General features: G+C 50.4%; 58 protein-coding genes and 3 tRNA genes. 21 read left to right on the plus strand and 40 right to left on the minus strand.

Annotation, left to right across the window (positions count from 1 at the left end; all coding sequences use genetic code 11):
- Window positions 1–105: 105 nt before the first annotated feature.
- The 19 genes from FJM65_RS18575 to FJM65_RS18660 all read right to left on the minus strand — a co-directional run bounded on the left by FJM65_RS18575 (window position 106) and on the right by FJM65_RS18660 (window position 15,580).
- Window positions 106–672, minus strand: a complete 567-nt coding sequence (locus tag FJM65_RS18575; RefSeq protein ID WP_140623530.1) for a hypothetical protein — start codon at window positions 670–672, stop codon at window positions 106–108.
- An 80-nt stretch (window positions 673–752) separates the two neighbouring features.
- Complete coding sequence (locus tag FJM65_RS18580; protein ID WP_140623532.1) at window positions 753–1,559, minus strand: alpha/beta hydrolase family protein; 807 nt, start codon at window positions 1,557–1,559, stop codon at window positions 753–755.
- Between the two features lie 48 nt (window positions 1,560–1,607).
- Window positions 1,608–2,072 carry a hypothetical protein gene (locus FJM65_RS18585; protein WP_140623534.1) on the minus strand — a complete coding sequence of 155 codons (465 nt, stop codon included), beginning with the start codon at window positions 2,070–2,072 and terminating at the stop codon, window positions 1,608–1,610.
- 167 nt (window positions 2,073–2,239) lie between these two features.
- Complete coding sequence (locus FJM65_RS18590; RefSeq protein ID WP_140623536.1) at window positions 2,240–2,677, minus strand: hypothetical protein; 438 nt, start codon at window positions 2,675–2,677, stop codon at window positions 2,240–2,242.
- Between the two features lie 70 nt (window positions 2,678–2,747).
- Window positions 2,748–3,449: a beta propeller repeat protein gene (locus FJM65_RS18595; protein WP_140623539.1), complete on the minus strand. Its 702-nt coding sequence runs from the start codon at window positions 3,447–3,449 to the stop codon at window positions 2,748–2,750.
- A gap of 85 nt (window positions 3,450–3,534) precedes the next feature.
- Window positions 3,535–3,924, minus strand: coding sequence for a DUF7674 family protein (locus FJM65_RS18600; protein WP_140623541.1), 390 nt, complete (start codon window positions 3,922–3,924; stop codon window positions 3,535–3,537).
- Between the two features lie 94 nt (window positions 3,925–4,018).
- Complete coding sequence (locus FJM65_RS18605) at window positions 4,019–4,330, minus strand: hypothetical protein (protein ID WP_140623543.1); 312 nt, start codon at window positions 4,328–4,330, stop codon at window positions 4,019–4,021.
- A 62-nt stretch (window positions 4,331–4,392) separates the two neighbouring features.
- Window positions 4,393–5,085 carry a hypothetical protein gene (locus FJM65_RS18610; protein WP_140623545.1) on the minus strand — a complete coding sequence of 231 codons (693 nt, stop codon included), beginning with the start codon at window positions 5,083–5,085 and terminating at the stop codon, window positions 4,393–4,395.
- 164 nt (window positions 5,086–5,249) lie between these two features.
- Window positions 5,250–5,825, minus strand: coding sequence for a tyrosine-type recombinase/integrase (locus FJM65_RS21585; RefSeq protein WP_239023019.1), 576 nt, complete (start codon window positions 5,823–5,825; stop codon window positions 5,250–5,252).
- Window positions 5,826–6,578: 753 nt separating this feature from the next.
- Window positions 6,579–7,118 carry an Arm DNA-binding domain-containing protein gene (locus tag FJM65_RS18620; RefSeq protein WP_140623547.1) on the minus strand — a complete coding sequence of 180 codons (540 nt, stop codon included), beginning with the start codon at window positions 7,116–7,118 and terminating at the stop codon, window positions 6,579–6,581.
- A 251-nt stretch (window positions 7,119–7,369) separates the two neighbouring features.
- Window positions 7,370–7,457: transfer RNA gene (locus tag FJM65_RS21390), tRNA-Ser, on the minus strand.
- Between the two features lie 62 nt (window positions 7,458–7,519).
- Complete coding sequence (locus FJM65_RS18625; RefSeq protein WP_140623549.1) at window positions 7,520–8,590, minus strand: asparaginase; 1,071 nt, start codon at window positions 8,588–8,590, stop codon at window positions 7,520–7,522.
- Window position 8,591: 1 nt separating this feature from the next.
- Complete coding sequence (locus FJM65_RS18630) at window positions 8,592–9,359, minus strand: TatD family hydrolase (RefSeq protein ID WP_140623551.1); 768 nt, start codon at window positions 9,357–9,359, stop codon at window positions 8,592–8,594.
- A 310-nt stretch (window positions 9,360–9,669) separates the two neighbouring features.
- Window positions 9,670–10,761: a glycosyltransferase gene (locus FJM65_RS18635; protein WP_140623554.1), complete on the minus strand. Its 1,092-nt coding sequence runs from the start codon at window positions 10,759–10,761 to the stop codon at window positions 9,670–9,672.
- Window positions 10,758–11,387 (minus strand): polysaccharide deacetylase family protein, encoded by a 630-nt coding sequence (locus FJM65_RS18640; RefSeq protein ID WP_219856006.1) that lies wholly within the window; start codon window positions 11,385–11,387, stop codon window positions 10,758–10,760. Before FJM65_RS18640 ends, FJM65_RS18635 begins: the two co-directional genes overlap by 4 nt.
- Window positions 11,388–11,493: 106 nt before the next feature.
- A complete protein-coding gene (locus tag FJM65_RS18645) occupies window positions 11,494–12,717 on the minus strand; it encodes a PP2C family protein-serine/threonine phosphatase (protein ID WP_140623557.1) in 1,224 nt (407 codons plus the stop codon).
- 520 nt (window positions 12,718–13,237) lie between these two features.
- On the minus strand, window positions 13,238–13,495 hold the full coding sequence (locus FJM65_RS18650) for a hypothetical protein (protein ID WP_140623559.1): 258 nt from the start codon (window positions 13,493–13,495) through the stop codon (window positions 13,238–13,240).
- The gene (locus FJM65_RS18655) at window positions 13,476–14,498 is read right to left on the minus strand and encodes a glycosyltransferase (protein ID WP_239023020.1); all 1,023 of its coding nucleotides are present in this window, start codon (window positions 14,496–14,498) and stop codon (window positions 13,476–13,478) included. The genes FJM65_RS18650 and FJM65_RS18655 overlap by 20 nt, the downstream gene beginning before the upstream one ends.
- Window positions 14,499–14,620: 122 nt before the next feature.
- The gene (locus FJM65_RS18660; RefSeq protein ID WP_239023021.1) at window positions 14,621–15,580 is read right to left on the minus strand and encodes a lysylphosphatidylglycerol synthase domain-containing protein; all 960 of its coding nucleotides are present in this window, start codon (window positions 15,578–15,580) and stop codon (window positions 14,621–14,623) included.
- A 54-nt stretch (window positions 15,581–15,634) separates the two neighbouring features.
- On the opposite strand from FJM65_RS18660, the gene ruvC reads away from it, so the two are divergent.
- The gene (gene ruvC / locus FJM65_RS18665; RefSeq protein WP_140623565.1) at window positions 15,635–16,207 is read left to right on the plus strand and encodes a crossover junction endodeoxyribonuclease RuvC; all 573 of its coding nucleotides are present in this window, start codon (window positions 15,635–15,637) and stop codon (window positions 16,205–16,207) included.
- 560 nt (window positions 16,208–16,767) lie between these two features.
- Here ruvC and FJM65_RS18670 read toward each other — a convergent pair.
- The 7 genes from FJM65_RS18670 to rsmA all read right to left on the minus strand — a co-directional run bounded on the left by FJM65_RS18670 (window position 16,768) and on the right by rsmA (window position 22,220).
- Window positions 16,768–17,169, minus strand: a complete 402-nt coding sequence (locus FJM65_RS18670; protein WP_140623567.1) for an HIT family protein — start codon at window positions 17,167–17,169, stop codon at window positions 16,768–16,770.
- Between the two features lie 3 nt (window positions 17,170–17,172).
- Window positions 17,173–17,646, minus strand: a complete 474-nt coding sequence (gene greA / locus FJM65_RS18675) for a transcription elongation factor GreA (RefSeq protein ID WP_140623569.1) — start codon at window positions 17,644–17,646, stop codon at window positions 17,173–17,175.
- Between the two features lie 303 nt (window positions 17,647–17,949).
- Complete coding sequence (locus FJM65_RS18680) at window positions 17,950–18,900, minus strand: NAD(P)-dependent oxidoreductase (RefSeq protein ID WP_140623571.1); 951 nt, start codon at window positions 18,898–18,900, stop codon at window positions 17,950–17,952.
- Window positions 18,901–18,913: 13 nt separating this feature from the next.
- Window positions 18,914–19,444, minus strand: coding sequence for a hypothetical protein (locus FJM65_RS18685; RefSeq protein WP_140623573.1), 531 nt, complete (start codon window positions 19,442–19,444; stop codon window positions 18,914–18,916).
- A gap of 63 nt (window positions 19,445–19,507) precedes the next feature.
- Window positions 19,508–20,002, minus strand: a complete 495-nt coding sequence (locus tag FJM65_RS18690) for a hypothetical protein (RefSeq protein ID WP_140623575.1) — start codon at window positions 20,000–20,002, stop codon at window positions 19,508–19,510.
- Window positions 20,003–20,080: 78 nt separating this feature from the next.
- Entirely contained in the window at window positions 20,081–21,433 is a 1,353-nt protein-coding gene (gene mgtE, locus FJM65_RS18695) for a magnesium transporter (protein WP_140623577.1), read from the minus strand.
- Window position 21,434: 1 nt separating this feature from the next.
- Window positions 21,435–22,220 (minus strand): 16S rRNA (adenine(1518)-N(6)/adenine(1519)-N(6))-dimethyltransferase RsmA, encoded by a 786-nt coding sequence (gene rsmA, locus FJM65_RS18700; RefSeq protein WP_140623579.1) that lies wholly within the window; start codon window positions 22,218–22,220, stop codon window positions 21,435–21,437.
- 159 nt (window positions 22,221–22,379) lie between these two features.
- Here rsmA and FJM65_RS18705 point away from each other — a divergent pair, with 159 nt between their 5' ends.
- The 6 genes from FJM65_RS18705 to FJM65_RS18730 all read left to right on the plus strand — a co-directional run bounded on the left by FJM65_RS18705 (window position 22,380) and on the right by FJM65_RS18730 (window position 27,837).
- Window positions 22,380–23,813: a leucyl aminopeptidase family protein gene (locus FJM65_RS18705; RefSeq protein WP_140623581.1), complete on the plus strand. Its 1,434-nt coding sequence runs from the start codon at window positions 22,380–22,382 to the stop codon at window positions 23,811–23,813.
- Window positions 23,814–23,819: 6 nt separating this feature from the next.
- Entirely contained in the window at window positions 23,820–24,842 is a 1,023-nt protein-coding gene (pdxA, locus tag FJM65_RS18710; protein ID WP_140623583.1) for a 4-hydroxythreonine-4-phosphate dehydrogenase PdxA, read from the plus strand.
- A gap of 71 nt (window positions 24,843–24,913) precedes the next feature.
- Window positions 24,914–25,456 (plus strand): YceD family protein, encoded by a 543-nt coding sequence (locus FJM65_RS18715; protein ID WP_140623585.1) that lies wholly within the window; start codon window positions 24,914–24,916, stop codon window positions 25,454–25,456.
- Between the two features lie 50 nt (window positions 25,457–25,506).
- Window positions 25,507–25,704, plus strand: a complete 198-nt coding sequence (gene rpmF, locus FJM65_RS18720; protein ID WP_140623587.1) for a 50S ribosomal protein L32 — start codon at window positions 25,507–25,509, stop codon at window positions 25,702–25,704.
- Window positions 25,705–25,755: 51 nt separating this feature from the next.
- Window positions 25,756–26,697 (plus strand): phosphate acyltransferase PlsX, encoded by a 942-nt coding sequence (gene plsX / locus FJM65_RS18725; RefSeq protein WP_140623588.1) that lies wholly within the window; start codon window positions 25,756–25,758, stop codon window positions 26,695–26,697.
- 141 nt (window positions 26,698–26,838) lie between these two features.
- A complete protein-coding gene (locus tag FJM65_RS18730) occupies window positions 26,839–27,837 on the plus strand; it encodes a beta-ketoacyl-ACP synthase III (protein ID WP_140623590.1) in 999 nt (332 codons plus the stop codon).
- A 211-nt stretch (window positions 27,838–28,048) separates the two neighbouring features.
- On the opposite strand, the gene FJM65_RS18735 is transcribed toward FJM65_RS18730, so the two are convergent.
- Both FJM65_RS18735 and FJM65_RS18740 read right to left on the minus strand, forming a co-directional pair.
- The gene (locus FJM65_RS18735) at window positions 28,049–29,002 is read right to left on the minus strand and encodes a DPBB and LysM peptidoglycan-binding domain-containing protein (RefSeq protein ID WP_239023022.1); all 954 of its coding nucleotides are present in this window, start codon (window positions 29,000–29,002) and stop codon (window positions 28,049–28,051) included.
- Window positions 29,003–29,008: 6 nt separating this feature from the next.
- Window positions 29,009–29,785, minus strand: coding sequence for a DUF4905 domain-containing protein (locus FJM65_RS18740; protein WP_140623592.1), 777 nt, complete (start codon window positions 29,783–29,785; stop codon window positions 29,009–29,011).
- A 97-nt stretch (window positions 29,786–29,882) separates the two neighbouring features.
- Between FJM65_RS18740 and FJM65_RS18745 the strand changes: the two genes are divergently transcribed.
- The 4 genes from FJM65_RS18745 (at window position 29,883) to FJM65_RS18760 (ending at window position 33,314) form a co-directional block, all read left to right on the plus strand.
- On the plus strand, window positions 29,883–31,241 hold the full coding sequence (locus FJM65_RS18745; protein ID WP_140623595.1) for an NfeD family protein: 1,359 nt from the start codon (window positions 29,883–29,885) through the stop codon (window positions 31,239–31,241).
- 116 nt (window positions 31,242–31,357) lie between these two features.
- Window positions 31,358–31,687: a hypothetical protein gene (locus tag FJM65_RS18750; protein ID WP_140623597.1), complete on the plus strand. Its 330-nt coding sequence runs from the start codon at window positions 31,358–31,360 to the stop codon at window positions 31,685–31,687.
- 248 nt (window positions 31,688–31,935) lie between these two features.
- Window positions 31,936–32,670 carry a 3-deoxy-manno-octulosonate cytidylyltransferase gene (gene kdsB / locus FJM65_RS18755; RefSeq protein WP_140623599.1) on the plus strand — a complete coding sequence of 245 codons (735 nt, stop codon included), beginning with the start codon at window positions 31,936–31,938 and terminating at the stop codon, window positions 32,668–32,670.
- Between the two features lie 233 nt (window positions 32,671–32,903).
- A complete protein-coding gene (locus FJM65_RS18760; protein ID WP_140623602.1) occupies window positions 32,904–33,314 on the plus strand; it encodes a hypothetical protein in 411 nt (136 codons plus the stop codon).
- Between the two features lie 286 nt (window positions 33,315–33,600).
- On the opposite strand, the gene FJM65_RS18765 is transcribed toward FJM65_RS18760, so the two are convergent.
- The 4 genes from FJM65_RS18765 to gap form a co-directional block, all read right to left on the minus strand.
- Entirely contained in the window at window positions 33,601–33,948 is a 348-nt protein-coding gene (locus tag FJM65_RS18765; RefSeq protein ID WP_140623604.1) for a translation initiation factor, read from the minus strand.
- A gap of 102 nt (window positions 33,949–34,050) precedes the next feature.
- Window positions 34,051–34,935, minus strand: coding sequence for a diacylglycerol/lipid kinase family protein (locus tag FJM65_RS18770; protein WP_140623606.1), 885 nt, complete (start codon window positions 34,933–34,935; stop codon window positions 34,051–34,053).
- A gap of 105 nt (window positions 34,936–35,040) precedes the next feature.
- Window positions 35,041–35,892, minus strand: a complete 852-nt coding sequence (locus FJM65_RS18775) for a universal stress protein (RefSeq protein ID WP_140623608.1) — start codon at window positions 35,890–35,892, stop codon at window positions 35,041–35,043.
- Window positions 35,893–36,136: 244 nt separating this feature from the next.
- The gene (gene gap / locus FJM65_RS18780; protein ID WP_140623610.1) at window positions 36,137–37,129 is read right to left on the minus strand and encodes a type I glyceraldehyde-3-phosphate dehydrogenase; all 993 of its coding nucleotides are present in this window, start codon (window positions 37,127–37,129) and stop codon (window positions 36,137–36,139) included.
- Window positions 37,130–37,329: 200 nt separating this feature from the next.
- Here gap and FJM65_RS18785 point away from each other — a divergent pair.
- The 4 genes from FJM65_RS18785 (at window position 37,330) to uraH (ending at window position 39,436) form a co-directional block, all read left to right on the plus strand.
- Window positions 37,330–37,401, plus strand: a tRNA-Glu gene (locus tag FJM65_RS18785).
- Window positions 37,402–37,857: 456 nt separating this feature from the next.
- Complete coding sequence (locus FJM65_RS18790; RefSeq protein ID WP_239023023.1) at window positions 37,858–38,415, plus strand: Crp/Fnr family transcriptional regulator; 558 nt, start codon at window positions 37,858–37,860, stop codon at window positions 38,413–38,415.
- Window positions 38,416–38,520: 105 nt separating this feature from the next.
- On the plus strand, window positions 38,521–39,012 hold the full coding sequence (locus FJM65_RS18795) for a heme-binding protein (RefSeq protein WP_239023024.1): 492 nt from the start codon (window positions 38,521–38,523) through the stop codon (window positions 39,010–39,012).
- 16 nt (window positions 39,013–39,028) lie between these two features.
- On the plus strand, window positions 39,029–39,436 hold the full coding sequence (gene uraH, locus FJM65_RS18800) for a hydroxyisourate hydrolase (RefSeq protein ID WP_140623616.1): 408 nt from the start codon (window positions 39,029–39,031) through the stop codon (window positions 39,434–39,436).
- 375 nt (window positions 39,437–39,811) lie between these two features.
- On the opposite strand, the gene FJM65_RS18805 is transcribed toward uraH, so the two are convergent.
- Window positions 39,812–42,238 carry a TonB-dependent receptor domain-containing protein gene (locus tag FJM65_RS18805; RefSeq protein WP_140623619.1) on the minus strand — a complete coding sequence of 809 codons (2,427 nt, stop codon included), beginning with the start codon at window positions 42,236–42,238 and terminating at the stop codon, window positions 39,812–39,814.
- Window positions 42,239–42,554: 316 nt separating this feature from the next.
- On the opposite strand from FJM65_RS18805, the gene FJM65_RS18810 reads away from it, so the two are divergent.
- Together FJM65_RS18810 and FJM65_RS18815 are read left to right on the plus strand one after the other, a co-directional pair.
- A complete protein-coding gene (locus tag FJM65_RS18810; RefSeq protein WP_140623621.1) occupies window positions 42,555–43,631 on the plus strand; it encodes a sensor histidine kinase in 1,077 nt (358 codons plus the stop codon).
- The gene (locus FJM65_RS18815; protein ID WP_140623623.1) at window positions 43,612–44,367 is read left to right on the plus strand and encodes a LytR/AlgR family response regulator transcription factor; all 756 of its coding nucleotides are present in this window, start codon (window positions 43,612–43,614) and stop codon (window positions 44,365–44,367) included. The genes FJM65_RS18810 and FJM65_RS18815 overlap by 20 nt, the downstream gene beginning before the upstream one ends.
- A gap of 138 nt (window positions 44,368–44,505) precedes the next feature.
- Here the strand turns inward: FJM65_RS18815 and FJM65_RS18820 are convergent, their stop codons facing one another.
- Window positions 44,506–45,621 (minus strand): acyltransferase family protein, encoded by a 1,116-nt coding sequence (locus FJM65_RS18820; RefSeq protein WP_140623625.1) that lies wholly within the window; start codon window positions 45,619–45,621, stop codon window positions 44,506–44,508.
- Between the two features lie 259 nt (window positions 45,622–45,880).
- Here FJM65_RS18820 and FJM65_RS18825 point away from each other — a divergent pair, with 259 nt between their 5' ends.
- Together FJM65_RS18825 and FJM65_RS18830 are read left to right on the plus strand one after the other, a co-directional pair.
- A complete protein-coding gene (locus FJM65_RS18825; protein WP_239023025.1) occupies window positions 45,881–47,995 on the plus strand; it encodes a PAS domain-containing sensor histidine kinase in 2,115 nt (704 codons plus the stop codon).
- A 175-nt stretch (window positions 47,996–48,170) separates the two neighbouring features.
- Window positions 48,171–50,330, plus strand: coding sequence for a glycoside hydrolase family 97 protein (locus tag FJM65_RS18830; RefSeq protein ID WP_140623627.1), 2,160 nt, complete (start codon window positions 48,171–48,173; stop codon window positions 50,328–50,330).
- 94 nt (window positions 50,331–50,424) lie between these two features.
- On the opposite strand, the gene FJM65_RS18835 is transcribed toward FJM65_RS18830, so the two are convergent.
- Complete coding sequence (locus tag FJM65_RS18835) at window positions 50,425–51,021, minus strand: hypothetical protein (RefSeq protein WP_140623629.1); 597 nt, start codon at window positions 51,019–51,021, stop codon at window positions 50,425–50,427.
- Between the two features lie 123 nt (window positions 51,022–51,144).
- Window positions 51,145–51,981: an MBL fold metallo-hydrolase gene (locus FJM65_RS18840; protein ID WP_140623631.1), complete on the minus strand. Its 837-nt coding sequence runs from the start codon at window positions 51,979–51,981 to the stop codon at window positions 51,145–51,147.
- A 157-nt stretch (window positions 51,982–52,138) separates the two neighbouring features.
- Between FJM65_RS18840 and FJM65_RS18845 the strand changes: the two genes are divergently transcribed.
- Complete coding sequence (locus tag FJM65_RS18845; protein WP_140623633.1) at window positions 52,139–53,146, plus strand: hypothetical protein; 1,008 nt, start codon at window positions 52,139–52,141, stop codon at window positions 53,144–53,146.
- Between the two features lie 75 nt (window positions 53,147–53,221).
- Here FJM65_RS18845 and FJM65_RS18850 read toward each other — a convergent pair whose 3' ends face one another.
- The 3 genes from FJM65_RS18850 to FJM65_RS18860 form a co-directional block, all read right to left on the minus strand.
- Window positions 53,222–53,938: an SIMPL domain-containing protein gene (locus FJM65_RS18850; RefSeq protein WP_140623635.1), complete on the minus strand. Its 717-nt coding sequence runs from the start codon at window positions 53,936–53,938 to the stop codon at window positions 53,222–53,224.
- Between the two features lie 154 nt (window positions 53,939–54,092).
- Complete coding sequence (locus tag FJM65_RS18855; protein ID WP_140623637.1) at window positions 54,093–54,428, minus strand: hypothetical protein; 336 nt, start codon at window positions 54,426–54,428, stop codon at window positions 54,093–54,095.
- A 69-nt stretch (window positions 54,429–54,497) separates the two neighbouring features.
- Complete coding sequence (locus FJM65_RS18860; RefSeq protein WP_140623639.1) at window positions 54,498–54,773, minus strand: hypothetical protein; 276 nt, start codon at window positions 54,771–54,773, stop codon at window positions 54,498–54,500.
- Between the two features lie 200 nt (window positions 54,774–54,973).
- Between FJM65_RS18860 and FJM65_RS18865 the strand changes: the two genes are divergently transcribed.
- Window positions 54,974–55,045, plus strand: a tRNA-Glu gene (locus FJM65_RS18865).
- A 642-nt stretch (window positions 55,046–55,687) separates the two neighbouring features.
- Here the strand turns inward: FJM65_RS18865 and FJM65_RS21395 are convergent.
- Window positions 55,688–55,846 carry a hypothetical protein gene (locus FJM65_RS21395; protein ID WP_181163792.1) on the minus strand — a complete coding sequence of 53 codons (159 nt, stop codon included), beginning with the start codon at window positions 55,844–55,846 and terminating at the stop codon, window positions 55,688–55,690.
- Between the last annotated feature and the right edge of the window lie 801 nt (window positions 55,847–56,647).

Here is a 56,647-nt window from a genome sequence, read left to right on the forward strand (position 1 = left end):
CTTTTGCCATTGTTAAATCCGGTATTCCGTATCAGGCTGAGTTCTCTAAAACTTCTCCTCAATTCGCTTGACTTTTAACAGAGTTCATGTTGGCACAATTGTTTTTTAAGCGACAGGAGCAAGTATCTTTTCTGGCACCACCCATTTCCCCTTCACTTTTGTTATTCTTAGCGTCCCACCATCAGACGCCATGTCTCCAGACCACTTTCTGTAGTAAAGTATATCTTCGGTAAATTTTGAATTAAAGAGAACTCTCGATAGCGTGAACCATTTATACATACACTCTTCACCTTCTTGCAGGTCCAAGCGGATGGGCTGCTGTAGCTTCTCTTCTGCCGCAGGGGTAAATCTATACTTGGGGAAATCTTCTAACCTTGTAATATAGTGCGGTCGCTCTTCTAACGCTACTGTGACGAACTCTTCTAAAGGCTCTTCCTCCTTTCCGCTGTTATCTATAGCCTCCAAATTCTTATAAAGAAAGAAGACAGCCTGCTCAGCATTTTGCTCCCTTAACTTTTTATAGTAGAATGTAGTGTCCGCAATTTCATTAAACACATCATTGTAAGCCCTTAATTCTTCCTGATAATACTTATCAGATTCTACAAGAGATTCTTCTTCTGTACATCCAACCAAAGTTAGCATGACTAAAACTGCTGCAATTATCTGTTTCATTCATCTATTACATTTTTGCCAACGTACTTGGCCATAAGGCGGCGTAGCTGGCTTATGGGTGTGGTTACCTTTTAGTGCTTTTACCTGTGGGTGAATCTTAGTAATTCTTTCACATACATGTCTCCAAAGCTATCTTTGGTCATTGCCATAAAGCCTTCGGTGTGGTTGCCGCTATGTTTCAAAGTTTCTCTGTTACTCCTTTGCTGAGCAATTTTCTCGCTTTCTTCTACTGTCGTAAACTCGTCTTTCTCACCTGACACAAGGAGCATGTCGCACTTTATTCTTTTCAATTGCGAGGTATAGTTGCCAGCGACTTTTGGCAAGACAATATCTCTATCCTTTAACACCTTTATCTTTGCCACATAGGCAGGAGGGTCATAAACATACCCTTCTCCTATCAGGAAGTCCGCTTTCTCATGTTGCAGGGCAAGGGTAGCAACGATAGTGCCCATAGAGAATGCCAGCACACCAGTTCTGTTTCCCTTGATGTTTTTTTTCGTCCACCCCAACACAGACTGAAGGTCAGTGGCAAACTCATTGTAGTAGAGGTTAAGCGGGTTAATTTCAAAATCTGAGCTTTTCCCAAAGCCCCTATAGTCGTAGGCAATCACAGTGAAACCATTATCTGATAGAGCTTTGATATGGTAGAGCCAATAGGACATGTTGCCGCTGTCAGCATAAGTCAGCACCAAGGTTGTCTTTTTGTCTTTCCCCGCAGCTGGCTTAATTACCCAAGTATTGATTAAATACCCATCCGCAGTTTTTATCACCTGCTGTTCATAGTTCATCCCTAAGCTGTCTGGCGTGGCTACATATTCCCTAACTGGTTTTATTGCATAACAGTCGAGGGAAAACAGCAAGACAAAAACTAAAAGTATGTTTTTCATTTTATGGTTGGTATTAAAGGTAACGTACTGGCCTAAACTGTGGCGTAGCTAAAGTTTAGGTGTTGTTCTGTGAAGTTTTGCTTCATTTACTAACTCAGTTAATTTCTCTAATTCTGTTTTATCTGCTATAGGCCAGTTCTGCGAAACATATTGATTATCAGCAAATTTTTTAATCGCACGATAAACTGGCGAAATCAGAGATTCGAAACTTCCGTTTGTTTTAAATACTATTTCCCTGTCAGAGTTTTCTGACTTCGCAAAAGATATGTTCAATGTGTACTCGCCACTAAATTTTTCAAATTCAAAATAGTAACCTTCAGGCTCTAAATGCCACCACACTTCTGCTTTTATTCCTTGGATTACACTTCTCAAAGATGAAATCAATTGGTCTATCGGATTTGCGGGAACGCCAGAAGCATTAAATTCTAACCTGAAACTATTGAAAGCTATTTTAACAGGTAGCCAACCATGTTCTGGTATACCAAATTCTATACTTAACTTTTCATTTTTCATACTTCAAATTACACAGAACGGTTTGCATATGGCTTGTGGCGGTTTCGAAGCACTTTCTAGTCCACCGAAACCAAAGCTTGCTACGGAGCGGAAACCTTGCTGGTAGCCGTCAACCCGCCATAAGCTATATGCTTTGTTGTGGGTAGTGTTTTTTATTTTTTCTTCTGTCATAAATAGTCGAAATACCGAATTTGCCAAGTAGGTATATCTTCGAATTGTCCGTCATATTCCTTGTCAAGATCGTCATAGCTTACATAAATGAAGGTGTGTCGTTCGAGAATCTCCTTGATAGTCGAAATAGTTTCGGCTGAATACTCTTCTTCAAAGTTAATTGTCGCGAGTCCACCAAAGTTGCTGATTCGAACTGAGTAACCGAGATTAGGCCTAGGTTTCAGAACTAATTCATGAGGAATTCGAATGTCACAATAGAAACTTGCATCTTGAACTTGGTTGTCGATTTTAAAAGTCAGTCCAAAGTACTGTTCGAGTTCATTTGTCATTTTAGCAACTCGGTTCACTAAGGTTTCATAGTCGAATTTTGACGGTGTTTCAAATCGATCTTGCTCGTCAAATTCTAGCAATATGTTTCTTGTCTCGGTTTTCATTTTACATTACCCACAACGGTTTTGCTATGGTGCGTTTATGCACTATAGGTAGTGTTGGGCGCTGATTTGTTTAGTATACTTTGGTCGTATCATTGCCAATGAGGAAAATTCCTTGCCTATTGTATGCCCATTTCCTTTCTTGTGAGTCAGTCACTACTGTTGTTCTTGAAGGTGGGGTGCTGCTGTTTTCTTTGCCTAGGCTCACAGAATCTATAGGTGTCCAGCTCAGCGTTGGGTTAACATCTTTTAGTTGAAACACTTTTCCTTCATAATCAACAATGCTTAGTGGCTGTTTTGGCTGTGAGTAAAAGGTCTTAGGGAAAACGTTCCTGGTGTCTAATTCAAATTTAGTCCAGCTTTTCCCTAAATTACTTGAGAGGTAAAGAAAGCAAAAGTCAGCTTCATGAATGCCCATCCAGCTCTTTAGTCCCCATAATTGCCCTGTGTTGTCAAGAGTTAGTTCGTTTATACGTCCAGGAGATTCTATTTCTTTCCATGTCTTTCCAGCATCTGTTGTCAATACCAATCCATTGTACTGTGTTGCGGCAATCAGTGTGTCCTCAGCTATTGGAAGCAAATCGTAAGTCGAAGAAGGATACATCTTTTTACCCAACTCCCATATTCGGTCCTGCTCTTCGATTCTTCTTTGTTTCCTTTCTTCACTGCCATACTCAATAAGCTTAGAACTAATCTTATCATCATCGTTTTTCTTTTCGCTACTACAGCTCAAGAAAAGCAAAGAGGCGCAAACAACTAAATAACCTACTTTCATAATTGAATTTACGCCCAACGGCCGCGTGCTTAAGATGCCGAAGCGCTAGCAAGGTAACTTAAGCATTGTGTTGTACTTCGTAGTTTTAATCTATTCCTTCCGTTTTACTGCCCCAGAACTTGTCCAGCTCTCGGCAGAACTCATAAGACTTCGGCTTTAGTCTGGATGTAAATCTGGTCAAAGTTATTTTCCTGTCTCCACTTCTGTTCGTAATATTTTCCAAGAAGAAGAATTTGATGGCATAATTTACATCGTCATTCCCTTCTGTTATCATTTGTTCAGCAAAATTCACGAGTTTTTCAATTTCTTCATCTGTGCCTTTTGCTATAACATCAAGGGCAAAATGGGAAAATTCAGCCATGTCCATTCCAAAAGGATTTTCCCTTTTCCAGAATTTAACATGTTCTTCATACTGGCTTTTGAAAGCAGGGAAGAGAGTCAGCATTGAAGTTATACTTGTTTTCTCATCTACCATACTTTCTATTAATTTCTATGAAGTACAACGGGCCGCGTACATAAAGCGAGCAAGGTGTAACCGCAGATTGGTTTATGTGCAGGGTTATGCTAAGTTATTCTTTTACAATCTTGAATGACTCTGCTTCAATCGATATAGTATCACCACTCTGCATTTCTACTTCAAGTCTGTTCCCCTTCTTTACAACTTCATTTATTGAGCAACTTCTTCCCCAAGGGCTTTTCATTGGGCATGTGAAGGAACTTACTTGTTCAGCTATAATAGAAATAGCTTCTGTTTCTGGAAAGTAAAGTTCTGCCGTTGTTATTCTTATTACTACAGATTCTTTTTTCCTGTCAATCAGAATGTCTTTTACTATTGAGTCATGCAGTTGCTCCTGTTCAATAATCAATTCTGATTCTTCCATTTATTAAAAATTTAGCATAACGTACTTGGCTAAACTGTGGCGTAGCTAAAGTTTAGGTGTGGTTAGTCTGATTTCTTTTTTATGATTTCTTGCCACTTTTTAACAGTACTTGTATACTTGTTAAAGTCAGTCCATTCGTTCCCAGAGCTGTAGTCATAGCTTTGGTAGAAAGCAGAATCATTTAGTATCCTAATTTCTATTTCTTTATTATGGATCGGTGAATATCGTCCTGAAATAAAACCTTCAATATTCTTTCCATTGACTTTGAATTTAAGCTTTATGCCTGTATCGTAAGGGTACTCAATGCGGGCACAGTAACAATGGAAAGTTTCCTTATCGCCAGGTTCTAGTTTAGAGAGTCTAAATGATTCATTATTCCTAGCTTCAACTTCAAGTTCTGTAACTGGGAGCTCTGAGTAATTTGAAAAAGCAAGTTCTACCTTGTTGGAATGTACTCTGAATGAATAGAATATTATCAAATGAAAGATAATGGTAAAGCCAAAGAGTTTAGCTGAGAACGCCCAAACAGAATTCTTCTTTATGCGCTTGACTCTTGCTAACAAAATTATTGCCCAAACTAGCAGGCTCGGCGCAACAAAAAATACAAGGGAATAAATGTATAGGTAGCCGACCCAAACCCACAAAGCAGAGATTGTTCCTTCATACCAAAATGTCTCAACTAAATAAGCAACAAGAAATGCCACGCTAATCAAGACATTCAAAGAAGCGATCGCTATAGATGCATTTCTATTCATAATTTGAATTAAGACTAACTATAGTGTATAAGGAGTTATTCCGGTTATTGGCCCTTTAGCTGGAGTGTTCGAAGCATTTTCTTTACTACATCCAGGCATGTTTTGGCAGGGTGTCGGTTTCGGTTTCATCTTCTATACATTTCAAAGCTAAATATAGAACATTCCTATAAATTATCAAGCGGACTGACGATACTTTCCAGTCCGTGGCTGGTGATGTGGGTGTAAATCTCGGTGGTCTTGCTGCTCTTGTGCCCCAGCAGCGACTGAATGTAGCGCAGGTTTGTGCCCTGCTCCAGCAAGTGCGTGGCAAAGGAGTGGCGCAGCGAGTGGGGCGTCACCTTCTTCTGCAGCCCCGCCTTTTGCACACAGCCCTTAAATACGTTGCGGATGCTGTCGGTGGTATACTGCCCGCCGTACTGCCCTTCAAACAGCCACACTTTCGGCCTGTACTCCCTGTAGTAGGCCCTCAGGCTCTCGAGCAGTTTCTGCGAGAGCAGCGTGGTGCGGTCCTTCTTGCCCTTGCCCCCGCGTATGAGCAGCAGGTTTCTCTCTGACTGCACGTCCGTGATCTTTAGGTTGATGACCTCCCCAATCCGCAGCCCACCGGCGTAGAGCAGCTGCAGCAGGCAGCGGTGCTTTAGGTTGGCGGTAGCGGAGAGAATCCGCTGCACTTCCTGCTTGCTGAGCACGGTGGGCAGCCTGTCGGCCTTCTCGGGCCGCTCCACCTGGCTCAGGTCCATGGTGTGCCGGCCCAGCGTAAAATTTCACGGCATTAATGCTCTGGTTTACGAAAGAGTAGGAGTACTGCCGGCTCTGCACCATCTGCCGGTGGTAAGCGTTGATTTCATTCACAGAAAAAGTGTTGATTGTCTCCAGTCCCTGCACGCTGTGTCCGTTAAGAAAGCGCAGCAGAAGCGAGTGGTAAGTGCGGATCGTGTTTACGGAGTAGTTAAGCAGGTACAGCTTCTCCAGGTAGGGCAGCGGGCAGGTGATATAGCCGGCCGCCTTCCTATAGGTCTGCTCCCAGAGCCTGCGCAGGATGGTCATGTCATTTACCTTCATTGTGCCCGCGAGCCACACCTGCGCCGTGCCCTGCACATCGTCTAGCAGCTGGTGCAGGTTCGTAGCATCGGTGCTTAGGGCAAAGCACCTCGGCTCCTGCAGCCACTGGCAACAGGAGCTGCATCGCAGTGTTTTATAAATCAACTCATTATAAGGGAATGAAATTTGGATGAGTGATTTGCCCTCATGCTCCAGCGGCTGCAGGCGGATGATGGGGAGCTCAGGCAGCTTGGCCAGCGGATCAGACTGCAGGCTGCCGGATGTGACCACTGCGCCCATTGCTGGGCGAATTCGTTTGGGCCTGTTTAGATAACGCGTGTCCACCATCGCCACCCCCTGAAAGTGCCTGTGCAGCAGCTCAATTGCCTCCGGCGTTTTGTGCGTCACATAACACTTATACGTCTTGCTATACTTAACCATTTCGGCGCCTTTCAATAGTTTTGTAATGCGGTGATCCGGCTTGTACCATAGGCGGATGAACTGCTTCCCCTCATGCTCGAGCGAGTTGAGGTACAGAACGGGAGCGGTATGGTAAGTCTGCTGCATGGGGTCCGATGGTATTTTTGATCAAATGTAAACCCCGCAGGCAACTCATCCCCCACCAGGGCTGCCACTTTGCTGTTGTGCTCGGAGAAGACCTCCACCAGCGTCCTGCCCTTCTCCTCTTTCCCCAGAAACTTGTTCTTGATGGCTTCCGCCGTCAGCGGCAGCCCTGCCTCCACTAGCTGGCGGTGTGCCTCGTACACCTTCGCCTGCAGGTTGTCCAGGTAAGTGTTCAAAGACTTGGCTGCTGCCTTCGTACCCTTTGCTAAACCCGCAGAGGATATCCACCTCTCTGGCTCAACAGACCGGCTTGTGGTTAATTCTGCGCGCTTGCCAGCCACCGTGACACGCAGGTAGACCGGCACGGGGCCTGTTTGGTAGTTCTTCGGTTTATTTAGGTAGAAGAGAAGACTGAAATTGATGCTCATAACAGTGACTTAAAAAGTTAAATAAATGTAGCCTTGCAGTCAACCGCAGTCAATATACGCAACCTCATTACACATTGGTAATCAATAAGTTAAACCTATATTCAGTGAGTCATTGGAGGCGTTTGAGGAACTCACCGGACAACTCACCTAAAATTCCTGAAAAGGTGTAAAATTTAAGAGCCTGGTAAAAACAAAAAAGCCTGCAAATTCTTCATTTGCAGGCTTTTAGCTGATTTTGGTATTCCTACCAGCAGAGAGCAAGGGATTCGAACCCTTGATACCCTTTTGGGGTATACACACTTTCCAGGCGTGCTCCTTCGACCACTCGGACAGCTCTCTGAATAGAGATGCAAATATACGCCAAGAAAAAGCACATCTGCAAGTATAGTTCCTGTATAGTTTTACAAACTGATCTCGCCCCGCAGGTTCTGCTGCAGCAAACTCATCCGCTCCAGATGGCTAAGTTCCTGTTGCGCCAGCACATACATCAGTTTAGAGATAGCCGCTTCAGTTGTAATGTCAACTCCTCCAATAATGCCCATGTTCAGCAGGTGCTTGCTTGTTTCGTAGCGCCCCTGGTCCACACGGCCCTCATCGCACTGCGACACATTCAGGATAAGTATGCCACGGCTTACGGCTTCCTGCAGCAGGTCCAGGAACCAGGGCACGGTAGGTGCGTTGCCCGAACCAAACGTTTCCAGCACCACCCCCTGCAGCCCGGAGGCCTGCAGTATACTTTGCACCACCTGCGGGGTGATGCCCGGAAATAGCCGGAGTATGACCACATTATCATTTAAGGCATGATGCACTTTAAAAGGCTGCTGCGGGTGCTGCAGGATATGCTCGTAGCTGTACTCAATGTCGATACCGGTTTCTGCCAGCGGCGGGTAGTTATCGGATTTAAAGGCATCGAAGTGGCTGCTCTCTACTTTTTTGGAGCGGTTGCCGCGCAGCAGCAGGTTCCGGAAATAAATGCAGACTTCGGGCACCACGCTTCTCCCGTCCTTTTTAGTGGCAGCTATCTGCAGGGCCGTGATCAGGTTTTCGCGGGCATCGGTGCGGATGCGCCCGATAGGCACCTGCGCTCCGGTAAAAATGACGGGCTTCTGCAGGTTCTCCAGCAAATAACTTACAGCAGAGGCCGAATAGGCCATGGTATCGGTGCCATGCAGCACCACAAAGCCGTCATACAGCTCGTAGTTCTCCTCAATCAAACGGGCCAGCATCAGCCAGTCCTTCACCGATACGTTAGACGAGTCGATGGCGGGCTCTATACTTAGCACCGTGAGCAGGTAATTGAACTGCCGCAGCTCCGGCACGTGCTCCGTGATCTGGGAGAAATTAAAGGGCACCAGGTGCTGCTCCTTCTCATCAAACACCATCCCCACCGTGCCGCCGGTATAGATGATCAGGATAGAGGCCTCCGGGTGGAGCGGCGCGGCGGTGTCTATGTCTACTTTTACTACCTGCATACTATAGCTTGAAAAGGTTCAGGGCGTTAGCCGTGGTTTTCTCCGCCACCTCCTCTAGCGGCTTCTGCAACAGTTCGGCCACGCGCTGCGCGATCAGGGGCAGGTATACCGGCTCGTTTCGCTTGCCACGGTGCGGGGTTGGGGCCAGGTACGGGCAATCGGTTTCCAGCACCAGGTCCTCCAGTTGCACATGCGGCAGCACCTTATCCAGGCCGCCGTTCTTAAAAGTAGCCACCCCGCCGATTCCCATCAAGAAGCCCAGTTCCTTCACCTTCTCCGCCTCCTCCACGGTGCCGCTAAAGCAATGGAAAATGCCTTTCAGGCTGCCGTCCTGGGCAGCGGAAATGATCTCGTATGTTTCGTTGAACGAGTCGCGGGTGTGCAGCACGATGGGCAGTTTATACTTTTTGGTCAGCTCCACCTGCACCTTAAGGGCTTCCTGCTGCTGTGGCAGGAAGGTTTTGTCCCAGTACAGGTCGATGCCGCACTCGCCTACCGCGGCAAAAGGCCGCTTGCCCAGCCACTCCTCCACTAGGTATAGCTCCCGCTCAAAATCCTTGTCCACTGAGGTGGGGTGCAGGCCCATCATCGGGATGCATACACCTTTGTACTTCTCCTCGGCTTCCAGCATGGGGTCGATGGAGGTATGGTCGATGTTAGGCATGTAGATCTTGCTCACTCCCTCCTGCCCCGACCGCTCCACAGCCCCGGCCCTGTTAGCATCAAACTTCTCGGAATAAATATGCGCGTGCGAATCAACTAAATTCATGTATCCGTTATCCGTTAACATTGATCAGCAATCAATGTAAGTGCTACTTCTGTTTTATACTTGCAAGGTAGGGATTTGAGGCTTGAAAGGCTAAATGGCTGTAATGTTAAATTGTAGGATGGCTGCAGGATTACATTGCTGGATGGCTGCATTGTTAAATTATTGGGATATTCATCCCTTGCCTCTACAGATTGGGGTTGCTCACTTTTTCTACCTTCTAATTTTTAACTTCTAACCTTCTAACTAAAAAGACGCAACGTATTGCGTCTCAACAACTCCCAAACTCTTTAACTCTCTAACTCCTAAACTCCTAATACTTTCTCCCTTTCCATCGGATCTTGAGCGGCAGGAAGAAATAGACGATGAGGATAACGGACGAGATAACCAGGTATAGCTCAAAGAAAAAGTACATGTACCAGCGGGCGCTGCGGCCGAGGCGACGGAGGCAGAGGTGCAGGTACAGGCTCTGCAGCAGCAGCTTAAAAGCGAAGATAGCCACCGCCACGCTCACCGAAGTATAGGCGAAGAATGGCAGCAGCACCGGGTAGTAAGCCGAGTGCAGTATAAAAATAACGGCCATGTAGAGCGGCAGGTGCATGGAGCCGCGCATCCAGCGGCGGCGCTGCTGCAGGTAGTCGTAAAACGTGGGGGCCGGTGTGGAGAGCGCCAGCACATGCGGATTGTAGATGTTCCGGAAACCCCAGCCGCGCTTCAGTACCTCGTTAAAAATGGCGATATCCTCCGTGATCGAGAAGTTTATACTTTCGTAGCCGCCCACCTCCTCGTACGCCTGCCGCCGCAGCAGCATGTTGTTGCCCATGGTGGTTACCCGCAGCCCCAGGTCCGAGACCACCTGCATCAGCCCCAGCGCATACAGCCAGTCCATGCTTTGCAGACGGGCAAAAAAGCTGTTCCCTTCTGTCGTGGTAATGCCCGTCACCACGCCCACGCCTTCCGTCATCTCCGAAAGCATGGCCTGCGCCCACTCCTTCGGTACTTCGATATCGGCATCGGTATAGAAATAGTAATCGGAGGTGGCCAACTTAGCCAAATGTGCCAGCACGTTGGCTTTGCCTCTGGCCTTGCCTAAGGTATGGGCGATGGGGATGCAAGTATAATTGGGCTTGTCACCTATGAACTCGTCTATCACCGCGCGGGTATTGTCGGTGGAGGCATCGTCACCGATGAGCACCTCGATCTTAGCTTTGGGGTAATCCAGCGCCTCAATGGCGCGCAGGCAGCGCAGGATGGTGTGCTCCTCGTTTCGGGCGGCAATAAGGATGCTGATACGGGGCTGCTCCTGCAGTTTTAAGGTATAGCGCCTGCGGTTAAACACCTGCAGCGCCAGCAGGACCAGAAATAGGGAGAAGTAAAGTATAAAATAGGCTATCGATACGATCATAAAGTGTCGAAGGTATAGCCCAGGCTGGTTAAATGCGCTACATAACGCGGCAGGGCGTACATCAGGTTCTGTTTGGCCTTCAGGCTGTCGTGGAATACGATGATGCTGCCACTTTGGGTACTTTTTATACTTTGGCGCAGGCACGCTTCCGGCGAAAGGTTTTGGTCGTAGTCGTTGGTGAGCACATCCCACATCACCAGTTCATACTCCTCGCGCAGCTTCTGCGCCTGTTTGCCGGTTATGCGCCCGTAGGGTGGCCGAAACAGCTTAGGGGCATGAGGCTGCAGCTTCTCCACCTCCTGCTGGCACATTTTGGTGTTTTCCAGGTACTGCTGCAGCGGCGTTTGCCAGCCTTTGAGGTGGTTGTAGGTATGGTTTGCCAGCCGGTGCCCCTGGGCCAGCACCTGCCGCGCCACCTCCGGGTGTTTGGCCACGTTATCGCCCACACAAAAAAAAGTAGCCTTGGCGTTATACTTCTCCAGCACCTCCAGCACCCAGGGCGTCACCTCCGGAATCGGGCCGTCGTCAAAGGTCAGGTACAGTACCTTGCCCTGCACCTCGCGGTGCCAGGTATAACCAGGCATCAGCTTCTTCAGCAACCAGGGCGTTTTGTAGAGGCGGAGCAATTTAATTGTTGAAGGTTAAATTGTTTAATTGTTGAATGTGAGAACCCAAGTATACTCTGCGCATGACATCCAACAATTTAGCAATACAGCAATTTAACAATTTTCACTACTTAAACCGGCAGGAAAGCAGGGTGATGTCGTCGTTAAAATTGGCTTCCTCGTTGTAGAGGTTAATCTCGCGGAGCAGCTGCAGGTGCAGCATCTTTGAGCTCAGGTAGCGGTTCCGCTGCAGGAAGTCGATCGTGCCCTCAATGCCAAACTCTGCCTCATCTTCGTCAAAAACCTCGGTTAAACCGTCGGTGTAGGCCAGCACGATGGATTTCTCCGGCACATATACTTTGCCCACGTTCATAAACGGCAGCACGTCAAACACGCCCAGCATGGTGCAGCCGTCGTTCAGGAGCGTGTGCGTGTTATCCTCATATAGCAAAATAGGCGCATTGTGGCCGGCATTTACATAGCTCAGCTCACGGGTGCTCCTGTTATAGATGGCCACAAAGGTGGTAATGAACTTCTCGGCGATGGCGTTGCGGTAGATCAGGTTGTTGAGCTCCGACACCACCGTATTCAGGTCGGCGTTCTGGCGCAACATGGTACGCAGGCCCGCCTGAAAGTTAGACATCAGCAACGAAGCCGGCACGCCCTTACCCGACACATCGGCCACGCAAAACAGGAAATTGTCTGCATCAATTTCTATGAAATCGTAGTAGTCGCCGCCGATGGAAGAGTGCGGAATGTAGCTGGCATGTATGGTTACATCCTTATCGTTGGGCAGGCTCTTCGGGAAGAGCATCGACTGTACCTCGCGGGCAATCTCTATCTCTCTTCTGATCGATTCCTGTGCCAGTCGCTGCCTGGCCATGCGGTGGTTCTCGATGGCCACAAGCATGATATTACTGATCGTCTGCAGGAAGTTCAGGGCATCGAGGTTGCTGGAGTACTTGTCTATTTTACCGACAAGTATAAAGGCCAGCACCTTGCCATTGTGCAAAATCGGGATCACGATATCGAAGCAGCGCCACTTCTTCTCCACGCTCAACTTCGACATTTTAGTAATCTCCTTCACCTCCAGTATCTCATCCGGCAGCGGCACTTTGGTAAAGTCCTGGTCGGTGCCGGCGCATACTTTGCACTGCCATTCCTCGTCATGCACGTAAAGGGTCAGGCGGGCAATTTTCAGCTGGGCAAGCAGGGTAAATCTGTAGATCTTGTACAGTGCTGACTCCGGCAGGTTAGCGTTGATTGCCTGCGTAATTTCCAGCAATGCCGCTAGCTCCAGCTTCTTCAGGTTAAGCTCCTGCTGTTGGTTCTGTACAGATATTTCGGACATTAAAATTCGATGTTAAGGTATCGGGTAATTTGTAACCGATCATTTTTAGGCGGACTCGGTGCTCCCGCTTTTCTCAGCTCGGGACTTTGTAGACAAAAGTATAAAAAAATGCCTTTCCATAGCAGCGAAAGGCTTAAAACCTTCACCCGCCATGTTTAAAAAGCACCTTTTGGCAATCGCCGTTGCCGAGCCTTATACAGCCGGTTACAGCACAGGCAATATTGCCCTTTACGTGCTCCAGACGCGCCTCGTTTGAGAGCCTTGCAAGTTTTAAGTGTACTTATCCGCCATATTTAATTTACCTACAGAAAACGGCGTTTCCATCCATTAAATTAAGCAAATACATACTTTATAATCAAGTCTATAGGTATATACTTACTAACTTATTATTAAACAATACACCCCTAACCATCTCATCAAAATAGCTTTATCACAAAATATGTTTCACGCTTATAAAATCCTGCGCTTTCGTAAATGCCCGGCAGGTGCGTCGAAAAAGAAGCTATTTGCTTCAAAATGCTCAAATAGAGTTATGCACCACCAAACCCGCCTTGGTAGCCAGGAAGAAATACTGCTGGCAGTGCTGGCCAAAGGTGTCCTCGTTGTAAGGGTGCTCCGTATCCGGGTCAGGATAAAGGATTTTAATATAACCTTTTCTTATAAGAAACTGTAAGGCAGCGCAAAGCTCCTCATCACTTAAAGAAAGAGTACTTCGCAGGTCAGGGTACGAGGTGACGAAGTATAGCTCGTCCAGGATGTCAAATTCGTTGTCGCTCATAGGTTTTAATTGTTCGGCCCTTCCAGCTGTAGCGCCCCCACAGGCCTAAAAACGCAGTAAGAACCACGTAAGGGATGTATACGAACTGCAGCGGGAGTATGTACCACAGGTATTTCTGCGCCCGCAAAAAGCCGGTTATTTCCTTTAAAAATAGATAATCTACTGCAAATTTGGTAGTGTATGCGGTCAAAAACACCCACCACGGCAAGGCTCCGGCCAGCAGCATGAACAGCGCCGCGAAAAGAAGCAGGTTCACCAGGAAAACACACAGCGCCACCAGCTGCACCTGTACGCTTTGGTAGGATTTCCACTTGCTGGCCCACCTCACCCGCTGCATTACAAATTGAATCAGCGACTTAGACGCATCCGTATAAACCACTGCTTCAGTATTTTTTAAAAATCTTACCCGCCCCGGAAAGGCTTTATCCACCTTATGGAGCAGGAACTCATCGTCGCCGCTGGCTATGTGCTCGTTGCCGGAAAAGCCTTGCATCTGCTCAAAAACATACTTGGTATACGCCAGGTTGGCGCCATTGCACATATTCGGCTGCCCCAAGGCAATTGAAGCTCCCCCGATACCGATCAGGCTGGCAAACTCCAGCAATTGCATCCGCTCAAAATGCGATGGGCTATGGTGGAACGAGACAGGCCCACTGATGAAGTAGGGCGCCTCAGTTTCGTAGAGGTGGGCGTAGCTGCGGAGCCACTCAGGTCCTACCCTGCAGTCGCCATCGGTAAAGACCAGCAGCTCTCCTGCCGCCTGCTCTACCCCCACTTGCACGGCTGCTTTCTTGCCACTCTTTTTAACATAATTACTCAACTGAAGGCATCTTATCTCTAACCTGGAGGAGTTCTGGAATCGCTCTGCCAAAGCAGCAGTATTGTCATCGGAATGGTCGTCCACTACCAGCACCTCCAGCAGCTCGGCTGGGTAGTCCTGCCGCTCCAGGTCCTGCAGCAGGTGCAGGATATTAGCCGCCTCATTGCGCACAGGTATGATCACGGAGATCCTGGTTCGGGGTACAAAAGCAGCGGGCAAGGCTGCATGCGGCATCCGCCGCCAGGCCAGCCACCTCCTTAAAATAATCCAACTATACCAGAGAAGCGAAAGGAAGAGCATCCACCTCATGCCACCACTCCTTTCCTAGCCAACCGCAGGCGCAGCACAAAGTATAAACCCACTACGCTGGGTGCTGCGATGTTGAGCAGCCAAAGGCTGAGGCTGGCACTGAGCACCTGCAGCCTCGCCTGCCCCAGCAACCCGAACAGGTACATGGCCGACAGTTCCCGCACCCCCAGGTCCGACAGCAGGCTTACCGACGGCACCACCGACTTAAGGAAGAAAGTGCCAGACACGCCGCTTACGTATTGCAGCGGACTGAGGCGCACCCCGTAAAGTATGAGCAGAAATATGAATTGCATCAGGAACACGGCATAACGGGCCAGTGAGAGCCACAGCAGCCGCGACATCTCAGGGGAAGTATAAGTTCCCATGATGGACAGGTAAGGCACGAAGTGGCGCAGCGGCTTTATGGCAGCCACCGCCACCACCATGGCTTTTGCGTTGTAGAGCAACAGCAGCATGGCCGTGCATAGCGCCAGCAGCAGTATAAACAGGCTCAGCGACACGCCCGGGTAGCGCTGCCAGCCGAAAGCAAGTATAAAGTATAGCAAACCCGCCGAACCTACCAGCACCGTGGCCACCAGTTGGCAGAACCGGCCGATGAAGATCGCCCCGATCGCCTCCAGCCGCTGCCGGCTCTTGAGCTCCAGCACCCGTCCGGCATAATCGCCGAGGCGGTTGGGGGTGATAAAGCCGAGCGAAAGCCCGACCATCACGGCGCGGTAAGCCTGCCAGAACGACATCGGCTCCAGCTTCTGTCCCAGCAGTTGCCACTTTTTGGCTTCGAAGCCCCAGTTTACGGGTATGAGTATGGCTGTAAGCAGAAGCAGGTACCGGAGCGGACTTTGCCCCGCCTGCCTCAGAATTCCGCCCCAGCTCAGGAAGGTATCGGGTGCCGTGAAGACGGCCTGGTAAAACAGGAACAGTGTCAGGCCCACGACCAGCAGTTTTGCCAGCGCCAAAAGGATTTTTTTATGCCGCTTGATGTTCAAGATATTGTCTTAATTTTGCACCCTATGGCTTACTCTACTGCACTCCCACCCAACAAACTCATTCTTGGCATCGACCCCGGCACGCAAGTGATGGGCTATGGCCTGATTGAAGTTACTGGCTCGAAGGTGCAGGTATTGCAGTTTGGTGTTATCCACCTAAAGAGCTACAGCAACCACGCCATCAAGTTAAAGAAAATCTTTGACAGGATGATACAGCTCATTGATGAGTACCTTCCCGACGAGCTGGCCATCGAGTCTCCTTTCTACGGCACCAACGTGCAAAGTATGCTCAAACTGGGTCGTGCGCAGGGTGTGGCCATCGCCGCCGCCCTCTCCCGCGACATACCATACGTAGAGTATGCCCCTAAGAAGATAAAGCAGTCCATTACCGGCAACGGAAACGCCTCCAAAGAGCAGGTAGCGGCCATGCTGATGCAGATCCTGAAGATCCAGGAAGTACCCAAGCTGCTGGATGCCACCGACGCGCTGGGCGTGGCGCTCTGCCACCACTACCAAAAAGGAAACAACGCCAAGCAGGGCGGTAAGTCGTGGAAGAGCTTTCTGGCGGATAACCCGGACAGGTTGGCGGGGAAGTAGGAGTTAACTCTTTTTATAAGTTCTTTCTTGTGCAAGCGGGTGCCTGTGCATTTGCCTCTCACCTGGCGCAAGCATCCGCTTGTGCCCTACCATGGTATCGAGTTGGTAACTAGACTGGCTCGCGGAGCCATACTTATACTTTGGCTATACTTGTATACTTCTCTGACGCCCCGAAGGCTTTCGGGGTGCCTCTATACCTTAGCCACGGCTTTCAGTAATTTGAAACAAGCTATTCTTTCTAGCTGCCGTTCATCCTGAGTCTTACATGCCTAAAGTTGCATTTCATACTTTGGTGCGCTCCAAGCCCGCGAGGGCTCGTCCTGGGGGTAGGGGCCCTCGATAAGGGCATCGCGCTGTGTTCCCTCCTGCCGGGGGTAGGGGTGGGTTAATCGTCTTCAGAAATCCCCTCCCAAGCTAAATCACAGATCCCGAACCTGTTTCGGAAAAGCGGTAGGGGTGGTCAGACCCGGTACAGCTATATCACCGCCAGAACCAGCAAAAACAAAAGAGCCGATACTGCTATAGTACCGGCTCTTATAAATTTCTTTCTCCAGATGTTGCTATGAAGCGTTATAGGCGCTTCTTATTTTTTCGGCTACTTCTTCGAACACTTCTTTGCTAAACTGCTTTTTGTTTGCAAAGTTCATATCCTGCATGCTGTTGAGCGGTATAAGGTGCACATGGGCGTGCGGCACCTCCAGACCAACCACGGCAACCCCGACGCGTTTGCATGAAACAGCTTTCTCTACGGCTGCGGCCACTTTTTTGGCGAATGCCATCAGGCCCAGGTACAGTTCATCGTCCAGGTCAAAGATATAGTCGATCTGTTGCTTCGGTATTACCAGCGTATGGCCCTTGGCTGTCGGGAACACGTCCAGAAAGGCTAGAAAACGATCATCTTCCGCCACTTTGTAGGCAGGTATATCTCCGTTTACGATCTTGGTGAATATCGAAGCTTCCATACTTTATCGGCTAATTTCTAAAATCTCGAACTCTATTTTACCGGCAGGCACCGTGATCTCGGCCTTATCACCTACAGATTTGCCCAGCAGGCCTTTGCCTATCGGCGACTTCACGGAGATCTTGCCTGAAGCCAGGTCTGCCTCTTCCTCAGCCACCAGAGTATAGTCAACGACCATGTTGTTCTTCAGGTTCTTGATCTTCACTTTAGACAGGATCAGCGCCTTGCTTGTGTCCAGGTTAGACTCGTCGATGAGGCGGGCGTTCCCTACAACTTCCTCTAGCTTGGCTATTTTTAGCTCCAGGTGTCCCTGTGCGTCCTTTGCGGCGTCATACTCGGCGTTCTCGCTCAGGTCACCTTTATCGCGAGCCTCAGCCAACTGCCGCGCCACCTCAGCACGGCCCTTCGTCTTGAGCTCCGCCAGCTCATCCTTCAGCTTTTGCAGCCCTTCAGCGGTGTAATAATTAATCTTGCTCATAGTTAGGTTTTCACGTTTTAAAACACAAAAACAAAAAGAACGGTTATGGCCTGCATAACCGTTCTTTTTGCCAAATATGTTAATTTATTTTATTCTATTGAAGTAGGGCTGCTTTATACTTTAAGCTGCCACTACGTTTAGCATAAGCCTGAATGTTGCTTTTCTATGCATGCAGGGGCTCCTCCCCGGATGCGTGTCTATGGCAAAGATAAAAATATAAATGACAATTTGCCCAATTTATTTTCAGGCCTATTTTACTACGAATTTGGCGGTAAAAGGGATAAAGCCAAAGCCACCGAAGTGCTAGCTAGCAGTCAGCAAACGTTCGATTTTCTGCACCAGCACCTCGTTAATTTTCACGTATGATTCGTGTGTCCAGCCGGCAATGTGCGGGGTCAGGATAACGTTGGGAGCTGAAGCCAGATACTCGAACTCCTGCTGCTGTTGCGCTGTGAGGATACTCAGCTTCTCGTTCTCCAGCACATCCAGGGCAGCGCCCTTTATACTTCCCGCTTTGATGTGACGCACCAGCGCCTGCTGGTCCACCACTTCGCCGCGCGAGGTGTTCAGGAACCAGAAAGGCTTGCGGAAGCTACTGAAAAAAGTATCGTCAGCAAATGAAAGGTTTTCAGGTATAAACGGAATGTGCAGGCTCACGATGTCGGCCTCGGCCTGTAACTGCTCCAGCGGCACCCGCTCCACAGGCAGGTGAATCTTTTCTGGGGCAAAGCGGTCGTAGGCCAGCAAGCGGCAGCCAAAACCTGTAAGCGTGCGCGCCAGGCTTTGGCCCATGTTTCCGAAGCCGATGATCCCCACCGTTTTGCCGCTGATTTCCTCGCCCCGGTTCTCTTCGCGCAGCCATACTTTCTGTTGCACCTGGCTGTGGCAGCGCGAGATGTTGCGCAGCAGCGATAGCATCAGGCCAACAGTAAACTCGCCTACTGCCTGCGCATTGCCCTCGTTCGCAGCAATAAGCACGACACCCTGCTCCCGCAGCGCCTCCTGGTCAATATTATCCACGCCGGCCCCTGCCCTGGCCACGAATTTTAGCTTGTGGGCCAGCTCCAGCGTTTCGGCCGTAATGCGCATCTTGCTGCGCACGATCAGCCCGTCAAACTCCTGCAGCGCCTCCCGCACCTCTTCTGGTTTTATACCTGGCCGATAATCTGCCTCTACGCCTATACGCTCCAGCATCGGGAAAATGCTCGGGTGGATCTCGTCGATGATCAGAACTTTTGTAACAGGAGTTGGCATGGTTGTGAGCTTGTTAGAAAATAGTTGACCGCTTGTTTTTAAAGTATGTTTCCATGCTGATGCCCGAGACAACTAAAGCATCCAGCACTGCCCTTAACTGTTTTTGATGCTCGGCAGATTTCAGATAAAAAGAAAACTTATAAGTTTCGTTCTGATAGGTAAAAGCTATAAAGTTGTCCACTCCCCTTTCTTCTGACACAGCATAGGTAGATACTTTTTTCATGCCGTCGTAGTCTTTCACATTCACTACAAGCCCTTCTATCTCACCGAAGCTATACAGCTTGCCTCTGGCCCTTATACCTTCCTTCTCGAGGTTCAGAAACCGGCCAAGCGATCCGTAGCGCTTCTGCTTTCCGCTATCGAGGTAGTACCGCTGGAATATACTTAGTGCGGCAGCCGGGAGCATAAGTATAAGCGCGTACCAATCCTCGGGCCACAGCTGCTGCAAAATCAAACCGCAAAGTAGAAGTATGATGAAATACGGTGTCAGATCAGGCTTCTCGCCGCGTTTTATAAACTCCCGCGTCTGAAATAAAGCTTCCATGTTTTCTACCGGAATGGTGCAGGCTTTGGCAAGGCGTCAGTTGAAGCTTAAGGCTGCATTGGGTTATGGCATTTGATCATTATACTCTTTGTAGAGTTTTACTCCTTCAGGCTTTCCCTGCCAGACTTCTATCCTGTAGTAATCGTCACCTTCATCTTCGCTATCTACACTGTCTAAGTTTATCGAATATACTCGAACTCTGTAATTACCTGGTTTAACTATTTTCTCAAATTTAACGGCACCCGTAGGACAGTCTATAATCTGAAGTACGCCTGACCTTACTTCAAGGTCTCCTTCAACTACATGATCATACTTAGCAAAGTCGTTAACATTTGGTGAGATGTTAAGAAATTCTATTTCTCCTTCTACAGGTCCATAGCACTCGGTGCCTACACCCAATACTCCATCTTCAACAGCCAGCCTTCTGTTAGAGGCTGCATCAGTCCAAAAGTTTTCGCTATCTGTTGAGCCTGATGGATTCCTATCAATAATGTAAAACTGTCTATATGGAGTATAGAAATCGAGCTTGGTGATACCAAAATTATTATTCTGCTTCATCCCTACAGAAGGTTTACATGAAATCAAAACCAGGCACAGCAGAACGTTTTTCAAATTCATAACTCCACCTACTGCCAACTACAAGCTATACAGCATGTGCGCAATACCAAAGTAAATGGTAAGGCCCAGGAGGTCGTTGGCGGTGGTAATAAACGGTCCGGCTGCCACGGCAGGGTTGATGCCGAACTTATCCAGGATCATCGGGGTGATAGTGCCCATCAGAGAGGCCAGCATAACCACCGAGAACAGCGCCGCCGACACCACCATCGACAACGTGAGCTCCCTTTTAAAGAGATAGGTAAAGGAGAACACCAGCACCGAAATGATCAGGGCATTGAGCAGCGCCACCAGCAGCACTTTTACCAGTCGTTGCAGAATATTGTCGAACATCACCTCGTTGGAGGATAGCGTCTGGATGATGATAGAGGAAGACTGTATGCCCACGTTGCCGCCCGTTGCCGTAATGAGCGGCACGAACAGCGCGATAGCCGGCAGCAAAGCAATGTCGTTTTCGTAAAAGCCCATGAACTGCGCCGCCAGCAGCCCTCCCACCATGCCGATGATCAGCCAGGGCAGACGGGCGCGGGAGATGCGCAGCACGCTGTCGTCTTCTTCCACATTCTCAGAAATACCGGTCATGAGCTGGCGGCTCAGTTCAGCCTGCTCCTGCATCACGTCCACCACGTCGTCGATGGTGATGCGGCCCAGCAACCGCCCCTGAATGTTTACCACCGGGATTGCTTCCAGGTCGTAACGCTGCATCACGCTCACCACCTCGCCCTCGTCCTTGTAAGACTCTATAGAGATGACGTCCTCGCTGTAAATATCCTTTACCTGCGTGTCGTCTTTGGAGAGCAGCAGGCGCTTCACGCTCACGCGGCCTAGCAGCTTGTCGCGGTCATCTACTACATACACAGTATAAATGCGCGCCACCCGCTCTGCTTGCCGCCTCACCTCTTCTATACACTGCCTCACGCGCCAGTTCAGGTTCACCTTTATCAGCTCCTTTGCCATTAAACCGCCGGCGCAGTCCTCTTCATAATGCAGCAGGTCCAGAATGGCGGCGGCCTGTTCTTCATTATCGATGTGGGCAATTACCTCCTCCCGCGTCTGCACCGACTGATCGTTGAGTATGTCCACCGCGTCGTCGGAGTGCATCAGGCTCAGGTAGCGGGCAATCTCCTCACTGGTGAACTTATCCAGAAACTCGTTGCGAATGTCTTCGTCCAGGTCGCTCAGGATCTCGGCGCCCACCTCGGCGGGCAGCTGATCCAGCACGTAGCGCGATTCGTTCGCATCCAGCTCGTAAAGCACTGTGATAATATCAGCGGGGTGCATCTCCTCCATGGTACTCAGGATAAACTCCCGGTCCCGGCGTTCAACGGCTTCCTCTACCTGCTCAATATACTCACGTGTGATCTCTACCTGCATACTATTCCTTTAAGTTCTGCTCTATCAGTTGGGTCAACTCTACAAAATCCTGCACCGACAGCTGCTCGGCGCGCTTATCAAAAACAGGCAGTGCCTGCACTTCGGGCGGCAAGTTATAACTCCGCAGGGAGTTACGCAGCGTCTTGCGGCGGGTTCCGAAACTTAATTTCACTACCTTCTGGAAAAGCTTCTCGTCGCAAGCCAGCCGCTCCACGTTGTTGCGCACCAGGCTTATCACCGCCGACTTTACTTTGGGCGGCGGGTTAAACACCTTTTCGCCTACCGTGAACTTGTAATCTATCGTATAAAATGCCTGCAGCAGCACGCTAAGGATGCCATAAGCCTTAGAGCCCGGTGGCGAGGCCAGCCGCTCGGCCACTTCCTTCTGTATCATGCAAACCACCTCCGGCACCACATCGCGGTGCTCCAGCACTTTAAAAAATATCTGGCTCGATATATTATAAGGAAAATTGCCGATGACAGCAAATTTGCCAGGAAACAGCGTGCTCAGGTCTGTTTTCAGGAAATCGGCGGAAATGATGCGGTCGCCGAGCTGCGGAAAGTGCGCCTGCAGGTAGGCTATAGACTCGCGGTCTATGTCCACGACCGTGGTGCGGTACTCCTTGTGCTGCAACAGGTACTGCGTAAGCACGCCCATGCCCGGGCCGATTTCCAGCACGTCCTGCACGCCGCCCGGCAGCGTGAGTTGCTCCACTATCTTCATCGCAATGTTCTGGTCTACCAGGAAGTGCTGGCCCAGATGCTTCTTGGGTCTTACGTTGCTCACGTTGTGTTGCTTATGGTTTTGCGGGCGCAAAGTATACTTTTCTGCCCAAAACCGTTATACTTTACTAGTACGCGATTTTAGGGCACTGTTGCGGCAGCGCCTGTTTTTCGCATTCCGTTTTATACTTGCTATATTGCAGCCCAAAGATACGAACCAGAGATGCCAACACAACTTAAATACGACACAAGCTTAACGAAAAACACCAATCTGGCCCTGATTGCAGAGGCCGGCAAGGTGGCGCAGCTAACTGAGCTGCAGCCCGAGGAGCAAGAGTATGCGCAGCAACAGGCAGAGCAGGAGGCTAAACTCATCTCCCTGAACCGCTACACGCACCGCGTATACGTGGTGGTGGCACCCGAAGCCAAAACAGAAGCGCTGCGCAACGAAGCTATCCGCCAGGCCGGCTTTACCTTGCTAAAGCAGCTGAAGACGGACAAAGTGGAGCACATCTCCATACTTGATAAGACAGAAAGCGGCGCCAGCTTATACTTAGCCGAGGGCATTTTCCTGAGCAACTATACGTTCCTCAAGCATAAAACCAAGGATGCCAAAGCAAGCCCGCTGCAAAGTATAACTGTGGCCGATGCCCAGGTAACGGAGCAGCAGGTGCAGGAGCTGGCCAATGTGCTGGAGGCCGTAACCCAAACGCGAGACCTGGTAAATGAGCCGCATAGCCATCAGTCGGCCACGCAGTTTAGCATGCACCTGGAGGAACTGGGCCAGGAGGCTGGTTTTAAAACCGAGGTGCTGGACGAACTGCAGATTCAGTCGCTGAAGATGGGCGGCCTGCTGGCCGTGAACCAGGGCAGCGAGGAGCCGGCCACCTTTACTATTATGGAGTGGAAGCCGGAGAACGCCAAGAACAGCAAACCCTATGTGCTGGTAGGCAAGGGCGTGGTATACGACACCGGCGGACTGAGCCTGAAGCCAACGCCCAACTCGATGGATCTGATGAAATCGGATATGGCAGGCGCTGCTGCCGTGGCAGGTATACTGTATGCGGTGGCCAAAAACAAGCTGCCCCTGCACGTGATCGGTTTGGTGCCCGCAACCGACAACCGCCCCGGCGGACAGGCCGTGGCCCCCGGCGACGTGATCACGATGTTTAACGGCACGACGGTGGAGGTGATGAACACTGACGCCGAAGGCCGGCTCATACTGGCCGACGCGCTCAGCTTTGCCAAAAAGTATAACCCCGAGCTGGTGCTCGACTTTGCCACCCTTACCGGCGCCGCCATGCGCGCCATCGGCAAAGAGGCCTCGGTGGCCATGGGCACGGCCGGCGATGCGATCATGAACAACCTGAAAAAAGCCGGTGAAGCGGTGCACGAGCGCATGGTGGAGTTCCCGCTGTGGGATGAGTATAAAAAGCAGCTGGACTCTGACGTGGCCGACATGAAGAACATAGGCGGCGCTGACGCCGGAGCCATTACGGCTGGCAAGTTCCTGGAGGCGTTCACCAGCTACCCGTGGGTGCACTTCGATATTGCCGGCACCGCCTTTTTGCAGGGCGAAGACGCCTACCGCGGCAAAAACGCCACCGGCACCGGTGTGCGCCTTGTTTACAACTTCCTTAGCGCTTTGGCACGATAACCCAAAATGGACAACAAGTATAAAATAAAACTCGGCATCAGCATCGGCGACACCAACGGCATTGGCCCGGAGGTAATCGTGAAAACGCTGTCTGATAACCGCATCCTCAACTACTGCACACCGGTCATCTACGGCTCGGCGGGAATACTTAATAAAGTGCGCAAGGCGCTGCACGCGGAACATTTTAATTACCAGCAGGCAGATTCGGCGCAGGCGCTGGCTCCGCGAAAGGTAAACCTGGTCTCCTGCTGGGAACAGGACCCGGAATATCAGCCCGGCATTCCCACTCCGGAATCAGGCAAGGCTTCGCTGGACTCGCTGCTGGCTGCTTCCCGCGATTTAAAGGCCGGCTTTTTGGACGGGCTGGTTACCGCCCCAATCAATAAAGACAACATACAGGGCGAGGAGTTTAAATTCCCGGGCCACACCGAGTTCCTGACCTCCTACTTTGACGCCCCGGAGAGCCTGATGCTGCTGGTGAGCGGCGACCTGCGCGTGGCGACCGTAACCGGTCACCTGCCCCTGAAGGATGTTCCGGGCAAGCTTACCGAACAGCTGCTTATCCGCAAGCTCACTATCCTGCAGCAGTCCCTGCGCAACGACTTTGGCATACTGAAGCCGCGCATTGCCGTGCTGGGGCTTAACCCGCATGCCGGCGAACAGGGCCTACTGGGCACTGAGGAAGCTGAGATCATCCGCCCCACCATTATGCAGATGAAAGAGCGCGGCCACCTGGTGTTCGGCCCCTACCCTGCCGATGGCTTTTTTGGCATGCAGCAGTACCGCCATGTAGACGCCGTTTTGGCTATGTACCACGACCAGGGCCTTATTCCGTTTAAAACGCTGGCTTTTGAGAGCGGCGTGAACTATACCGCCGGCCTGTCCATCGTGCGCACATCGCCCGACCATGGCACAGCCTATGACATTGCAGCCCAACATGTTGCCAATGAAACCTCTTTTAGAGAGGCGCTGTTTCTGGCCTGTGACATTGTACGCAAGCGACAGCTGGAGACAAAGCATGCTGTTTAATTAAGGCGGGGTATTTTATTTATCAGAATTATATTCTAATTTTGCAACCTTGCAATAAAGAGTCGATTGGTGTGAAGAAGCTTAGAGATTACGAAATCGGCATTGCCAAGCTCAGCAACAGAACGCATAAGTATGAATTTGAGCTGAACGACGCCTTTTTTGAGGAGTTCGGAAAGGATATTATACTTGGCGGCAAGCTGAAAGCCGACGTGGAGCTGGATAAGACAGAGTCGCTGCTTACCTTCCACTTCGACATTAAAGGACACGTTCGCCTTACCTGCGACAGAAGCCTGGAGGAGTTTGACTACCCGGTGGACCTGCAGGAGACGTTCCGCATCAAGTATGGAGATGAGAACGCCGAGCTGGACGATGACCTGTGGCAGATAACGCCGAACACGCAGTCGATCAACATTGCGCAGCACCTGTACGATTATATCGGGCTGTCGCTGCCGATGAAGAAGCTGCACCCACGTTTTGTGGAGGAAGAAGAGGACGAGGACGATGAGCGGGACATCCTGATCTACAGCTCCCGCGATGACTCCGACACGGACGAGGATGAGGACGACGAGGATGACACGGACCCGCGCTGGGACGCCCTCCGAAGCCTGAACTAACAGAATTTCAGAAGTATAAAATAAAAACGCAAGTAAATCATTAACTAAAAATGGCACATCCTAAACGTAAGATTTCGAAGACCAGAAGAGATAAGAGAAGAACTCATCAGGGCCTCTCTGAGAAAGCCATTGCAATTTGCCCTAACACGGACACGCCGCACCTGTACCACCACGCTTACGTGGTAGACGGCGACCTGTACCACAAAGGCAAACTGGCTATCAAAAATTATACAACGAACGCCCAGTAAGCACTAGCCTGCTTTAGTTTTAGTTCTGTATAATTTTAACACCCCCTTTAGATGAGAATCGCTTTAGACGCCATGGGCGGTGATTTTGCACCCGACGCAATTGTGAAAGGTGCTATTATGGCTGCCCGGGAGATAGACGAGGCTACATCGCTTTTGCTCATCGGCAAAGAAGATGTGGTCAACAGTCTGCTCAAGGAATATGGTTACACAGGCAACAAAATTGCCGTTGTAAACGCCACGCAGGTAATTGAGATGGGTGAGCACCCCACCAAAGCCCTGACCCATAAAACTGACTCCAGCATTGCCATTGGCTTTGGGCTACTGAAAATGCAGCAAGCTGATGCCTTCTGCAGCGCCGGCAACACCGGAGCCATGTTGGTTGGAGCCATGTTCAGCGTAAAAGCAATCGAGGGTATCCTGCGTCCGTCTATCGCCAACTTCGTTCCGAAGTTGAAAGGTGGATATGGTGTTATACTGGACGTAGGCGCTAATGCCGAGTGCAAACCGGAGGTACTGGAACAGTTTGGCGAACTGGGCTCTATCTATGCCAAGTATGTGCTGGGCATAGACAACCCAAAGGTTGGCCTGATGAACCTGGGCGAGGAAGAAGGCAAAGGCACTGTAGTGGTGCAGGCCGCCTACCAACGCCTGAAGGCCAACGGCAACATCAATTTCATCGGAAACATTGAGGGGCGCGACCTCTTCAACGACAAGGCCGACGTAATTGTGTGTGACGGCTATACCGGCAACATCATCCTGAAGATGGCAGAGTCGCTCTACGACGTGCTGCACGAGAAAGGCATCAGCGATCCCTTCTTCGATAAGTTTAACTACGAGGCAGAGGGCGGAAGCCCGATCCTGGGGGTAAACGGAAACGTAGTGATAGGGCATGGCGTGTCTAGCCCTACTGCGGTTAAGAACATGGTGCTGCAGGCTCAGAAGATGGTCTCCTCCAAAATTTGGGAACGCTTCAAGAAGAACTATAACGAATAGCACTGCGGCCGTTTACGGCAAACGTACTTTAAACTTGGCATCCCCTGTTTAAGATTCTTTTTAAAGAAACTGACAGGTTATGCCAAGTTTTTTTTATTAAATTGCCTTCCTTAATCTTTATCACCTTAACAGAATTAACAAATGAGTAAGATTACTGCCGCCATTACAGGAGTTAGTGGCTATGTACCAGAATACGTGCTCACCAACAAAGAGCTTGAGACCATGGTGGAGACCAACGATGAGTGGATCACTTCGCGGACAGGCATCAAAGAGAGGCGTATTCTGAAAGGTGAAGGCAAGGGAACCTCCCACATTGCTGTGCCGGCAGTGCGTGATCTTCTCAAAAAGACGAACACCAAACCCGAGGACGTAGACCTGCTGATCTGCGCCACCACCACCCCAGACATGGTTTTCCCGGCAACGGCTAACTTGATTACAGCTGAGGTGGGCGCTGTGAATGCCTTTGGCTACGACCTGCAGGCGGCCTGCTCGGGCTTCCTGTTCGCGCTGGCCACTGGAGCTAAGTTTGTGGAGTCAGGCCAGTATAAGAAAGTGATCGTGGTGGGTGCCGACAAGATGTCTTCCATCGTCGATTATACCGACCGCGCTACCTGCATCATCTTCGGCGACGGCGGCGGTGCCGTAATGCTGGAGCCAAATACAGAAGGTCTAGGCATACAGGACGCTATCCTGAAGTCTGACGGCACCGGGGCTCCGTTCCTGCACATGAAGGCCGGTGGCAGCCGCAAACCCGCCACTATCGAGACAGTACAGGCGCGTGAGCACTATGCTTACCAAGAGGGCCAGCAGGTCTTTAAATTCGCTGTTAAGGGCATGGCTGATGTATCGGCAGAGATTATGGAGCGCAACCACCTGACCGGCGACGACGTGGCCTGGCTGGTGCCACACCAGGCAAACAAGCGTATCATAGAGGCTACGGCCAACCGCATGGGCCTCAGCAACGAGAAGGTGATGCTGAACATCCACAAGTATGGCAACACCACCAGCGGCACCATTCCGCTGTGCCTGTGGGAGTATGAAAAGCAACTAAAGAAAGGCGACAACGTGATTCTGGCAGCCTTCGGCGGCGGCTTTACCTGGGGCGCTATTTACCTGAAGTGGGCTTACGATTCGAAGTAACACCCGCACAAGTATAAATAACAGGGGCGGCTTCTTTAAAGGAGCCGCCCCTGTCTGTTTTAAGTAAGTATGGCAATATAGGTTAATACGTCCGTCACAGCCAATTACAGTTCATCGATAGGCAACTATAAGCAAAAGCGGCGAGCCGGATTTCTCCAGATCGCCGCTTTTTGTTTTTATACTACTGTAGCTTATAGGCTGCAGTTAGAGCTTATGGCATGTAAGACAGCTCCACACGGAAGCGGGAATCCACGGCACCCAGTTTCTGGTAAGCCTTTTTAGATAGGCGAACGACAATTTTGTCGTTCTCACCCGTTTCCGGCAGCTTCCCGATCACGCGCACGTAAACTACCTCGCCGTTCATGGCGTTCTTCACCTGCATAATGGTGCCTACTGGGGCAGTTCTGTGCAGCGCCAGGTATTTGTTTGTATCGTTTGTCTTTGGGTCGATCATTTCGGCCAGGCCAGCCTCGATCCTCTTTTTCACCACGTCGCCGGTATTTTCTTCCTCCAGCACCACTTCTGCCCGCTCGTTAATGGTTGTGGAAACAGGTGTGGGTGTGATAGGCGTTGGCTCGGCAGGTGCTGCAGAAGCCACGGCGTTGTCGCCGGATGCTTTGGCCATTTCATCGTCTGGTTCCGGCACGTATACCGGTTTCTGAGTCGGGGCAGGCTCTCCGGTGCCCACAATCAGCTGCTGCCCTATCTCAATGGTGTTCCCCTGCAGCTTGTTCCAGAATTTCAGGTTCTCCACCGACACATTGTACATCCGCGACACGGAGTAAAGCGTTTGCTGCGGCGCCACAGTGTGCATTTTGTTGCCGATGCTGTTTACAGTATAGGTGCGGTTGCTGGCTGCCGGCGCAGCGTTAGAGACAGCAGTGGCAGCTGTAGACACGTAGCCGCGCGGTATCAGAACAATTTCACCAATTTTTATAGTTGTTTGCACGCTTGGGTTTGCTTCCACAATTTTTGCGACAGGCACGCCATACTTTCGGGAGAGAGCGTACAGCGTCTCTTTCGGTTCTACCTTGTGCTGCACGAACAGCTTTCCGCTCTTTCGCGTTACGCCAACCGAATCGGGCATGGCGGAAAAATCTAAAGCATTAGCCGAAAAAGAAAGTACAGGCACGGCCACAAGAGATAGTAGTAAGGATCGTAACATAATTGGCTAGGCTAAAAGTCGAAAAACCTGTAAGGTATCTTTATTCAGGATGAAATATAAATTGTGCTTAAAGATAAAAAAAGTATCTGAACCAATAGCACTAAGCTGGCTACCAATTTTAACATTTTGGTGCAATTTTCCGCTCAGGCTAAAAACAGCAAGCACGTTATCCAGCTTGCCGTCTGGCTGTGGCAGGTAATAACTGATAACAAGGCATGTCTCGGTTTCGGCATACTCCACCGCCTGCACAGGCTGCACTTGCAGCTGTTCCTGCAAAAAAGCCTTTACCTGGTTAAAATAAAGCGTTCCTTCGTGGTAGAGCATGGGGTACAGACAATCCCGGAACCGCACTTGGTTGTAGCGTGCCGCAGCCTCCGCAGCCTCCTGCTGGCTTAGCAGTTCCCCTGTGGCCCTGCCCGTGGCAGGCTCCAAAACCTGGAAAGGCGCTTCGGGCTGTTCAGGATCATAGGCCAGCAGCCCAGGTTGGGCCATACCGTAAAATGCCAATTTGGGCACTTCCCATACCTTACCCGCGCCTGTACCAGAAAATGCAAAAATACCCTTGTGCTGGCCCAGTTGCCGGTTTCCGTAGCCATGCAAATACACCAGCCCCTGCCCGGCATCCTCCAGCCCCTGCCACCAGGCCTTCGCCTCCGGCAGCGCCAGTTGCTGCACCGTGCCGCTTAGCGTGTTGATCGTATAAAATCGCGCCAGCAAAAGGTCGGGGTCGCGTACTTCTACGGCCAGGCAGCCTGTGTTGCTGTCCAGGCGCAGGCGCCACACTGGGGCCTTAAAATCGTATGTAAAGGATGGAGGTATGATATGCGTAGAGTTTTTACTATATTATCTGCTGAACCAGGCTAAAACCCAATACAAATCTATGGAAATCCGTTTAAAGCTCCGGCATTTGCCCCTGCCCTTTCTGCTGCTTTGCCTGCTGCCTCTGCTGGCTGTGGCGCAAAAGCGCCAGGACAAAGTACTGTTGATGGAGGTAAAATCGGAAATTGACCCGCGCACGAACCGGTATGTGGAGCTGGCGCTGCAAGAGGCTACTGCGCAAGAGGCCGACCACGTGCTGCTGGTGCTGGATACCTTTGGAGGGGCCCTGAACGATGCCGATGAGATCCGGACGCGCCTGCTGGAGTACCCCAAGCCGGTGTATGTGTTCATCAACAAGAACGCCGCCTCGGCAGGTGCCCTTATCTCGCTTGCCTGCGACAGCATTTACATGGCTCCGGGCGCCAACATCGGGGCCGCCACGGTGGTAGGCGCAGACGGGCAGGCCGCTCCCGGCAAATACCAGAGCTACATGCGCTCCATCATGCGCTCCACGGCAGAGGCCAACGGCCGCAACCCGCATTTGGCAGAGGCCATGGTGGAGGCAAGCGTAGACAGCACCCTTTCTGCCGGACAAGTGCTGACCCTCACCACATCAGAGGCTATAAAGTATGGCTTTTGCGAAGGCGCGGCAACAAACGTGGACGAGGTGCTGGAGAAGCTGCAGCTACAGGACGCCCAGATCGTCCGTTACCAACTCAGCTCTGCCGACCGCATCATTTCCTTTTTCCTGAACCCTTTTATCAGCGGCATCCTGTTACTCGTGATTGTCGGTGGCTTATACTTTGAGCTGCAGACGCCGGGCGTTGGTTTTCCGCTTTTGGCCGCTATTGTGGCCGGGGTGCTGTACCTGGTGCCATACTACCTAAATGGGCTGGCCGAGAACTGGGAGATCCTGATGTTTGTGGCCGGTATCATACTTATTCTGCTGGAACTGTTTGTGGTGCCGGGCTTCGGCATTACGGGCATTAGCGGCATTGTGCTGACGGTGGTTTCGCTGGTGCTGGTGATGGTGAACAACCAGCTGTTCGATTTTACCTTTGTGCCCTCTGAAAACCTGATGAAAAGTATGATAGCAGTGGTGGCAGGCATGGCAGGGGCTGCCGTGGTGATCGCCATTACCTGGAACCGGCTGCTGCACAGCCGCTCTATGCAGCGCGTGGTGCTGCAGAACACGTTCCATAGCCGTGAGGGTTACCGCTCTGCCAACAGTGCCGAGCATTTGGTAGGGAAAACCGGCACAGCCCACACCCGCATGGCCCCTTCCGGCCGCGTGCTGATCGACGATACCCTCTACGATGCCCAGGCCCGCGACGGCTTCATCGAAAAAGGCGATACGGTGCAGGTGATAGACCAGAGTACCTTTGCCCTGCGGGTGAAGAAGATTGAGCCAAACGTATGAGCCGACTATACTTTACACTTGCAGCAGGAACGGCTTTCGCTTTAAATTACTCCCACTCGCCCACCTATGCAACCTTTGACGTTCCGTAAGGCTCTTCTCCATAAAGAAGAAACCGTATGAGGCATTTATTCCTACCGCTACTGGCAAGCATCGTATTTCTATGCGCCGGCTGTAAAAAAGAGGCATCGGATAACCCTAACATCGAAACCGTGGATGCTACGCTGCATTGGACGGGCGAATTTGCTGTGGATGGCTGCGGCTTTACATTAGAGATCGGCAACACCACCCATAAAGTGATCAACGATGACTTTATCCCTGATTCCTTCAAAGACAACACGCCTGTTGAGGTAGAAGCCAAGATCGTAAACTATCATACCCTTGGCAGGTACTGCAGGTCAGCCTTAGACATAAATAAAGTAAAAGTACTGGAGCTCAGAAAGCGATAATTCCCTGGGGTCTGCAACCATTTAGCGCAAAGCTGGCTCTGTAAAGTAGAGCCCTATGCCGTTCCTATGCGAAAGTACCTCTACCTCAGCCTGACCATACTTCAGAACCTGGTGCAGATCACCTCCAGAAGCCGAAAAGACCTGGAATAGGCGCCACCTGGCTTAAGCCGATAAGTTAAGCCGCTTAGCCGCTGGATTAGTGCCCGCACTTGCTTAACTTTGGTACTCACTCCAAACCCTGTTTTGATATGGAAGTACTCGGCATTATACCGGCGCGCTACGCCAGCACCCGTTTCCCCGGCAAACCCCTTACCGACATCAAAGGCAAAAGTATGATTCAGCGGGTATACGAGCAGGCCAGCCAGTCTGGGTTGGCAGAAGTGCTCGTGGCCACCGACGACAACCGTATACTGGAGCACGTGCAGGCTTTCGGGGGCAAGGCTGTTTTAACGGGCAGCGAGCACCAAAGCGGCACCGACCGCTGCTTCGAGGCGTACAAACTGCACAACCAGCCCTACGAGTACATCATCAACATACAGGGCGACGAGCCATTTATTCATCCGGAGCAGATCGAGCTGGTGGCAAAGTGTTTCGAAAAGCCGCAGACGCAGCTGGCCACCCTGGTAAAGAAAGTGGAGACAGCCGAGGAGCTGTTTAACGTGAACTCACCTAAAGTGGTGCTGAGCACTTCAGGCGAGGCCCTATACTTTAGCCGGCAGCCTATACCCTACTGCCGCAACGTGCCCAACGACATCTGGCACAAACAGCATACCTACTACAAGCACATCGGCATTTACGGGTATCGGGCGGATATTCTGGAGCAGATCACGCAACTGCCGCCTTCGACGCTGGAGCTGGCGGAGTCGCTGGAGCAATTGCGCTGGCTGGAGAACGGCTTCCGCATCACCACGGCCCTTACCCACCACGAAACCATCGGCATCGATACCCCGGAAGACCTGGAGCGGGCAGTGAATAATTGTTGATGAGGAGTGATTAATTAACCTCAGTAGCGATTTACTAATACAGTGCAGGTGTGAACCCACCCCTAACCCCTCCATGGAGGGGAATTTCTCAGAAGAGTAGGTAATCCCCCTACTTGGAGGAGTTAGGAAGTGGCTTGAGTCAATTAAAGACAAACCTATCATTTGTACAGTTATAGCACTGGCTCAAAGCAACTTAATCATTGATTACTCCCCCTTAGCCTTTACCAATTAAAATGCGGAACTATACGTTGCTTCGCTTCGTGCGGCTTAATTTATACTTTTTTGTGATGTACTGTCTCTTAACGGCAGCCTGGTATGGCTTAAATGGGCGTTTTGCAGAGGAGGGCTCAGCACAGCTGCTGCAGGAGATCGCTTTCAACGCAGCTTTGTTTTCGCTCCTGTTTAGTATCACCATGCTGGTGTTGTACCGCCGCATAGAAGTGCGGGTGCCCCTGCAGAAGTATACTTCCAAGCAGCTGCAGCAGCGATTGGAGGAAATCGGGTTCACTAAAGCCCAGGACCAGGTATACAAGCCCGTTCCTCCTAAAGCCTCGGCCATGGCCGGAAAAGTATTTGTACAAAAGACAACGAACTTCTGGATACTTGAAGGCCCGAAGAAATACCTGGAGAAGTTAGCGGGCTAATGAGTTTTGGAGTTGAGGAGTTAGAGATAGTAAGTAAGTTAAAGCCTTTATACTGCCGCAATTTTGTGGAGCGTATAACTTATGGCTTCCCATCTAGTAAGTTTTCAACTTGCTTTCTGCGGTGCAGAAAAGTATACCTGAAAGCCTTGTGGGCAAGCCCTAAAGATTGGCCTCTCCGAGTCCGGTTGAGTTGCAAACTCAATATCAAGTTAGTCCACCAATTGCAAACCCGCGGCAGAAGAGAGGCAGCACAGAATCTTCAAACTCTCTCACTCCCCAACTCAAATCACCCTCCCGCTTTCTTGGCTTTGTAGCCGGCGGCCTGCAGCACCTGCACCGCTTTGTCGCGGAAGTCGCCCTGGATCAGGATCTCGCCGTCTTTGGCGGAGCCGCCTACGCCGCACTTGCTCTTCAGCATTTTACCCAGTTCCTTCAGGTCCTCATCCGTTCCCACAAAGCCAGTGACCAGCGTTACCTGCTTGCCGCCACGGGCTTTCTTGTCGAGCATTACTTTCAGGTTCTGCTGCTGTGGCGGCAGCGTTTCCTGGTCCTGCTCCTGCTCATAGTCGTAATTGAAATTCTGGTTAGTAGAATACACTACCCCCTGCCGGCCTTTCTTATTCTTATCTCCCATCGTTTTTTAATTAATGATCGTTGATGCGTAAGGGCTGATTGAAAATCCTGTTATTATAATGTGCATTTATCCCTAACTCATCATAACTCGTTCGTAATGATACTAAGGCACCAGCACCCTCAGCGACAGCGGCCGCATGCGTACTTCAAACTTGCGCGCTTTGCCCATGTAGTCACCGTCTACATGAAACATCATCTCCTCCTCTGTCTCAACCGTTACCTGCTCCGCCGTTTTAAAGTACTCTGCACTACTGGCATTGGCCAATTGCTTCGTGAGCATGCAGTAGCTAATATCCAGCGCCTTAACTAGGTCCATCCGGCGCACCAGGCACACATCCAACAAGCCATCCCGGATATCGGCCAAGGGCGCTATGTAAGCATTGTTGCCATACTGCGCCGCGTTGGCAAAAGCCATGACGTAACAGTCGGTTTCCAGGGAGTTGCCGTTTATACTTGCTTTTACGGGCAAATGGGTATAGTTGCGCACCTCCTTCATCACCAACTCTACATAGGTCTGCAGGCCGCGCTTTTGGTTACCGGCAAACACCGAGCTGATGTAGGCGTCGAAACCGATACCGGCAGTGGTAAAGAAGGGAAGCCCGTTTATCTCGCCGCTGTCTATGGTCGTGATGTTCTCTTGGTTGAGCACCCGCAGCGCCCCGTCTATGTTCATGGGTACCTTGAGGTGGCGCGCCAGCCCGTTGCCCGAGCCTTTGGGAAGTATGGCCAGCGCCGTGTCCGTGTTTAACAGCCCGCGGGCTACTTCGTTCACGGTTCCGTCACCACCGACGGCCACCACCACCTCCACGCCGGCATTGGCTGCCTCGCGGGCCAGTTTTGGTGCATGGCCGGCATACTCCGTATACACCAGCTCATACTCAAACTTCTGGTGGTTCAGGTGCTGTTGTATGCGGGCAGTCACATCCACGCGGCTCTTGGGTCCGGATGTTGGGTTGATGATAAACCTGACTTTCGTGCGCTTGCTCATATCTTCGGCGTTGCCTGTAGCACAAAAATACCTTTTTTCGGGCGTTAATAAAAAAAGCCTGACGCTTGTACAGGCATCAGGCTTGAAGTTATTTATTTGATTAGGCTATTTCAGGTGAACCGTGAGCACCGGCACGCGGGTATGGTTTACCAGGTCTTCGGCGATGCTTCCGCTCAGCAGGTGCGACAGGCCGGTTCTGCCGTGGGTCGCCATCATGATCAGGTCAGCGCGTATGTCGTTGGCAAAGTGCAGGATGCCGTCTTCTTCCAACACATCGTTGTACACGTTTATAGTATAATTCTGCAGGCCATACTTGTCGGCGGTGTGCTGCAGCTTCTGGCGCAGGTTAGAACTCGACTCAAAAGCGCCGGGCGTGTTGATGTAAACCAGGTGCAGGCGGGCATCGAACAGCTGCTGAAACTTCTTAAACTCGTTCATGGCAGTGCTGATCTCGCGCTTGAAGTCTGAGGCCAGCACAATCTCCTGCACGTCAAAATCCGGGTTGCGGTGCTTTACGGTAAGCACCGGGCAATCAGCAGAGCGCACCACTTTCTCGGTGTTAGAGCCTATTAAAAACTCGTCCAGGCCGCTGGAGCCCTTGGAGCCCATCACCACCAGGTCCACATGGTCCTCTTTTATCGTTCTTTTGATTTTGTTGATCGGCCTGTCTACATCCACCTCCTGCACGACATCCACGCCGTCGTGCGGCACGGTACGCAACAGCTCGTTCATCTGGTTTTTAGTTGTTTCCAATAGCTGCACCATAAACAGCTGCTCCATACTATCAGAGCCAACCATGGTGTCGCCGGTGGCGCTGAAGTTAGAGGAGTAATAAGGCGCCTCCACTACGTGCAGCAGCTTTATGGCAGCCCCCGTGCGGCGGGCAATCGAGATGGCTACTTCGTAGGCATTGCGCGCCTCTTCCGAAAAATCAGTGGGTACTAAAATCCTTCTCATGTTTTGTGCGGTTTAGATGGATGTATGTTTCCTGTTGTGATACGCAGCTGAAAGTATAACCGGCAAATCCATAGCGCATACTTCAGTGCTATAAGTTACGCAAAAGTATAGTCCTTTTATAATATACACGATGATCTACGTCATTTTATACTATTATAAGAAAGGACTTGTTTGCATAGGCCGCAAAAACAACGGGCCAACCCCTGGAGGCCGGCCCGTTATACTTCCATAAGAAACTGTTTAATTAACCAATGCGCGTGATCAGGTCCGCAGCACGGTTTGAGTAGCCAGTCTCGTTATCGTACCAGCCCACCACTTTTACCAGCGTTTCGTTGGCAGAAGTCATCTCGGCGTCAAAAATACAAGAGCTGGTGTTACCCACGATGTCGATAGAAACGATCGGGTCTTCAGTATACTCTAGTATACCTTTCAGATCGCCTTCCGCGGCCTTTTTCATGGCAGCATTGATCTCCTCTTTCGTTACCGGCTTTTTCAGGATGCAGGTAAGGTCAGTCAGGGAGCCATCTGGAATTGGCACGCGCATGGCCACGCCGTCCAGTTTGCCTTTCAGGTGAGGCAGCACCAGTCCTACGGCCTTAGCGGCACCTGTAGAGGTTGGCACAATAGAGTAAGCGGCGGCACGGGCACGGCGCAGGTCTTTGTGCGGACCGTCCTGCAGGTTCTGGTCAGCCGTGTAAGCGTGCACTGTGGTGATATAGCCTTTCTCGATGCCGAAAGCATCATCCAGCACCTTCGCCATAGGCGCAAGGCAGTTGGTCGTACAGGATGCGTTCGAAACGATGGTCTCGTCGCCAGTCAGCACGTCCTCGTTCACGCCCAGCACAACTGTTTTAATGTTGCCTTTGGCCGGAGCAGAGATCACTACTTTTTTGGCACCGGCTTCCAGGTGGCCGCTAGCGCCCTGCTCATCCACAAAGCGTCCTGTAGACTCCAGCACGACGTCTACGCCCAATTTGCCCCAAGGCAGGTTCTTCGGCTCGCGCTCCGCAGTGATCTTAATTTCATTTCCGTTCACGATGATGCCACCTTCAGAAGCCTCCACCGTGCCATTGAACTTGCCATGCACAGAGTCATACTTTAGCAAGTGTGCCAGCGTTTTTGTATCTGTCAGGTCGTTGATCGCAACCACCTCTACATTTTCTTTCTGAAGCAGGGCCTTAAACGTAAGCCTGCCGATACGGCCGAAACCGTTAATTGCAACTTTAATTTTAGACATGGTATCTAGTTATTGAGAGTTTTTTAATGTTGCTAAGTTACGATTTAGCATAGTGTAAAGCCAATATTTTTTTATCACCTCATCTTGAAAGGCTTACGTATAAAACCAAAAAATATTTTCGCAGAGATATTGTATATCTGGAAACACAAGCTATATTTGCACCGTCAATCAACAAGAACGACACGTTATAGTAAACATTCGGCCCGTTCGTCTAGGGGTTAGGACGCCAGATTTTCATTCTGGTAACAGGGGTTCGATTCCCCTACGGGCTACTGAAAGCCGCTTCAGGTAAAACTGGAGCGGCTTTTTTGATGTACTTCAGCATCACAAATCGTAGAAGTAGACTCCCCCTAGAGCTGAGCGCCAGACCATTGCAATACGTTACACTTGCAAACAGGCCATAGGCGAATGCGGCACCTCTTTCTCCCTAATACTACTGTACCTGTTACGGCAACAGAAAACCGAGCTATAGTTTAGTTAGCTTTTGTCTATATGATAAACCGCTGTCTGTGAAGCTATAAGTAGGCTCTAGACGCGCCCTGCAACAGCTTTGGTCTTACCGCTCGCACACTGCTAGCAAGTCACAGCTTACATATCTCTATGCGGCACAAGAATTTAAAAAACTTTGCTGCCTGCGAGCGGTTTATCTCCAAGCTCAGACTGAGATCACGCTGCTAGCCACCTATTAATTTCAGAAAAGTACGACTACGGATACCATGTATAGCCTTTTGAAAGCTTTTATAAAAAGCAGAACAAGTATAGATGACGCCTCCCTGGATTCAATCTGCTCTCACTTTGCGCTGGTAAAAGCTAAACGAAACGAGCTTTTGCTCAACTACAGCGATACATGCCAGCACTATTATTTTGTGAACAAAGGGAGCATTCGGCTTTACACCATTAACAAGGAGGGAATTGAAACAACGCGGTTCTTCGCCTTTGAAGGAGGGTTTGGGACAGCCCTGCCCAGCCTGATTGATCAGACGCCCGCACGCGAATACATGCAGACCATAGAAAAATCAGAGCTGCTCAGAATCTCCAGAACTGACTTCTATCGCTTAGTTGACACCGTGCCTCAGTTCGCATTCATCTACAGGCAGATTCTGGAACTGGGTTTTATCACTGCCCAAAAGCGTATCTACGGTTTTCAGGGGTTTGATGCAATGGAAAAAGTAAAATGGCTTGTCCAGCACCAGCCAAACCTATTGACTCGCGTCTCCAATAAAATGGCCGCCTCTTACCTGGGCCTCTCCCCTTCTACCCTAAGCAGGATAAAAGCCAGGCTTTGAAAACGTTGACCTAGGGCAATGCTTTTCACAAGAAGCGCGGGTAATTTTGTAAAAAATTGATATATTACTCATTTACTAAAGTTACTGTTACTCCTGCTCATCCCGGTGGTATCGCTGGCACAGACCAGTACTCATCAGGGGCAAACTGAAAAGCAGGCAAAGACAAAATACACAGCCGACGCGCACCAACTCACCCTGGAGGCAGCCTCGGAGCTGACAAACCGTGCCCGGGCTGCGGCCAAATCGTTGAACAAGGATGTGAGCATTGCCATTGTGGATGCCTCGGGGCAGGTGATCATGCTCACGCGGGGCAATGGTGTGGGCCCACACAATACCGAAGCGGCCAGAAGAAAAGCCTATACCTCGCTCTCCACCAAAACGCCTACCCTGCAGCTGGCACGCAACGCCAAAGCCAACGCCGATACCGAAAACCTGGCTAACCTTCCGGAGCTGCTACTGCTGGGCGGCGGTTGCCCCATCTGGTACAACGGACAAATTATCGGAGGAATTGGCGTAGCCGGAGGCGGCGGTCCTGAAAATGATCACAACATTGCCAAAGCTGCGGCTATAGAAGAGGCAGCCATACTTATACATTAAACTTTATACTTTCACTATGAGAAAATTAATTTTATGCCTGGTATTTGCGCTGGCAGCAAGCGTTGCCTTTGCACAGACCAATACCTACCAGTTATCCAGTCATATTCTGGATGTGTCTACCGGCACCCCTGCCCCAGGCGTACCGGTCAGGTTAGAGAAGCTGGATGAGAAGACCCAGTCGTGGAATCAGATTGATGAGAAGATAACGGATAAGGACGGACGCATTAAGGAGTTTCTGCCCTCTAAAAAAGATAATAAAGGCATTTACAGACTCCGTTTTATAATCGCTGACTATTTCAAAAGCCAAAAAACGGAAAGCTTCTACCCTTTTATTGAGGTAGTGTTCCAAATCAAGGACAACAACCACTACCACGTTCCCATCACGCTGTCTCCTTACGGTTACGCCACCTACAGAGGTAACTAACACCATTTTCTGGAGAGTATCCCAACCGGATGCTTCTAAAACACGGCCATACGTTGGTTACCTCCCCTTACTATTTTATGCATAACAAACTGCCCCACTTCCTTCACGGAGTGGGGCATACTTTTGATCTACACAGGTTAAACTTACGGGGAACAGTCTCACACTCTAGGAAAGATATTATCCAGTTTTATACTTTCTGCTAGAAATGCAAACGCTTCCTTCTCGTTCCTGCTATTGCCCTAGATTTTGATGACATTAGATTCGCATCTCTATGACACACAGCGTATTGACACATAACCTCATACCTTATTGCTCTATGAATATGATGCGCCAACCTACCAACTTGAAACCAGCCTAAAACTTAATGGTTAAGGTTTAATTTCCACCTGCTCTGTTCACTTCGTCCAGGTTGACATTGCGCTTCTTCATGTTTACTTTCTCGCCTTTGTTAAAGCGGTAACGCAAATTAAAGCGGAAGCTCTGGGTGCCCTGGTACTGCTCTGCGCTGATGGCGTAACCTTCTACCTGTGTCACTCCCTCCAACATTTTGCTGCGGAAAATGTCTGTCACGTTCAGGCTCAGGTCCAGCTTGTCGTTCAGGAAGGAGCGCTTCAGGCCGGCATCTACCCACCAGTTCCCATGAAGCTCGTATAGGCCATAGGCCATTGGGCCGCGGTAACCGGCGTTAACTTCCAGGCGCACGCTTGCCGGCAGTTGCACGTTGTGGTTCGACTGGGCCATAAACGTTACCTGCTTGTTCTCCAGCACCTGGTCGCCCCTCCTTTGGGCAAAGTTCTGGTAAAGCAAGGTGGCGCTGTTGTTCATTTCCCACTTGGCAGATACCCGCATCGGGGCCACCAAGGTAGCACTCGCGCTCTGCATGTCATCCACGTTCTGCTGCTGAAATAAGGTTACCTCGTCTGATGATGTTTTGGCAGGAACCTCTACGATAAAATCCTTGGTAACCGCGTAGTCCAACACCAGGTTGTAGCGCTGCTGCAGCGTTTGGGTAACGGAGAACGAATGCGTGTACTGTGGCTTCAGGTCAGGATTTCCAAGCACCACAGAGTATGGATCCAGGTAAAACACGAACGGGTTCAGCGCACTATACCTTGGCCTACTGATGCGGCGACTGTAGTTGTAGCTGATCTGGTAGTTCTCACTCACATTTTGCTGCAGGAACAGGCTTGGGAACAGGTCCAGGTAAGACTTTTTGGTGCGCTCGTTCAGCGTTACTGATTTCCCGTTTGTGAAGGTTTGCTCGGCGCGCAGGCCTCCTTGCAGATTCCATTTTTCACCCAGGCTCGCAGAATAGTTTGCATAAGCAGCGTAGATGTTCTCTTTGTAGATAAAGTGGTTGCTTCTGCTGCTATCGAGTACGTTCTTACCGTCTGCTGTTTGGTAAAACCTGAGTTCGTTGTCAGACACCACGCGGCTTGCCTTGGCGCCTAGTTCCAGTTTGCGGCCTTTCCCGAGCGGCTTGGCAAAGTCGGCTCTGGCGGCGTAGATATCATAGTTGCTCGGATTCTCGGAGGTAAGCAAGTCCGTCAAAACAGGTGAGTTATTACCCAGGCTGTCATACTTGTTCAGAAAACGCGACTCATCTTCGCTCGTTAGTCTCACGTAATCCAGGTCGGCTGAAAGTGACGTGCCGAGCGAGTCCAGTTTGCCCAGGTAGTGCAGGTTAAGGGTAGTGTTGCCATAGTCAGTCTTTGAGTGGTTGTCTGCCTTTATATACAGGTCGTTCTCCGGCTGGCTGTCGCGCAGGTAGGCGTTTGTGTTGACCCTGTCTTCTGTGTTGTAAAAAGAAGCGTTTGCCAGAAACCCGACGCTTTGCTTGCTGTTCAAAGTATAGTCTGCGCCTAAGCGCAAGGCAGGTATAAAGCGGGTGCCTTTCTCCACTACATTCTGATTGAGTGTTAGCCCCTGCTTCTCCAGGTAAATACGCTGCATGTCATTGGTGCGGTAGTTGGTACGTTCGGCCAGATCCAGGTTCACAAACGAGCTCCACTTGCCCTGCTTATAGTTCAAATCCGTACCGGCGGTGTAGCCATGAAGTTCGCAGTACTGATACCCGGCATACACACTCCCGTTCATGCCGCCGGTTGTGTTCTTTTTCAGGTTGATGTTGATGATACCGGAAGCACCCTCTGCCTCATACTTTGCGGAAGGGTTGGTGACAATCTCCAGGTCCTTGATGTTGTCGGAAGACATACTCTGCAGCAGGTTCTGCAGTTCTTTACCGGAAAGGTACGCTCGTCTGCCATCGATCATGATCTGCACGCCGGCTTTGCCGTTCAGCTGGATATTGCCGTCCTGGTCCACCCACACACCCGGCGACTTGGTAAGCACCTCAAAGGCTGTCGCACCTGCAGCCATGGCCGTTCCCTCCACGTTCACCACTGTTTTATCGGCATGCGTTACTACGGTCGGGCGCATGGCCTGTACGGTTACCTCGCGCAGCAGCTGGGCATCCTCCTTTAGAGTTATCGCCCCAAAATCTTTGCTGAAATCGCTGCCCGTCACTTCGAACGGGGCAGTCTCCGTGGAAGTATAGCCCACCATACTTAGCTTCAGTTTATACTTTCCGGCGGCAGGCGTCACGATCTGGAATCCGCCTTCCATGTCGGCAATCGTACCGGTCACCACCGCTTCGTCTGTTGCCTTCAGCACCGCGACATTCACAAAGCCGAGCGGCTGGCCCTGTCCATCCTGCACAGTACCAGAAAGTATACCTTGTGCGATGGCCTCTGAACCGATTACGGAGAGGGCCAGGAAAATCAGGAATAGATAACGTTTCATAGTTTTATTTTTTAAGTTTTACATCCGTTTTTCCTTCAGCTCTGTTGCTGAGGTATGACAAAGATGTTAAGCCCTAAGAGCCTAAGAAATCTGATGCTGATGAACCGGGATCTGAGGGGAATGAACCCGGATTTGGGTGAGATGAATTGGAATGCCTTCCGGATGAAAAAGCCGTTTAAGGTAATGAAGCGGTCACCATAGTATAAGTTCACCGCCAAACCTCCTGTTTGCTTTTGACTTGCAAATAGATTTAATTCGATCCGAAGATGAGCCGTAACCTAATCCCCTCCCGATAGCATGTTTTTGACCTTTTGTAATGTGTAAGATGCGCGTGAAGTATAAACCCTTCCTGAAACAGGTTGCTACCGCCGCGCTCACGACGGTACTTTTATACTATGCCTTGGTGTTTGTACACCAAGGCACCATCTGGCTCTTTAACACGGGCATACTGGTGGAGTTGGTAATTGCCTTTTTCTTCCTGCTGGCTATCTTCGTGTCGAACAGCTTTATTTCCAAAGCCTATACATCAGGATATTTCAGCCGCCTTTCAGGTAGCTGGAAAGCAGTTTTAGAAGGCATTACGGTGGTCATCAGTAGTGTTATACTTTGTTTCGTGCTTTACTATGTTCCCTACAGGGTCATCTATTACCTGGCAGATACAGAAGTAGAACTGTTGCCCGAACGGGTACGGTTGGCCTATGTCATCAGCAGTGTGGCGTCGCTTTTCTTCTACTACTTCGTGGAGCGCCAGCGCAACATAAAACAGCTTCAGGCCGAGCACCTGCGTGCCGAGCAGCTGCAGAAAGAGAACTTTCGGGCGCAGCTGGAGTCGCTGAAAAACCAGGTGAACCCACACTTCCTGTTCAACAGCCTGAACGTGCTCAACTCGCTGATCTATGTAGATCCGGACAAAGCCGCCACCTTCCTGAGCCAATTGGCTGAAGTATACCGCGCGCTGCTCGACAGCGGCGACAAGCAACTGGTACCGCTTGAGGAGGAGCTGCACCTGGCAAACGCCTACATCTACCTCATGCAAACGCGCTTTGGCGACAATGTGCAGTTCCAGGTGGATGTTCCGCCCGCTTGCCTACACCTGCAACTCCCCCCTACTTCGTTGCAGATGCTGCTGGAAAACGCCATCAAACACAATGGATCCACGGCAAACAAGCCGCTGCAGATCAGAATTTATACTTCTGAGGATAAGCTGGTGGTGGAAAATAACCTGCAGCCCCGGCTGGAGGGGGTAACCTCCACCAAGGTTGGGCTGCAGAACATCAGCAGCAGGTATAATTATTTTACCCATGAGAAAGTGGAGGTCGCGCAAAATGAGCAGACTTTTACCGTAGCTTTACCTTTACTTGATGTAACCCGATATGAAAGTAGTTATAGTTGAGGATGAGCAACTGGCGGCCGATGCCTTGGCTGCGATCGTGAAAAGGCTTCGGCCGCAGACAGAAATTCTATCCAAGATCGGATCGGTGGAAGAGGCTGTGCAGTGGTTTAACCTGCACCAGGCACCAGATCTCGTCTTCTGCGACATCCACCTTTCTGATGGTAGCAGTTTTGAGATCTTCAGGCAGGTAGCCATTAGCTGCCCGGTCATCTTCACGACTGCTTATAACCAGTATGCACTAGAGGCTTTTAAAGTAAACAGTATAGATTACATACTTAAGCCTATCAAGGCAGAAGATGTTGCCCATGCCCTGAAAAAGTATGAAAGCCAACAGCGTCCCTTACCGCAGGATTTGAGCCAGCTGCAACATCTCTTGCAGTCACAACAGCTAAAGCAAGCAAAATCAAGGTTCCTGGTAAAGCTGGGCCAGGCCATTAAAACCATTCCCGTGGAAGAAGTATCCTACTTCTGGGCAGAAGAAGGGGTCGTGTTTCTTGTGACAAAGCAAAACAAACGCTTTATCATTAACTATACCCTGGACCAGCTAGAAGAGCAACTCGACCGCGCTATCTTCTTTCGGGCAAACAGGCAGCTTATTTTGCATATCGATGCTGTGCAGGAAGTACGACCCTACTTTAAAGGCAGACTCTCCGTGCTGTTACACCCTGCCACTGAAAAAGACATTATCATTAGCAGCAGCAAAGCTCCGGATTTTAAGGATTGGCTGAATATGTAGCAGGTAAGACACTATAAAAATCTGTTTCAGGTAAAACTAGAGCTGATTTCTACAACATCTCGGCTAATACAGCCGGTTCAGTTTATACTCTCTCACTGATTTATTTAAGATCAGTATTCTAAAGTATAACCATGGCTCCTACTCCTGCCGCTGCCGCCATTTGCTGCTCAGGTACCTCCTGACAGGGATATCATACCCCACCATTACGAGATAGGCAAAACCTATCAATATAGCCGTCCCTACCGACACGACAAGGTACAGCTCGGTTGTGCCGGGCTTGCTGCTCAGGAAATAGTTGCCAAACATCCAGATAGCGGCGTAATGGGTCATGTACAGGGGGTATGAGATCTTTCCGGAGAACACGCACAGTTTTTTCAGCTTTGGTGAGAGGCTGGAACCGGCTCCCAAGGCAACAAGCAAAGGAAAATAAAACAGCACCACCAGGGCCTCTGCCACCCAATTCCATTCAAAATGGGGCATCACAAAAGCCAGCGACAGCAAAGCGGCCAGGCCAACGAACCCGAGCCTGTTTTTAATTATCCAGTTGGAGCGATAGATCAACAGTCCGGCGGAGAAGGAGTAGGCGATACGGGCACCGCCATCCCAGAAGTTCTCCCCTGCCCAGCCCCCCAACAGGTTCCCGGCGCGATAACTGACAAAGCAAAGAGTAGCGGCTGCCAACACGGTCAGCACGATTAAATAGCGGCGGGAGAGTTTGCAGAGCACAAGGGCGTAAACAATGTTAGCGACGTATTCCCAAAACAAGGACCACGAAGGGGCATTGAGGCCGAACAGGTTAAAACCACGGTCTTCCATCACCGGAAAAGGTATGAGCAGAGCGGAGCACACAAACAGCAGGATTAGCTTGCCCGTGCCGTATTGCCCGGCGTAGGGGGCAAACGGATCAAAGAGCAAGGCCAACAAGCCCAGCACCGAGCCAAGCATAACCAAGGGGTGCAGCCTGATCAGCCTGGCCTTAAAGAACCCCATGATTCCCATTTTACCCAAGCGGTCGTCATAGGCGTACCCGATAACAAACCCGGACAGGCAGAAAAAGAAGTCCACGGCCAGGAAGCCGTGCCCGATGAAATTCTTCCCGGAATCTGGGGCGTAAATCCACTCCATGAAATGAAAGACCACAACGGCCAAAGCCGCTACGCCCCTTAACCCATCGAGGATAACAAAGTGCTGTTTCGTGTGTTGGATAACCGGGCTTTTTTCTAGGTTCCCAGTGTTTTCTTTAAGCTTATTCATTGCTTTTGTGAGGGTAAAATGCTTTCTGCCGCGCTCCGTTGGCAGGGTCTTTCCGCAGTAGCAACTGACGGATAAAGCCTCAATATATCAAGATTATCGCATCTTAGTGTAGAAAAATTGCCGGAAAAAATAAAAGCATAGAGGAAATATTATACTTAACTTAGCAAAACGTATAAATCACAATGCAGCCCTGTGGCCGTACACGCTTCACCGTCGGCCAAACTAGCGCCGAAAACATACTTCGATTAGAACAACCTGTATGCTTGACAATAAAATAGAAGACTCTACGAACAGTTCTTACGACTTCCTTCGAGGAGGAGGAGAAATGGGGCAGTTGATGAGGTCTTTCGACTGGGAAAACCATCCGCTTGGCAGCCCTCAGAAATGGCCTGAAAGCCTGAAAACAAATATCCGCCTGCTGCTCAACTCCAGTTTTCCGATGTTTATCTGGTGGACAAACGACCTGTACATGTTCCACAATGATGCTTACTTGCCAGCCTTGGGTAACAAACACCCCAAAGCCCTGGGCGCGAGCGCACGCGAAATGTGGCGTGAGATCTGGGGTGACCTGGGCAAGGTGGTAGACGGTATACTGGAAGGCGGCACCCCTTTTTATGCGGAGGCGCTGATGCTGATGCTGGAGCGAAAAGGGTTTGCAGAAGAAACCTACTGGACATTTTCCTATAGCCCTGCCTTCGACAGCAACGGAGCCGTGAACGGTATTTTCTGCGCTTGTCACGAAGTAACTTCCACTGTCTTGAGCGAGCGGCGGCTAAAAACGCTGAAGGAAATATCCGAAGTATATACCCAAATCCATACCATGAAGCAGGCAAGCCAGTTTTCCTGCGATATTTTGCTTAGGAACAGCAAGGACCTCCCTTTCAGCCTGGTATACCTCCTGAACAATACCGCCACCAGCGCTACACGAATAGGTATGGCAGGATGCATTACGGAAGCGTATGCCCCTCAAACGCTATCGCTAACCAAACCCGGTGCACCCTGGCCCCTGGCAGAAGCATTGAGCTCTAAAACCATGCAACTGGTAGACTGTGCGCCGTTACACCTGCTGGCAACACAGGAAGGCAATTCTGAAAAGCTGATACAGGCAGCGGTTCTCCCGATCATTCGGCCCGGCCAGAATCAGGTAATTGGTTTTTTAGTGGCGGGCATAAGCCCGTGGCTGGAGTTTGACAACAAGTATAAAGGTTTCCTGACGTTAATTGCCAACCACATCGGAACCACGGTTACAAGCGTGCAGGCCCGGGAAGAGCTGGCGCGGCAGCAGGCCTACCTCCAGGAAGTATTTTTACAAGCTCCGGTGGGTATATGCATTCTGCGTGGCCCGCAGCACATCATAGACCTGGCAAACCCCGGCGTGTGCGAGATCTGGGGCCGCAAACCGGTAGAAGTTCTGCACAAACCTGTGATAGAAGCCTTGCCGGAGGTAGCCGAACAGGGCATTATTGAGCTGCTGGACAAGGTAGTAAACACAGGGGAACCCTTTGTAGCCACAGAACTGCCTTTGCAACTGGAGCGCAATGGAAAAATGGAAAAGGTATACCTCAACTTTCTGTACCACCCCATGTATGACCCGCAGGGCTTTATCGCCGGCGTCATTGCCGTAGCCATAGACATAAGCGAGCAGGTGAAGTACAGGCAGTCGGTGGAGGAGCTAAATAATGAGTTGATGGCCACCAATGCCGACCTCGATAACTTTGTATACTCTGCCTCTCACGACCTGAAAGCCCCAATCTCTAACATTGAGGGGTTGATGGAGGCTCTGCTTGAATACCTTCCGGAAGAAACCCTTAATTCTGCCCCTGTAAAGCGAATAACGGATTATATTCTGAACTCCTTGAACAGGTTTAAACGCGCTGTGACCGACCTGACCGATGTAACCCGTATTCAGCGACAAGCCGGCGATGACGTAGGCAGTATCAGGCTGAGCGAGGTAGTAAACGAGGTGCTCCTTGATTTTGACATGCAGCTGCAGGAAACAAACGCCACTGTGGAAAAGAATTTGGACGATACGCTTACCGTGCATTTCTCCGGCAAGAACATTCGCAGCGTGGTGTACAACCTCATCAGTAACGCCATAAAGTATAGGTCTCCGGACCGGCAGCTACACCTGCGCATTACCACTATAAAAACGCCGCAGCACACGGTCTTCTCGGTGCAGGATAACGGCCTCGGCCTTAACATGCAGAAGGAAAACAAGATCTTCTCCATGTTCAAGCGCCTGCACGACCATGTGGAGGGCTCCGGTGTAGGGCTTTACATTGTGAAGCGGATAGTGGAGAACGCGGGCGGCTCCATTAAAGTGGAGAGCGAGGAAGGCGTTGGCTCCACATTCAGCGTATACTTCCGGCAGTAAGGCTGCAGCCACTCCTACGTTACCCCTCGCAGGTCAAATTTTAACTGCAGCAAACGAAAGTTTAGTTGCCAAGGGATAAAACGCCCCGCTGCCTGCTATACTTAATGGCGGCTGCACTATGAATGCCGCGTTATCTTTAACGACAAACATTCAACGATTCACAACAAACGTCTCTATGAGTACAGATCAGTTTAGACAGAAGGCACACAGAATTGCCCTGTTTCTGTTTTTCTGTGCCTTTACCACCCTGGTAAACGCGCAGGTTATCACCTCCCCCGACAAGAACCTCAGCATGAAGTTCGAATTGACGGCAAAAGGCGAGCCCACCTATCAACTTACCTTTAAAAAGAAGCCTGTCATTAAGCAAAGCAAGATGGGAATTGCCACGCAGGATGTACCCTCCATGCTGGAAGGCTTTAAAGTGGTAGATACCAAGCAGAATACAGTGGACGAAACCTGGGAGCCTGTTATGGGAGAGCAGAAAATGATCCGCAACCACTACAACGAACTCTTGGTAACGCTGGAGCAGTCGGAGCCGAAGGCGCGCCACATAAACATCCGCTTCCGCTTGTTTAACGATGGCCTTGGTTTCCGCTATGAGTTTCCGCAGCAGGAGAACCTCAATTACTTTGTAATTGAAGAAGAGCATACGGAGTTTAACCTGACCGGAGACCACAAGATCTTCTGGATTCGGGGCGACTACAACACCAACGAGTATGCCTATACCACTTCCAAAATCTCGCAGATCCCGAACCTGATCGAGAAGGCCACCATCGATGTGCACGCTCAAAACCCGATCGATACGCTATCGGTGCAAACGCCCTCGATGATGAAGACCGACGATGGCCTGTACATCAACATACATGAGGCGGCGCTGGTAAACTACCCAGCCATGCACCTGAACGTGGACCCGGTAAACTTCCGGATGAGCTCGCACCTGACCCCGGACGCCGTGGGCAACAAAGGCTATATGCAAACGGAAACACAGTCGCCGTGGCGCACCATTGTGGTGAGCGACAAAGCCACCGACATTCTGGCCTCGCGCCTGATCCTGAACCTGAACGAGCCTACCAAGTATGAGGACGTGTCGTGGATTAAGCCGACGAAGTACATTGGCGTGTGGTGGGAGTATTTTGTGAACGGCAAAAGCTCCTGGGCCTACAGCACCGAGACAAACGTAAAACTGACAGACGACTTCACGAAGTTCACCCCGAATGGCCGCCACGGCGCCAACAACGAGAACGTGCGCCGCTACATCGATTTTGCAGCCGAGAACGGGTTTGACGCCGTGTTGGTGGAAGGCTGGAACATAGGCTGGGAAGACTGGTTCGGTAACTGGAAAGAAAACGTGTTCGATTTTGTGACGCCATACCCTGACTTCGACGTGAAGGCGCTGAACGACTACGCGCACTCCAAAGGCGTTAAGTTGATGATGCACCACGAAACGTCCTCCTCGGTAGTGAACTATGAGCGCCGCCTGGACGAGGCCTTTACCTTTATGAACAAGTATGGCTACGATGCCGTGAAGACCGGTTACGTGGGCAAGATCATTCCGCGCGGTGAGCAGCACGACGGCCAGTGGATGGTGAACCACTATATTTATGTAGCCAACAAGGCCGCCAAGTATAAAATCATGGTGAACAGCCACGAGGCCGTGCGCCCGACCGGCTTGCACCGCACCTACCCCAACTGGATTGCGCAGGAGTCTGCCCGCGGAACGGAGTTTGAGGCCATGGGTGGTCTTGCCCCGGACCATACCACAATTCTGCCCTTCACACGCCTGATGGGTGGCCCGATGGACTACACTCCGGGTATCTTCCAGACGGATATGTCGATCTATGGCGGCAACCAGCGCGTAAACACCACGCTGGTAAAGCAGCTGGCCTACTACGTGACCATGTATAGCCCGCTACAGATGGCCGCTGACCTGCCGGAGAACTACGAGCGCTTCCCGGACGCTTTCCAGTTTATCAAAGACGTGGCCGTAGATTGGGACAATACTTGGGTGCAGGAGGCAGAGCCCGGCGACTATGTGACCATCGCGCGCAAGGCTAAAGGAAAGAACGAGTGGTACGTAGGCGGCATCACCGATGAGAACTCCCGCACGGCAACCATCAACTTTAAGTTCCTGCCAAAGGGCAAGAACTTTGTGGCTACCATCTATGCCGATGCCAAAGACGCCAGCTGGAACAAGAACCCACAGAAGTATACGATCCGAAAGGTACGGGTAGACTCCAAAAGCAAGCTGAAGCAGTACATTGCCCCAGGCGGCGGTGTGGCTGTGAGCGTGAAAGAAGTTAGTAAGGATGAATTGAAAGGCCTGAAAAAGCTATAGAAGCTTACAGGCAAGTATAAAGAAAGGCGGTGCAGTAATGCATCGCCTTTCTTGTTTTATAACCGCCCAGTCGGGCTGAGCTTAAATTTATACTTTACTCGCGGGGCGGGTTGATCATGATATGGGCGCCGTGTGTGCCGGGGTACATGATCCAGGGCATAGCGGGCCCTTCCGGCTTCAGAGGCAAACCCGTGCTTTCGGCAGTGGCGTACGGGATGTACACCACATAGCGCAGGTAACCGTCCTTCACCTCGCCGGTGTTGGCATTAAAGCCTTCTGCGGGGGCTGTGTACACGAAGAGCGTGGTGGGCTGCTTTGGCATTTTCAGTTTGCCGCTCTTGGCCTCCTCTTCACGGGTTTCAAATATCGCCTTGTGGTCTTTGCCGGCTTTGCGCAGCTCGCGCCCACGGGCCATAAACGGCTCCAGGTCTTTGTGGTAGCAGGCCGCCGAGAACCCCTCCTGTGCCGGGTCGTCTGCCAGGCAAATCAGCTCGTTGCTGCCTTTCCGCAGCGTTACCAGTTCTCCGGCTTTGTTGTACCCATACACTGTGGCGCCCTCTCGTTTATCGGCTGGGGCAGCCAGCACAGCGGCTTTAATCTGAGCCTCTGCGGCAGGAACCGGGGCTTTCTGCTGTGCTTCCGCACGCCAAGCTAAAAGCGCCATAAAAGCAAGTGCAAGCGTCTTTTTCATATTGTTCTGATTAAGTATGTTGTTGAGGTGATGTAAAAGCTATCCTTAAAAAGTGACCCAAGGCCTACCTCCGTAACGAAAGAATTTCTATAAAGATATTGCTTTTTTATTAGACAGTCGGCTCTACAGCGCTATTACCTCCTCAAAAAGGCTCATCTGCTGGCCAACTGACTTGGCCACGCCTGGTTGGTGATGCTGGCTAATGGCGAAGACCGGCGTCTCTTCAAAGCGCGAGGCCACCACCACTTCTGTGCCCTCTGCGTGCAGCGAGAAGATATCCTGCACCAGCTTTGGGGAGTTATTGTCCTTGGAGAGGTGGGCCAGCAGCAGGTGGCTCATAAATTCGGGCTTGTAGGCCGTAAAGAGCGCCAGCGCCTGCCGGTTAGATAAATGCCCACTACCGCCCCGGATGCGGTTTTTGAGGTAGTATGGATAGCGGCCCTGCTCCAGCATGCCCTCGTCATAGTTCGCCTCCAGAAAGGCTGCGTGGCATTTCTGGAAGTATGAAATAACGTTTTGGCAGGGAGCGCCGATATCGGTAAACACGCCCACCGTTACCTCCTGCCCGGACACTATAAAGCTGTGCGGGTCGCGGGCATCATGGTATTTGGGAAAAGCCGTTACTGCGAGTCGCCCTACCTGCACCGGCTCATGCGCCTGAAAAGCTAGCAGCTGCAACCCCGAGAAGTCGAGGCGGGCGTTATGCAAGGTGCCCGGCGTGATATAAACCGGCAGGTTATACTTGCGCGCCAGCACCGGAATACCTTTTATATGGTCGCTGTGCTCATGCGAGACAAAGATGGCCTTCACCCTGCTCATCTGTAACCCCAGCCGCTTCATGCGCCTTTCCACTTCACGGCACGAAATGCCCACATCCACCAGCACGGCTTCGCGCTCGTTTCCGATGTAGTAGCAGTTACCGTTGCTTCCGGAATTTAGGGATGTGATAGAGAGTGGCATCGCACAGCAAAAGTAGTACTTTTCCGGCTGCCATTCAACCCAAGTTTTGAAGGTAAAAAGGCAGAGAAGTAGAAAGGTAGAAGAACGATAGGCGATTAACAAATAATCGACAACGAATAACTAAACTTAGCTTGTGTATCTTTGCACTTCAGTAACTATGCTAGATATGATAGACCTTACTTTATATGACCCGTTCGAGAAAATGCAGTTTACCGATACCAACTGCTTCTTGTGCGGCACTATTATTACCAAAGAGCACCGTGCCCCTGTGTTTGCCGAGTGGCTGCAGCACAAGTATAACCTGCAGCACAAGGAGCTGCTGATGCTGGATAAAAGCGTCACCACCTTCAGCCAACTGACGATCCCCTGCTGCGACCGCTGCCACACACACCACCTGATGCCGCTGGAGCACGAAGTAGCACAGGCCGCCGAAAAAGGCATGGAGGGTTTGCGTGCTTTGCCGCCGCAGCGCCTGTTCCAGTGGATCGGGAAAATGTACTATGGCACCCTCGTAACCGAGCTTATCAAAGAAACTGACCCGCTGGTGATGCCGCAGTATGCCGTAAGCGAAGACCCTAAAATGCTGGGCAAGTTCCGATCCTTCTTCCAGGTGCTGCAGTCGCTGCGGGTGCCCATGCAGTTCGCCGATTTTCTACCTTGCTCCCTTTTCCTGCTGGAGGTAAGCCCAACCGAGGACACACTCCCGTTTGAGTACCAGGATGAGCTGACCACCATGGCCTTTAGTATAAAATTGGGTTCGGTGGCCATCGTCTGCACGTTGCTGGATAACGGCATCATCAAAAAGGCGCTGGGGAGGCTGTACCAGGTAACAGAAGGCCAACAGCTGCACCCCATCCAACTGGCGGAGTTTAAGGCGCGGATATTTTACGCCGCCTACATTTTCAGCGTGGTGCCCGAGTATTTTATCCGCCCTGTGAAGCCTGAAGATGACCACCTGGTGCTGGACACGCTAATTGACGATGTGACGAACGAGATCTTCAACCCTTGGGAAATGACGGCCTATGCCCACATGCTGGAGGAGATGCTGAAGCCCTGGGACATAAGGGAGCAGCAAATTCTGCAGAACCCGCACCAGCCACTTAGCTTCCTGCTGGACGAGCACAACAAGTATAAACCGATGGAGCATTTTGTAAAGCCGGCCTAACTCCCCCAAGGTATAAAACAGAAGCGGCGGCACCCATAACTTGGATGCCGCCGCTTCTGTTTTATACTTCTGAGGTTATTCAATTACAAAACTCACGTCCACGGTAGAGGTTATCACCAGCTCTCCTCCGGCTATGGTAGGTCCGCCGGCGCTGTCATAGGCAGCCGACTCCATCATCGCCATTTTATACATAGGTCTGGGGCCTCCCCCGTTGCTGCTGCCCTCGTTAATGGCATACACCCGGCCAAGCTTGGCGCCTAACTCTGATGTTAACATAGAGGCTTTATCTTTGGCGTTGGCCACGGCTTTTTTGCGGGCTTCCGCTTTATACTTCTCTACATCCGATACCTGAAACTGCACCCCGTCTACGCGGTTGGCGCCTGCCTCATACAAGCCCGACAGCAGCTCGTCGAATTTGTCCATCTTCTTTACCACCACTGTCATGCTCTTCTGAGCCATGTAGAACTCCGGATTCGTGCGGCCATACTCTCCGCCAGGGTAAACGGGGTTGAGCGTAACATAAGATGTCTGGATATGACGGTCATCCACGCCTTTCTTTTTCAAGTAACTGATAATGGCTGCGGCTTTCTTGTCGGTTTCCTTTCGTGCCTCATCCAGCGTTTTACCGCGGGTCTCCACGCCAAGGTTCACGACCACCTCGTTTGGCTGCACCCGCACCTCCCCGGTGCCCGACACACTCACCAAGGGCGGCAGCGACTGCCCCTGCTGCGCCTGCACGGCAAAGGCAGACAGGAAAAACATACACAGGAGCACTAGATTCATCTTCTTCATAGTAGTAGGATTAGAAATTTTAAGATTAACGTAAATATAGCGTATTACTATATACAGGCAGCCTAAACAAACCCCGTGCCACAAGTATAAATACATGCAAAAGCCCTTTGCCGGGCATGGCAAAGGGCTTTCTTTATTTTGCAGGAAGCCTGTTTTAGGCCTCTTCATAGTCATACTCCTCATCATCAGAAGAACTGTAGCGCGAGATCAGGATGGCGCCCACCGTAAGCGCGCCGGCAGCCAGAATAAGCTGTGTCGTGGTAAATCGTCGGCTGGCCTTCAGGATGATGTGGCCCATGTCCTGCATCAGATCCGGCAGTTTGTCGTGCCTCCCCTGAAAAACGTGCATGGCCGACTCTACCGTTTTAGACATATCGTGCGGCTGCAGCATCTGCAGGACATTCCCTTCCTGGCCCTTCTGGCTTTTGTTTTGTTGGTTATTCTTATTTGTATTATTGTTATTCTGATTTTGCGAGGTATTATTTTCCATAGTTTTACAAGGTTTTAATTTTTTGATTACTGAAGTATACGTCCCCGGCCTAAAAAGTGTATAGCCTGCTTAGTGAAGCGCTTTACCGCCATGCTGCACTAGCAACTCGTCCAGGCGCGTCTGCAGGGTGTCTTCGCTTACCATCATACTTGCCGGGAACCCCACTTTTAGGTCTTCCAGCCGCAGCTGCTCTGTGGCCGCGTCGTAGTTATAGCGCCCTGACACGCCCTTTTCGCTGAAGCTCCCGTTGTTTGCCTGCAGGCTGATACCATAGGTCTGCAACTTAGTTTTTAGCTGCTCAAAGGCTTCAGGTTTTACTCCTTCGTACTGTAGGTTTTTTGCCATACTTCCTGTTCGTTTGGTAGTGGTAAATGGGTTTATACTAACGCAAGAAGCTTTTATTTGTTAACATTTGCCAATGCTGGCCTCCGCAAATTTTTTCCCTCTGATTGTCAACGGTATTGCTTTAACCAATCAAAAAGTTTTACCGATGCTATTGCAGTTAAAAAAACACCCGCTATATTTGCACCACAATCAGACAGAACGGCCCGTTCGTCTAGGGGTTAGGACGCCAGATTTTCATTCTGGTAACAGGGGTTCGATTCCCCTACGGGCTACAAAAGCCGCTTCAGGTAAAACTGGAGTGGCTTTTTTTTTGCGCTTCGGTCGCTGCAGAAACATACCCCCCTCTTCTTCAGCCTAAAACTTGGCCCTAATAGGGCTATACAACTTTATGTTTAACGCCCTAGCACTTGCAGCAGTTTGCCTTTTATAAAGTGTTATTAAGCAGGGAGGAATCAATGTCCTCTAAGGCTGCTTCCCCTATGGGAAGTATGATTTTAAAGTCTTTCTAAAGTAGATTAAAAAATTCGAAGGATAAAGGAAGCTGTTACTTCCAGCTCGCATACTTGTTTTCTGGCTAAGGTTAAAATCAGGAGTGGCTAATGCTCTCAAAACAGTACAAAGAGAAAAACAAATTCATTTAGACTACGAAAGTCTTAACATACATCGTCACCTTGTTATAAGTTACTCTTAACTGGGAATAAACAACTGTTCACCCACTATGACTAGCCATTCACCCACAATATTGCACCTCTATCTAAGAAAACCACAAAGCTACCTACCTTAAATTAATCTAACTTCGTAAGGAGGTATTGTAATATTAAAGTACAATAATTTACTGTATACAGAATTCCAGTAGTACAACTCCAAATTCTATGATCAACATAAACTTAATATAAGCCTATGCAAAAATTTACTTAACCCACACTGGCATGATGCACACGTTTCTCCCCAGATTCAAAAGCATCAGCTAAAATCAATATTTTCAAAAGTTTATTATCTGAAAGCGATGAAGCCATAGATTCATCTGCATGGCCACGCTTTGTCTTGATTAATTTAAATTTATTATATAACATGCTATGAAAAAACATTACGCTTACACAAATGATGTAAATCAAAATTATCATACCTCCTCCCGGCTGTGGTATCTTTTTGCCTTTAGCCTTTTGTGCTTTCTTCTAAATCCTGTGCTAAGCATTCATGCTAGTGCCCAAACAGGTACCGGTGAACTAGCAGAAGACGAGGCGATTATCTGGCTGACTACGCCAGGGTCAGGGTCTATTTTGGATTGTTATACCAACGAAATAACAATCGTATCTACTGTTCATAAAGGCGGTGTAAACCTTGATGAGGGAGCGACCTACCAATGGACTGGGCCGGATGGCTTTAGCTCCGATAAAAAAGATATAGTTGTTACAAAGCCAGGCATCTATAAATTAATTGCAAAAACCACCAATGGCTTAACTGGCCAAAACTCTATCGAGATACTAGGGTACAATTACCCTAAGAGGTTTGCCGGACCCGATTTAAATGTTCATCCTTCTACTAAAACAGTTAAACTACAGGGTTACTCACATGGCTTTTACGATATCTCCTGGGAGGCTAGCAACGGGGGCAACATTGTTTCAGGAGGGAACACCCTCAACCCGATAGTAGACGCACCCGGCACATATACTATCACCTTAACCGGAAGGCGAAATGGGTGTACCATGCAAGACACCATGGTAGTCACCGAAGCGGAAGATGTTTTTATAGCACGGATAACCAATGGAATACCCGAAATTGATTGTGATGGAGAACCCATTTTGCTAGATTCATACGTGACACTAAATGGCAATGAGGTGAAGGAGGGTATCACGTACAGATGGACTGGCCCA

The organism is Pontibacter mangrovi, from assembly GCF_006385705.1.
In the GTDB taxonomy this organism is placed as follows: Bacteria; Bacteroidota; Bacteroidia; order Cytophagales; family Hymenobacteraceae; genus Pontibacter; species Pontibacter mangrovi.

Bases quoted from the DNA above. Each gene is read 5' to 3' on its own strand.
- FJM65_RS18610 (WP_140623545.1), bottom strand. From the start codon at position 5,085: ATGAATAGAAATGCATCTATAGCGATCGCTTCTTTGAATGTCTTGATT.
- FJM65_RS18645 (WP_140623557.1), bottom strand. From the start codon at position 12,717: ATGTCCGAAATATCTGTACAGAACCAACAGCAGGAGCTTAACCTGAAG.
- greA (WP_140623569.1), bottom strand. From the start codon at position 17,646: ATGAGCAAGATTAATTATTACACCGCTGAAGGGCTGCAAAAGCTGAAG.
- gap (WP_140623610.1), bottom strand. From the start codon at position 37,129: ATGTCTAAAATTAAAGTTGCAATTAACGGTTTCGGCCGTATCGGCAGG.
- pdxA (WP_140623583.1), top strand. From the start codon at position 23,820: ATGGACAACAAGTATAAAATAAAACTCGGCATCAGCATCGGCGACACC.
- FJM65_RS18820 (WP_140623625.1), bottom strand. From the start codon at position 45,621: ATGAATAAGCTTAAAGAAAACACTGGGAACCTAGAAAAAAGCCCGGTT.
- FJM65_RS18575 (WP_140623530.1), bottom strand. From the start codon at position 672: ATGAAACAGATAATTGCAGCAGTTTTAGTCATGCTAACTTTGGTTGGA.
- FJM65_RS21395 (WP_181163792.1), bottom strand. From the start codon at position 55,846: ATGTTATATAATAAATTTAAATTAATCAAGACAAAGCGTGGCCATGCA.
- FJM65_RS18735 (WP_239023022.1), bottom strand. From the start codon at position 29,002: ATGTTACGATCCTTACTACTATCTCTTGTGGCCGTGCCTGTACTTTCT.
- FJM65_RS18775 (WP_140623608.1), bottom strand. From the start codon at position 35,892: ATGAGAAGGATTTTAGTACCCACTGATTTTTCGGAAGAGGCGCGCAAT.
- FJM65_RS18730 (WP_140623590.1), top strand. From the start codon at position 26,839: ATGAGTAAGATTACTGCCGCCATTACAGGAGTTAGTGGCTATGTACCA.
- FJM65_RS18860 (WP_140623639.1), bottom strand. From the start codon at position 54,773: ATGGCAAAAAACCTACAGTACGAAGGAGTAAAACCTGAAGCCTTTGAG.
- FJM65_RS18590 (WP_140623536.1), bottom strand. From the start codon at position 2,677: ATGAAAACCGAGACAAGAAACATATTGCTAGAATTTGACGAGCAAGAT.
- FJM65_RS18690 (WP_140623575.1), bottom strand. From the start codon at position 20,002: ATGAAGCAGAATAATAATTTTGGTATCACCAAGCTCGATTTCTATACT.
- FJM65_RS18835 (WP_140623629.1), bottom strand. From the start codon at position 51,021: ATGAAAAAGACGCTTGCACTTGCTTTTATGGCGCTTTTAGCTTGGCGT.
- FJM65_RS21585 (WP_239023019.1), bottom strand. From the start codon at position 5,825: ATGGACCTGAGCCAGGTGGAGCGGCCCGAGAAGGCCGACAGGCTGCCC.
- mgtE (WP_140623577.1), bottom strand. From the start codon at position 21,433: ATGCAGGTAGAGATCACACGTGAGTATATTGAGCAGGTAGAGGAAGCC.
- FJM65_RS18580 (WP_140623532.1), bottom strand. From the start codon at position 1,559: ATGAAAAACATACTTTTAGTTTTTGTCTTGCTGTTTTCCCTCGACTGT.
- kdsB (WP_140623599.1), top strand. From the start codon at position 31,936: ATGGAAGTACTCGGCATTATACCGGCGCGCTACGCCAGCACCCGTTTC.
- FJM65_RS18810 (WP_140623621.1), top strand. From the start codon at position 42,555: ATGTGTAAGATGCGCGTGAAGTATAAACCCTTCCTGAAACAGGTTGCT.
- FJM65_RS18750 (WP_140623597.1), top strand. From the start codon at position 31,358: ATGAGGCATTTATTCCTACCGCTACTGGCAAGCATCGTATTTCTATGC.
- FJM65_RS18805 (WP_140623619.1), bottom strand. From the start codon at position 42,238: ATGAAACGTTATCTATTCCTGATTTTCCTGGCCCTCTCCGTAATCGGT.
- FJM65_RS18605 (WP_140623543.1), bottom strand. From the start codon at position 4,330: ATGGAAGAATCAGAATTGATTATTGAACAGGAGCAACTGCATGACTCA.
- FJM65_RS18845 (WP_140623633.1), top strand. From the start codon at position 52,139: ATGCTAGATATGATAGACCTTACTTTATATGACCCGTTCGAGAAAATG.
- FJM65_RS18585 (WP_140623534.1), bottom strand. From the start codon at position 2,072: ATGAAAAATGAAAAGTTAAGTATAGAATTTGGTATACCAGAACATGGT.
- FJM65_RS18765 (WP_140623604.1), bottom strand. From the start codon at position 33,948: ATGGGAGATAAGAATAAGAAAGGCCGGCAGGGGGTAGTGTATTCTACT.
- FJM65_RS18760 (WP_140623602.1), top strand. From the start codon at position 32,904: ATGCGGAACTATACGTTGCTTCGCTTCGTGCGGCTTAATTTATACTTT.
- FJM65_RS18705 (WP_140623581.1), top strand. From the start codon at position 22,380: ATGCCAACACAACTTAAATACGACACAAGCTTAACGAAAAACACCAAT.
- ruvC (WP_140623565.1), top strand. From the start codon at position 15,635: ATGGCTTACTCTACTGCACTCCCACCCAACAAACTCATTCTTGGCATC.
- FJM65_RS18680 (WP_140623571.1), bottom strand. From the start codon at position 18,900: ATGCCAACTCCTGTTACAAAAGTTCTGATCATCGACGAGATCCACCCG.
- FJM65_RS18620 (WP_140623547.1), bottom strand. From the start codon at position 7,118: ATGAGCATCAATTTCAGTCTTCTCTTCTACCTAAATAAACCGAAGAAC.
- FJM65_RS18770 (WP_140623606.1), bottom strand. From the start codon at position 34,935: ATGAGCAAGCGCACGAAAGTCAGGTTTATCATCAACCCAACATCCGGA.
- FJM65_RS18650 (WP_140623559.1), bottom strand. From the start codon at position 13,495: ATGAGCGACAACGAATTTGACATCCTGGACGAGCTATACTTCGTCACC.
- uraH (WP_140623616.1), top strand. From the start codon at position 39,029: ATGAGAAAATTAATTTTATGCCTGGTATTTGCGCTGGCAGCAAGCGTT.
- plsX (WP_140623588.1), top strand. From the start codon at position 25,756: ATGAGAATCGCTTTAGACGCCATGGGCGGTGATTTTGCACCCGACGCA.
- rpmF (WP_140623587.1), top strand. From the start codon at position 25,507: ATGGCACATCCTAAACGTAAGATTTCGAAGACCAGAAGAGATAAGAGA.
- FJM65_RS18830 (WP_140623627.1), top strand. From the start codon at position 48,171: ATGAGTACAGATCAGTTTAGACAGAAGGCACACAGAATTGCCCTGTTT.
- FJM65_RS18825 (WP_239023025.1), top strand. From the start codon at position 45,881: ATGCTTGACAATAAAATAGAAGACTCTACGAACAGTTCTTACGACTTC.
- FJM65_RS18635 (WP_140623554.1), bottom strand. From the start codon at position 10,761: ATGATCGTATCGATAGCCTATTTTATACTTTACTTCTCCCTATTTCTG.
- FJM65_RS18855 (WP_140623637.1), bottom strand. From the start codon at position 54,428: ATGGAAAATAATACCTCGCAAAATCAGAATAACAATAATACAAATAAG.
- FJM65_RS18625 (WP_140623549.1), bottom strand. From the start codon at position 8,590: ATGCAGGTAGTAAAAGTAGACATAGACACCGCCGCGCCGCTCCACCCG.
- FJM65_RS18840 (WP_140623631.1), bottom strand. From the start codon at position 51,981: ATGCCACTCTCTATCACATCCCTAAATTCCGGAAGCAACGGTAACTGC.
- FJM65_RS18745 (WP_140623595.1), top strand. From the start codon at position 29,883: ATGGAAATCCGTTTAAAGCTCCGGCATTTGCCCCTGCCCTTTCTGCTG.
- FJM65_RS18670 (WP_140623567.1), bottom strand. From the start codon at position 17,169: ATGGAAGCTTCGATATTCACCAAGATCGTAAACGGAGATATACCTGCC.
- FJM65_RS18600 (WP_140623541.1), bottom strand. From the start codon at position 3,924: ATGGTAGATGAGAAAACAAGTATAACTTCAATGCTGACTCTCTTCCCT.
- FJM65_RS18630 (WP_140623551.1), bottom strand. From the start codon at position 9,359: ATGAATTTAGTTGATTCGCACGCGCATATTTATTCCGAGAAGTTTGAT.
- FJM65_RS18595 (WP_140623539.1), bottom strand. From the start codon at position 3,449: ATGAAAGTAGGTTATTTAGTTGTTTGCGCCTCTTTGCTTTTCTTGAGC.
- FJM65_RS18815 (WP_140623623.1), top strand. From the start codon at position 43,612: ATGAAAGTAGTTATAGTTGAGGATGAGCAACTGGCGGCCGATGCCTTG.
- FJM65_RS18850 (WP_140623635.1), bottom strand. From the start codon at position 53,938: ATGAAGAAGATGAATCTAGTGCTCCTGTGTATGTTTTTCCTGTCTGCC.
- FJM65_RS18685 (WP_140623573.1), bottom strand. From the start codon at position 19,444: ATGGAAGCTTTATTTCAGACGCGGGAGTTTATAAAACGCGGCGAGAAG.